This window comes from Blautia caccae, assembly GCF_040095955.1.
Lineage (GTDB): Bacteria > Bacillota > Clostridia > Lachnospirales > Lachnospiraceae > Blautia > Blautia celeris.
This window is the reverse complement of the sequence record NZ_JBBMFP010000011.1, coordinates 115343-167059: the sequence shown is the minus strand read 5'-3', so window position 1 is coordinate 167059 and position 51717 is coordinate 115343. Positions and strand designations below refer to the sequence as shown.

Annotated in this window: 45 protein-coding genes (1 of these 45 running past the window's edge); 4 read left to right on the top strand and 41 right to left on the bottom strand. The window is 48.5% G+C overall.

The window, feature by feature from the left end; all coding sequences use genetic code 11:
* Nucleotides 1-187: 187 nt before the first annotated feature.
* The 18 genes from WMO65_RS14115 to rho all read right to left on the bottom strand — a co-directional run bounded on the left by WMO65_RS14115 (nt 188) and on the right by rho (nt 21432).
* The gene (locus WMO65_RS14115) at nt 188-1108 is read right to left on the bottom strand and encodes a nucleotidyl transferase AbiEii/AbiGii toxin family protein (protein ID WP_148393148.1); all 921 of its coding nucleotides are present in this window, start codon (nt 1106-1108) and stop codon (nt 188-190) included.
* Entirely contained in the window at nt 1101-1727 is a 627-nt protein-coding gene (locus tag WMO65_RS14110; protein ID WP_243128832.1) for a type IV toxin-antitoxin system AbiEi family antitoxin domain-containing protein, read from the bottom strand. The genes WMO65_RS14115 and WMO65_RS14110 overlap by 8 nt, the downstream gene beginning before the upstream one ends.
* A gap of 91 nt (nt 1728-1818) precedes the next feature.
* Nucleotides 1819-3831 (bottom strand): FtsX-like permease family protein, encoded by a 2013-nt coding sequence (locus tag WMO65_RS14105; RefSeq protein ID WP_148393149.1) that lies wholly within the window; start codon nt 3829-3831, stop codon nt 1819-1821.
* A complete protein-coding gene (locus WMO65_RS14100) occupies nt 3825-4610 on the bottom strand; it encodes an ABC transporter ATP-binding protein (RefSeq protein ID WP_148393150.1) in 786 nt (261 codons plus the stop codon). The genes WMO65_RS14105 and WMO65_RS14100 overlap by 7 nt, the downstream gene beginning before the upstream one ends.
* Nucleotides 4611-4764: 154 nt before the next feature.
* The gene (locus WMO65_RS14095) at nt 4765-5790 is read right to left on the bottom strand and encodes a sensor histidine kinase (protein ID WP_148393151.1); all 1026 of its coding nucleotides are present in this window, start codon (nt 5788-5790) and stop codon (nt 4765-4767) included.
* Nucleotides 5787-6371 (bottom strand): response regulator transcription factor, encoded by a 585-nt coding sequence (locus WMO65_RS14090; RefSeq protein WP_148393152.1) that lies wholly within the window; start codon nt 6369-6371, stop codon nt 5787-5789. The genes WMO65_RS14095 and WMO65_RS14090 overlap by 4 nt, the downstream gene beginning before the upstream one ends.
* A gap of 24 nt (nt 6372-6395) precedes the next feature.
* On the bottom strand, nt 6396-8576 hold the full coding sequence (locus WMO65_RS14085; protein WP_148393153.1) for a YhgE/Pip domain-containing protein: 2181 nt from the start codon (nt 8574-8576) through the stop codon (nt 6396-6398).
* The gene (locus tag WMO65_RS14080) at nt 8573-11107 is read right to left on the bottom strand and encodes a YhgE/Pip domain-containing protein (protein WP_148393154.1); all 2535 of its coding nucleotides are present in this window, start codon (nt 11105-11107) and stop codon (nt 8573-8575) included. The genes WMO65_RS14085 and WMO65_RS14080 overlap by 4 nt, the downstream gene beginning before the upstream one ends.
* Before the next feature lie 152 nt (nt 11108-11259).
* The gene (locus WMO65_RS14075; RefSeq protein WP_148393155.1) at nt 11260-12294 is read right to left on the bottom strand and encodes a tetratricopeptide repeat protein; all 1035 of its coding nucleotides are present in this window, start codon (nt 12292-12294) and stop codon (nt 11260-11262) included.
* 19 nt (nt 12295-12313) lie between these two features.
* On the bottom strand, nt 12314-13660 hold the full coding sequence (gene glmM / locus WMO65_RS14070; RefSeq protein ID WP_103731408.1) for a phosphoglucosamine mutase: 1347 nt from the start codon (nt 13658-13660) through the stop codon (nt 12314-12316).
* Between the two features lie 121 nt (nt 13661-13781).
* Nucleotides 13782-14702, bottom strand: coding sequence for a nucleotidyltransferase family protein (locus WMO65_RS14065; protein ID WP_148393156.1), 921 nt, complete (start codon nt 14700-14702; stop codon nt 13782-13784).
* Nucleotides 14703-14939: 237 nt separating this feature from the next.
* Nucleotides 14940-15602, bottom strand: coding sequence for a helix-turn-helix domain-containing protein (locus tag WMO65_RS14060; RefSeq protein WP_148393157.1), 663 nt, complete (start codon nt 15600-15602; stop codon nt 14940-14942).
* A complete protein-coding gene (locus tag WMO65_RS14055; protein WP_148393158.1) occupies nt 15580-16260 on the bottom strand; it encodes a DUF3990 domain-containing protein in 681 nt (226 codons plus the stop codon). The genes WMO65_RS14060 and WMO65_RS14055 overlap by 23 nt, the downstream gene beginning before the upstream one ends.
* Nucleotides 16261-16505: 245 nt before the next feature.
* Entirely contained in the window at nt 16506-17579 is a 1074-nt protein-coding gene (gene prfA, locus WMO65_RS14050; RefSeq protein WP_033141267.1) for a peptide chain release factor 1, read from the bottom strand.
* Nucleotides 17572-18441, bottom strand: coding sequence for a peptide chain release factor N(5)-glutamine methyltransferase (prmC, locus tag WMO65_RS14045; RefSeq protein ID WP_148393159.1), 870 nt, complete (start codon nt 18439-18441; stop codon nt 17572-17574). Before prmC ends, prfA begins: the two co-directional genes overlap by 8 nt.
* Nucleotides 18428-19474: a DUF1385 domain-containing protein gene (locus WMO65_RS14040; RefSeq protein ID WP_103732899.1), complete on the bottom strand. Its 1047-nt coding sequence runs from the start codon at nt 19472-19474 to the stop codon at nt 18428-18430. Before WMO65_RS14040 ends, prmC begins: the two co-directional genes overlap by 14 nt.
* A gap of 120 nt (nt 19475-19594) precedes the next feature.
* Nucleotides 19595-19798, bottom strand: a complete 204-nt coding sequence (gene rpmE, locus WMO65_RS14035) for a 50S ribosomal protein L31 (protein ID WP_018593782.1) — start codon at nt 19796-19798, stop codon at nt 19595-19597.
* 104 nt (nt 19799-19902) lie between these two features.
* Nucleotides 19903-21432, bottom strand: coding sequence for a transcription termination factor Rho (gene rho, locus WMO65_RS14030; RefSeq protein ID WP_054351854.1), 1530 nt, complete (start codon nt 21430-21432; stop codon nt 19903-19905).
* A 219-nt stretch (nt 21433-21651) separates the two neighbouring features.
* Here rho and WMO65_RS14025 point away from each other — a divergent pair, with 219 nt between their 5' ends.
* On the top strand, nt 21652-22020 hold the full coding sequence (locus WMO65_RS14025; protein ID WP_033141271.1) for a VOC family protein: 369 nt from the start codon (nt 21652-21654) through the stop codon (nt 22018-22020).
* A gap of 122 nt (nt 22021-22142) precedes the next feature.
* Here the strand turns inward: WMO65_RS14025 and clpX are convergent, their stop codons facing one another.
* The 13 genes from clpX to WMO65_RS13960 all read right to left on the bottom strand — a co-directional run bounded on the left by clpX (nt 22143) and on the right by WMO65_RS13960 (nt 37264).
* Nucleotides 22143-23579, bottom strand: a complete 1437-nt coding sequence (clpX, locus tag WMO65_RS14020; RefSeq protein ID WP_033141272.1) for an ATP-dependent Clp protease ATP-binding subunit ClpX — start codon at nt 23577-23579, stop codon at nt 22143-22145.
* Nucleotides 23580-23810: 231 nt separating this feature from the next.
* Nucleotides 23811-25595 (bottom strand): trypsin-like peptidase domain-containing protein, encoded by a 1785-nt coding sequence (locus WMO65_RS14015; RefSeq protein WP_187370642.1) that lies wholly within the window; start codon nt 25593-25595, stop codon nt 23811-23813.
* A gap of 120 nt (nt 25596-25715) precedes the next feature.
* Nucleotides 25716-27542 (bottom strand): glutamine--fructose-6-phosphate transaminase (isomerizing), encoded by a 1827-nt coding sequence (gene glmS / locus WMO65_RS14010; protein ID WP_033141314.1) that lies wholly within the window; start codon nt 27540-27542, stop codon nt 25716-25718.
* A 101-nt stretch (nt 27543-27643) separates the two neighbouring features.
* On the bottom strand, nt 27644-28570 hold the full coding sequence (locus WMO65_RS14005) for a glycosyltransferase family 2 protein (RefSeq protein ID WP_033141274.1): 927 nt from the start codon (nt 28568-28570) through the stop codon (nt 27644-27646).
* Nucleotides 28571-28644: 74 nt separating this feature from the next.
* A complete protein-coding gene (locus WMO65_RS14000; protein ID WP_033141275.1) occupies nt 28645-30174 on the bottom strand; it encodes an LCP family protein in 1530 nt (509 codons plus the stop codon).
* Between the two features lie 18 nt (nt 30175-30192).
* Nucleotides 30193-31596: an undecaprenyl-phosphate glucose phosphotransferase gene (locus tag WMO65_RS13995; protein ID WP_033141276.1), complete on the bottom strand. Its 1404-nt coding sequence runs from the start codon at nt 31594-31596 to the stop codon at nt 30193-30195.
* A 196-nt stretch (nt 31597-31792) separates the two neighbouring features.
* Nucleotides 31793-32338, bottom strand: coding sequence for a shikimate kinase (locus WMO65_RS13990; protein ID WP_033141277.1), 546 nt, complete (start codon nt 32336-32338; stop codon nt 31793-31795).
* Nucleotides 32339-32421: 83 nt separating this feature from the next.
* The gene (locus WMO65_RS13985) at nt 32422-33786 is read right to left on the bottom strand and encodes an FAD-dependent oxidoreductase (RefSeq protein WP_148393160.1); all 1365 of its coding nucleotides are present in this window, start codon (nt 33784-33786) and stop codon (nt 32422-32424) included.
* 6 nt (nt 33787-33792) lie between these two features.
* On the bottom strand, nt 33793-34215 hold the full coding sequence (locus WMO65_RS13980) for an RrF2 family transcriptional regulator (RefSeq protein WP_148393161.1): 423 nt from the start codon (nt 34213-34215) through the stop codon (nt 33793-33795).
* An 11-nt stretch (nt 34216-34226) separates the two neighbouring features.
* The gene (locus WMO65_RS13975; RefSeq protein ID WP_349064317.1) at nt 34227-35078 is read right to left on the bottom strand and encodes a 4Fe-4S binding protein; all 852 of its coding nucleotides are present in this window, start codon (nt 35076-35078) and stop codon (nt 34227-34229) included.
* A gap of 25 nt (nt 35079-35103) precedes the next feature.
* Nucleotides 35104-35250, bottom strand: a complete 147-nt coding sequence (locus WMO65_RS13970) for a CD1871A family CXXC motif-containing protein (protein ID WP_181014437.1) — start codon at nt 35248-35250, stop codon at nt 35104-35106.
* Nucleotides 35243-36031, bottom strand: a complete 789-nt coding sequence (locus WMO65_RS13965) for a TlpA family protein disulfide reductase (RefSeq protein ID WP_243128833.1) — start codon at nt 36029-36031, stop codon at nt 35243-35245. Before WMO65_RS13965 ends, WMO65_RS13970 begins: the two co-directional genes overlap by 8 nt.
* A gap of 207 nt (nt 36032-36238) precedes the next feature.
* Complete coding sequence (locus WMO65_RS13960) at nt 36239-37264, bottom strand: zinc-dependent alcohol dehydrogenase family protein (RefSeq protein WP_033141278.1); 1026 nt, start codon at nt 37262-37264, stop codon at nt 36239-36241.
* Between the two features lie 269 nt (nt 37265-37533).
* On the opposite strand from WMO65_RS13960, the gene WMO65_RS13955 reads away from it, so the two are divergent.
* Nucleotides 37534-38664 carry an ROK family transcriptional regulator gene (locus WMO65_RS13955; RefSeq protein ID WP_148393162.1) on the top strand — a complete coding sequence of 377 codons (1131 nt, stop codon included), beginning with the start codon at nt 37534-37536 and terminating at the stop codon, nt 38662-38664.
* A 44-nt stretch (nt 38665-38708) separates the two neighbouring features.
* On the opposite strand, the gene WMO65_RS13950 is transcribed toward WMO65_RS13955, so the two are convergent.
* Entirely contained in the window at nt 38709-40517 is a 1809-nt protein-coding gene (locus WMO65_RS13950; protein ID WP_148393163.1) for a sensor domain-containing diguanylate cyclase, read from the bottom strand.
* Nucleotides 40518-40652: 135 nt separating this feature from the next.
* Between WMO65_RS13950 and WMO65_RS13945 the strand changes: the two genes are divergently transcribed.
* Together WMO65_RS13945 and WMO65_RS13940 are read left to right on the top strand one after the other, a co-directional pair.
* Complete coding sequence (locus WMO65_RS13945; protein WP_148393164.1) at nt 40653-41714, top strand: endonuclease/exonuclease/phosphatase family protein; 1062 nt, start codon at nt 40653-40655, stop codon at nt 41712-41714.
* A 68-nt stretch (nt 41715-41782) separates the two neighbouring features.
* The gene (locus WMO65_RS13940; RefSeq protein WP_052099434.1) at nt 41783-42106 is read left to right on the top strand and encodes a hypothetical protein; all 324 of its coding nucleotides are present in this window, start codon (nt 41783-41785) and stop codon (nt 42104-42106) included.
* A gap of 83 nt (nt 42107-42189) precedes the next feature.
* Here WMO65_RS13940 and WMO65_RS13935 read toward each other — a convergent pair whose 3' ends face one another.
* The 9 genes from WMO65_RS13935 to WMO65_RS13895 all read right to left on the bottom strand — a co-directional run.
* Entirely contained in the window at nt 42190-43119 is a 930-nt protein-coding gene (locus tag WMO65_RS13935) for a TDT family transporter (RefSeq protein ID WP_148393165.1), read from the bottom strand.
* Complete coding sequence (locus WMO65_RS13930; RefSeq protein WP_349064303.1) at nt 43112-44356, bottom strand: NAD(P)/FAD-dependent oxidoreductase; 1245 nt, start codon at nt 44354-44356, stop codon at nt 43112-43114. The genes WMO65_RS13935 and WMO65_RS13930 overlap by 8 nt, the downstream gene beginning before the upstream one ends.
* 3 nt (nt 44357-44359) lie before the next feature.
* On the bottom strand, nt 44360-44782 hold the full coding sequence (locus WMO65_RS13925) for a 4Fe-4S dicluster domain-containing protein (RefSeq protein WP_148393166.1): 423 nt from the start codon (nt 44780-44782) through the stop codon (nt 44360-44362).
* Nucleotides 44783-44794: 12 nt separating this feature from the next.
* Nucleotides 44795-46867: a molybdopterin oxidoreductase family protein gene (locus WMO65_RS13920; RefSeq protein ID WP_148393167.1), complete on the bottom strand. Its 2073-nt coding sequence runs from the start codon at nt 46865-46867 to the stop codon at nt 44795-44797.
* Between the two features lie 110 nt (nt 46868-46977).
* Nucleotides 46978-47664 carry a Crp/Fnr family transcriptional regulator gene (locus WMO65_RS13915; protein ID WP_081960307.1) on the bottom strand — a complete coding sequence of 229 codons (687 nt, stop codon included), beginning with the start codon at nt 47662-47664 and terminating at the stop codon, nt 46978-46980.
* An 83-nt stretch (nt 47665-47747) separates the two neighbouring features.
* A complete protein-coding gene (locus WMO65_RS13910; RefSeq protein WP_148393168.1) occupies nt 47748-48062 on the bottom strand; it encodes a hypothetical protein in 315 nt (104 codons plus the stop codon).
* Nucleotides 48063-48178: 116 nt separating this feature from the next.
* A complete protein-coding gene (locus WMO65_RS13905) occupies nt 48179-49567 on the bottom strand; it encodes an MFS transporter (RefSeq protein WP_148393169.1) in 1389 nt (462 codons plus the stop codon).
* A 48-nt stretch (nt 49568-49615) separates the two neighbouring features.
* Nucleotides 49616-51118 (bottom strand): FGGY-family carbohydrate kinase, encoded by a 1503-nt coding sequence (locus WMO65_RS13900; RefSeq protein ID WP_148393170.1) that lies wholly within the window; start codon nt 51116-51118, stop codon nt 49616-49618.
* A 38-nt stretch (nt 51119-51156) separates the two neighbouring features.
* Nucleotides 51157-51717 carry the 3' portion of an SDR family oxidoreductase gene (locus WMO65_RS13895; protein ID WP_148393171.1) on the bottom strand. It continues 216 nt past the right edge of the window, so 561 of the gene's 777 nt are visible here — the last part of the coding sequence; the start codon falls outside the window, past its right edge; its stop codon occupies nt 51157-51159.

Genomic DNA, 51717 nt, shown 5'->3' with positions numbered 1-51717 from the left:
CCACACAAATCTGTGTGATCGTTCATCTGCATTTCATTTTAGATATTTAACCTGTCTACTTGACAGGGGGCATATCAATGACACTTCCGCCGACATTTTTGTATCTGTATTCCTAATTATTCCCACTGTTCCCTTATGAAATCATAATTGAATTTTGACTGCTGTTATGTAGCAATACCTTTATATTTCACTTACAGATCTCCGGCAAACTTTCTTGCCATTCTCCCTTTGCGGCAGACCAATCTGCTGTATATTCTATACCTTCTATTGCCGCGGCAAATGGTTTGGCAAGAAATACATTTATTGTTTCCAGAACGGTGCCATAATCATCCGTATCGGTATTGATCTTACGGACAAAAGCTTTCCACTTCTTCTGCATTGCCGCATCATCGCCAAATCCCATAACCTGTTCAAACTGTTTTATACTGAACGTATGTCCACGGTTTACAAAAGTTCTGTGCAATGCTTCTGACAACACTCTGCCTTCAAAATCAAACTTATTTACAATATAATATATATCGTAATAGTCTTTCATTCTGCTGGAAAACTCCATTAAACTAAGGATTGCATCAATTTTTTCAGCGATAGTTGTCTCTAGTGAATATGTATTGATCATAGGTGCATTATAGTCAGGAAGCTGCGTCGGTATCTTGCGCTTTTCCTGTTTTGGTACGATTATGTCTCCCACACCGAAATCAATCCCAAATGGCGTGCGAGTGTTTTTAATATAAGCCACGACTGAAGCTCCGACACCCGCATATTTTTTTGCCAGAGCAATCGGTGCCACATCTTTGATTTCAAAAGACACAAAGTCATGCTCAGTAGGGGAAGCAATGATTTCTTCCAGCACCACTTTCAACTGTTCCGGTGTATTCGGAATTTTCTGAAGCAGAAAATCCACATCTACGGTAACACGACTGTCAAAACCGGTAAGCGAATAGATGAAAAGTCCGCCCTTTAATACAAGATTTTCCGCGTATTTCGATTTCTCTAAACGGCGCAGAAACTCCTCTTGGCAAAAGAGCTGCAGACAAAGTTGGTAACTTCTCCCGCTTTCTTTGGCAATCTTTTTAAGGCGTGCAAGTACAGACGCAGCTACATCAGCCATTCAACAGCACCTCCATTATATTCATTACTTTTGTGTAAAGACGCATTGTTTTCGCATATTTGGAAAGATTGGCAAGATTCTTTTTCTCATCTGCTGCATAAGAATTGACTGCCTTATTAAAGAGTTCATTATCAAGCTTTGTGCGATATTTAAAGCAATCACAAAGTGTACGTTCTCGGTCATAGACAGGCAAAGAAATACCACTGAAGTTTTCCATCGTCTTGCCAAGATTTAAAAACTCTCTTTGAATGTAATAGGTTTTCATGGATATCTCCTGCACCCGCTTAACTGTCCTGACTGCCGTTCGCGGCACCGCAATCGACCACTCGCGCGGGGCAAAGTCACTATATCCATAATGAAAAAGGGCTGATTCGACACAAATAATTCCCTGAGGGAGCAGTTCTTTAATCAGCTGTTCTTCTGTTATCATGGTATTATCAGGAAGTTGATAATATCCATGCCGGATTCGCTCTATTATTCCTTCTCTGCAAAGTGCGGCAACCTCATAATTTTTCATACCGGCTGCAAGAAAATCAGAAGTTCTTACAATACCGCCCTTTTCCTTTATTATGTTTCGTACAATTTCCTTTTTATTCAAACAGGCACCAACTTTCAGCATACAATTTTACATTTTTGTATGCTTTATTGTAGCATAAAATCAAAAAAATCACAATGCCCAATGTTTCATATTGTCAACGCCGGACTCTTTTTTACAAAACTGCCTTTTTAAAAGAAATATACGCACTCAGACAGTAAACCAGATAGATGCTGAAAAACACCCCCGCCGTCACTCCCAGGATACCTATTCCCTCTCCAAATCCTACCAGCGTCATTCCCTGGTACGCATCCCAGTTGACGCTGCCTGTGATCGCCATGTACACTGCGGCACCTCCCACAGCGGCGGGAAGTACGGGGAAGGAGTAATAGACGGCAAAATATCTCTGCAGAATCTTCCTCTGTTCTGCCTTATCCATGCCACATTCCTGAAGTATACGGAACTGCTGCCGCTCCTGCTCCAGATCACTCAATATCTGCACAGTCATGATAGTTGCCGCCGCAGCCAGCAGGATAAATGCCAGATAAAACAGAGGGAAGGAAAGACTCATGACAATAGAGGCCCCGCTCTCCCGGATTTCCGCCTTGCCGGTCACATGCATCTGATTTTCCCACGCTATGGCTGCGATTCCCTTATATACTTCCATGGAGAGCTCTTTTGGCGCCACTCCCACATACAGTTCCTCAATCACCTGCATGTTTTTGGCCACCCGGTCCGGCACGATCAGCAGATAGTAGCTCCCATTCCCGAAAAATTCCTGCTGGAAAAACGCACCTGTGAATGCCCCGCCAAAGGAGAGTGCCGCGTCCTTTTCCCTGTCTGTGCCGGCCGGAATGCTCCGGCCGCTTCCTGTCAGCGCCCGGGTACCGGCATACCGCTCCAGCTTTTCTTTTGCAAAGCCGCTGCAGTGCATATAATACTTGTCTTCCTCCAGATTTACCTTCTCCATACCCAGCATATCTCTTAATTCTTTGTACACGGACATTGCCATATAACAGTCATTTTCCATGGCGTCCATGTGGGAAAATGCCATGAATTTCCCCATATTTTCCGTGGAAAAATACGCGCCGAAATCACGCCTGCCGGAGGTGTATACCTGATAATCGGCAGTGGCAGCTTCCGGTATTTCCTTCTGTACATACTCTTTAAAAGGCTGCAGATCCTTCTGCCCGTACAGGGACCCTACAGCAAAGTCAAATGCCGTCTCATTCACCCGGCCATCCACGCGCCTGTTAAAAAACAACCCCAGGCTCACTGCCAGAAATACCAGGAGAAACAAAATGCTGACACTGGCAAAGGTCAGACTGAGATTCCGAATCTTGCCTGAATATATGCGCCCCAGAACCAGATTCCTGCCCCTGTATTTCCATTTCACTTTATTAAGCTTCTGTTCCAGAACCACAGGAAAACTCATAAAGAGACCGAACACGGAAAGCACGATCATGGACAGCCCGAATAAGGCTGCCGCACCCCCGGCGTCGTTGTTGATCTCACAGTACAGAAGTGCCCCAAAAGAACAGCATCCCAGCAGCAAAGCGAGCAGGGAGAGCAGAAAAAGTATCCTCTTCTGTTTCTTATTCTTTAAAGGCGCCTTCTCATTCTCCGCGTCCATAGAGAGCAGTTCCCGGATGCTGACTGCCATTACTTTCTTTTTTACCTTTCTGCCTGACAGCCAAAAGATACAGACCAGGTACACACTGGTCAGACAAAACGCTCCCCATGAAAATTCCAGCCCCATGTGGAAAGGCCGCAGAAATAAGTGCATCACCATGGCCTTTAAGATCTGGTAAAAATAAGTACCTCCTACCAGTCCTGCAAGCCATGCCGCGGCTCCTATGGTTATGCTCTCCCGGGCAAACATTCCGGCAATCTCCCGGTTCTCAATGCCCAGCATCATATAAGTCCCGAACTCACGGCTTCTTTTCCTGAATATAAACTCCGTAATATAGCTCACCAGCCTGCCCAGGATCAGTACAATGATAACACTGATAAAAATAATGATAAAAGGCATCATGGACCACTCACCCAGAATGGCTTTTATCTCCTCTGAAAACACCAGCAGGTGAAAGGAATACATCAATGTCACAGACAGGATCAATGTCAGAAGATACACCGCATAATCCCGCATCTGGCGCAGCGCATTCCTCCTTGAAAGTTTTCTCAGCATGACACGTCACCTCCCAGAAAGGACTGTACCTGCAGGATTTCCTCATAGAACTCCTGCTGTTCCTTTTTGCCGCGGACGATCTCATTAAAAATTCTTCCGTCCTTCAAAAAAAGGACACGTTTTCCAAAGCTGGCACAGTAAGAATCATGGGTCACCATGAGTATCGTCACCTGCAGTTCCCGGTTCAGTTCCCCCAGAAGCCCCATAAGCTGCCGGGAACTGCGGGAATCCAGCGCCCCGGTAGGCTCATCTGCCAGAAGGATTCTCGGCTTTTTGATCAGCGCCCTCGCGCAGGCACATCTCTGCTTCTGCCCTCCTGATACCTGGTAAGGAAATCTGGAGGCAATTTCCCCGATTCCAAGCCGCTCCATCATCTCCACACTTTTGGCGTGCACCTTTTCTGCCGGCAGTCTCAGCAAAACCAGGGGAAGGGCAATGTTCTCCTCAATGGTCAGACGATCCAGAAGGTTAAAATCCTGTACCACAAACCCCAGATTTTCCCTGCGGAACTTTGCCTGTGCTCCCTGTTCCACTGCAGTGATATCCATAATCCCGGAAGGCCCCTGCTTCCCTGTGTTCAGATAAATATGCCCTGCACTCACACAGTCCACAGTGGAAATGCAGTTGAGCAGTGTTGTCTTGCCTGAGCCGGAAGCCCCCATTATACTGGTGAACTCCCCTTCCTCCACCTGGAAACTCAGACCATCCAGTGCCTTTTTCAGATTATCCTTTGTACCGTAATATTTTTCTATCTGTTCCGCTCTCAGAACTTCCGCCATATTCCATTCCCTGCCTTTCTTCTTCCATTGGCAACTGCACAAGTGTTCCTTTTACTCCTCTATTATAGAAAACAGGAGGGCAGGTTACCTGTGATTTTACCGAATGTTATCTTACATATTCGTAAGATAAGGCAGAGGATGCATTGGCCGGCCCTCATACCTTGTGAACAGACATCACAGATGCCTGTTCCGCTATGGGAATCTCAAATACGACCCTTGTATATTCCCCCCATACAGATTCCGCCCGGACAGCCATCCCCAGCTTTTTACAGAGCTCCCTGCAGATATACAGTCCCATCCCTGTGGATTCCCTGTTCTTTCTCCCATTACTGCCCGTGAACCCCTTGTTGAAGATTCTTCCCATCTCGCTTTCACGGATTCCGCATCCGTTGTCCTCCACGATTAAGAGCACGGTATTTTCTTTCCGCCGTGCCCGGACTTTTATACAGGGGGATTCCTCCATGTATTTCAGGCTGTTGGACAGTATCTGACGCAGCATAAAAGTCAACCACTTGCTGTCCGTACAGGCTTCTGTCTCCAGACCTTCCGTCTCAATTTTTACGCCTCTCTGCCTGAACGTCTCCTGGTCGGCAGCAACTGCCCGGGCCACGCAGGATTCCATTGTTATCCTTCGTATGATGTAATCCTGCTCCGGATTTTCCATGCGGCTCATATAAAGAACCTGCTCTATCTCCCTGTCTATGTTTTCCAGGCTTTTTAAGATGCGGCGGTTGTCTCTGCTCTTCTCATTTTCACAGATAAGCTGTGCCGCTGTGAGAGGCAGCTTGACCTGATGGACCCAGTTTTCCACGTATTCCCGGTATGCCCTCTGCTTCTGCTCTGCCTCAGACACCTGCTCCTCCATGGCCTTCATGGAAATTCTCATGGCTTCCCAGTATTTCTTTCCCTCAAAGGTATCCGGTGCTTTTAAGATCTCTGTGACCAGCCATGGTTTTTCCATTTCCCTGACCGTATCCATAAGCTCTGTAAAATATTTCTTCTCCCTGTAAAAAGAAAACCCGGTCCAGGCAGCAAAAATCCCGAACCAGGTAATGAGAAGCAGGGCTGCTTCCCTTGACTGTACCCCAAGCGCTGTTAAAAACACAAAAAGAGCCCAGGCTGCACCAAGCTGCAAAAGCACTACGCCTGTCCTGTCCCCCAAAAACTCTCTGAACTTCATACCTTATACCCCATCCCCCTTTTTGTCTGTATCAGGCCGGGCAGGCCTATGGCGGCCAGCTTCTCCCGGCTCACAATATTTCCGGCATGCTCAAAGAGCCGGTGTAATATCTTCTGCTCATTTCTGCCAAGCTCCAGGCTTTTTTCTCCGTAAGTCAGCCGGGCAGCCCCCAGGTCAAGAGTGATGCCCCGATACTGAAGCACCGCAGGCTTTGACGGGCCTTTTACTCTGCGCAGCACAGTCTGAATCCGCGCCAGCAGAATGGGTGCCTTATAGGGCTTCGTGATAAAGTCATCCCCGCCGCTTTGCAGAGCTTCCAGCTCGTCCATGGAGGTGCTGCGGCCTGTGAGGAAGATAACAGGCAGGGAGCAGGCATTTCTGATTTCCCTGCACAGAGCAAATCCATCCTGCCCCGGCAGATTGATATCCATCAGGATCAGGTCAGGAGCTGTTTCTCTTATGATCTCCACTGCATTTCCTCTTCCGTCCCAGCCATCGCATACATATCCCTGGTTCTTCAAAAGAGAGGACAGCCCGCAGGCAATCTCTTCCTCGTCCTCCACGATCAAAATCTTTTCCACGTTCCATCCTCCTTCGTTTTACCCTTACATGATTTTCGTACTTTCCAGTTTTTCCATAAATGCATGGTTCAGACGAATCACCGGCTTTCTGAGTACCAGCCCCAAAAGCAGGGATGCTGCCAGGAAAAGTCCCAGTCTGCCCATCTCCGTCCAATAGGTATTTCCGTATAATCCGCCGATACATTCCCGCATGGCAGCCATGCTGTGCGTAAAGGGCAAAAACAGATATACTTTCTTAAAGAACGCAGGCGCCACCTCTATGGGGAAGGTTCCGCCGGAGCCTGCCACCTGGATGACGAGGAGCACCACGCATATGGCTTTGCCGATATCCCCAAAAGATACCGTAAGGGTATAGATCAGGTTCACAAATGCCACACTTGCCATCCATCCGGCCAGCACGAACAAAAACGGATGCTCACACTGGATTCCCAGATAATACAGGTCTCCCAGACAGATCAGTCCGCTCTGCAGAAGTCCCATGAGGAAAAACAGAATATACCTGCCCAGATACATCTGGTATTCCTTCACATTTTTCAGGCTGTCCGTGGTCTTTTGGGAGACGTTTACCTTCATCATGGCTACCAGCACGATTCCGCCCACCCAGATTGCCAGGGAGGAATAGAAAGGCGCCATGGAGGAGCCGTAATTCTCCACGGAATACACAGCCGTGCGGTTGAGTTTCACAGGCGCTGCCAACACCGAACTTAAAGATGCCGGGTCGCTGCCGATCAGATTTTTCAGCACATCCGAATCCTGGCTGTCCACAGCGTCCCCCAGTGTTTTTGACACGCCCTCAATCTTATCAGCAGCCTCTGTCAGAAGGGAAGCTGAGGTGTCCAGCGCTTTTCTCACTTCTGCCAGGTCCGAGGAGGCACTGTCTGAGATATTGCCAAGACCGGAAAGGCTGTCATCCAGTTTTTCCATCACATTTGCCACAGATGTGCCTGTATCACCCAGGGTTCCGAAAAGTTCCCCGAGCTCTGCCTGCAGGTTTTCCTCATAGTCACTCTGTACAGACGATATCTGCTGTACGCTGTCATCCGCCATCTGCTGAAGCTGGCCATGGTATGTGCCTATATCCGCAGCCGTATCTGTGATCTTTTCTGCCGTCTCATCCAGTTTATCTTTTAATGCCTGTTGTCCTGCGGTCAGTTCCTCCATATTGCTGATCAGGGGATTCAGAAGCTCTCCTCCCACGGGAAGGGCATCCCGGACAGCGGCCAGGCTGTCCCTGAAATCCGTATATTTGTCAATCACACTCTGGGTCACATCAGACAGTCCCAAAAGGCTGGATGCTGCATTCTGGGAATTATCCTCCATGGAGGCAAAGGTTTCATCAATCACCTGGGAGACAGCCTGGTAATAGGAACCGCTGTCCTCAAGTACCTGGCTGATAACCTCTGTGGTTCCGGAAAGACTGCTGCTCAGGCCCTCCATGCCCTCCCCGGTATCCTTAAGTACATCCAGTCCGGCCTCTGTACTCTCTCCGGACTGCTTCAGCAGGGAGGATGTGGTATCCAAAATCCCCTGCATGGAATCCATCATATCCGAAAATGCTGTCATGGTGGAAGCCAGCCCTCTCAGATCATCCGCGCTGTTCTTTGTATTTCCTGCAAGATTTCCGATCATGGTCCTTGTGCCGTCCTGATTCAAATAGGAGGACAGGGAATTCATCACATCCAGTCCAATCTGGCTGATCGTCTTTGTAAAGATTTCGTCAATCTGCGTCCGTATGGAGTCCGCCCCTTTATCCGTGACCTTGGGTGCAATGGCATTCTCCTTCTGGTTGGAATAATAGATCAGACTGGAGTGTGTCACATCATCGGAAAAGACTGTCATCATATCTTTGCTGAATGCTTTCGGTATGACGATCGCCGCATAGTATTTTCCGGACCTCACACCTTCCACTGCTTTCTTTTTGTCAGTGAAGACCCAGTCCATCTGCTCATTTGCCCTGAGGCTTGAGATGACTGTATCTCCCATATTGATCTTGACAGGAACAATGCTGCTCTCATATCCCTCATCCGCGTTTGCCACAGCCACCCGGATCCCCCCTGTATTACTGTAGGGGTCCCAGCTTGCAGCTATGTTAAACCACGCATAGAGGGCAGGCACAACCGTGAGTCCCAGAATGACGATCAGCGCAATGACATTGTTTTTAATATGGCTTACATCTGCCCGGAAAATTTTCCATATATTTTTCATTTGCTGCTGCCCTCCTTCTTACTTTCCAGTACCTGATGCAGTTCCTCCCTGCTCATCTTACTGAGCCGCATCTGCCGGTTCAGGCTCTCATGAATATATTCCAGACAGATGAGATAAAGCGCAATGCCTATGATGGAGGTGATCCAGAGTACCAGGAAGACCATCTTGGAATCAATGCTGAACATAAGCACCAGGAAAATGAGAGGGATCACAAGGATAGCCAAAAATCCCCGTCTGATTCTCTTCTCATAGCTAATCTCAAATTCTGCCGCTTTTTCATACAGCTGCGCCTTAAACTCCTCCTGCCCTGCAAGCATACGCACCACAGAAGACAGGCGTATCCTCTCATTTGGTATCCCGTTTTCTTCACAGAGCATCAGGTCCGTCTGTGCCAGTTTCTTGTCAAAAAGCAGATTTAAATTCAGCAGCAGAGGCCGCACAGCAACGCCGATCAAAAGTGCTATGGGAATGTAAACGGTCAGGCACAGCATATCTTTCAGATAATGGTACCGATAAATACCTGCCACTGCTTCCCGCATGGCATTTATGCCGTAAGTAAAGGGCAGCAGAGGATGAAGCGCCTGGAAAAATCCCGGGGTCATCTCTATGGGATATGTCCCTGCAGAGCCGGGTATCTGTACAATGACCAGGATCACACAGATCGCTTTTCCGATATGTTTGAAGGTAATAGACAGTGCATAGATAATATTTACATACACAAAAGAAGCAAATACCCCGGCAAATAAGAATGCTGCCGGTTCTGCGCACTGTATTTTGAGAAGATATAAATCTCCCAGGCATATGATCAGGGATTGTACGATTCCGAAAGCCACAAAGAGCAGCCATCTCCCGAAATATCCCTGTACAGCCGAAAATTTCCCCACTTTTTCTTTATCTGCCTCCAGCTTGAAAATGGCGATCAGAACAATACCTCCCACCCAGATTGCCAGGTTCGTATAAAAGGGCGCTAAAGCAGAGCCATAGTTTTCAATACTATAGACTTCCTTTGTCTCCACCTCCACCGGCGAGGACATGAAATCTGCCACAGATTCCCCGTCAATGCCGGAAAGATCCATAAGTACTTCCATGGATTTGGAATTTTCCAGTGCCTTTAAATCTGTCTGAGCGTTTTCCAGTATGTTCTGCACACTGTCAAGGGAGTCTCCCGTGCTCACCAGGACTGCCTGTATGTCATCCAGGCTTGCGGCAAGCTCGTCCAGAACAGATTTTACCTGTTCCGCAGACGGCTCCACCCCGTCCAGAAGGCCGGAAAGCCTGCCCGACAGTCCGGAAAAAGCATCCAGGTTTCCGCTGATCCCCGGCAGAACCTGCCGGTCAAAGGTATCCCTGGAACTAAGGAACTGCTCCCCTGCCTCCTGAAGGATGGAATCCACCTGGGTCAGGGCACCGGATGCTGTCTCCACAGAACTGCCAATACTGTCATTTCCCTGTCTGAGGCTTGAAACAATCTGTCTCTGCCCCTCCAGCTCAGCTTCCAGGGAAGCGATCACAGATGCCATGGCATCTGTTGGGTATGCTTCCTGAAAGGCTTCAAGGTTATCAAGGACACTTTCTCCCAGGGAAACCGCCTGATCCGCTCTGGTGATCATCCCGTCCACCTGGCCGTTTATTTCCAGGATCTTTCCGTTGATCTCACCGATCGCGGATTTTGACGCAGCGTTTATATCCGCCAGCGCAGTCTGCCCCTCCGAGAGAGCGGATGACATCCCTGCGGAAAATTCAGACGCTGCTGTCCTTGCGTGTTCCAGGATTTCACTGCTCTTGTCAATGGCACAGCTGCCCTCCCCGGCTACCTCTTTCAGCGCGTCCAGCGTTCCTTTGGTGTCCTCTATAGTCTCATTAGAACTGTCCGCAGTGATCCCAAATTTTTCCAGTCCATTCTGGTATTCCCTGATATTTTCCGATACACGGCTGATCTTTTCAAGCAGACTGTCCTGGGAACCGGAAAGTTTCTCCGACAGGGAGCCTGTGGATTTTTCTATTATGTCAGCCACTGCTTTCGACGCGGTGGCAGTGAAGGTGCTGTTGATCTCCTTCTCCACAGTCTCTGCCCCGGTATCTGTTATTTTAGGGGCAATGGCATTTTTCTTCTCGTTGATGTAATATGTAAATTCCGGCCTGTGGAAGTCTCCGCTTACAATGCTCAGCATATCCCGGCTGAAGGTTTCCGGAATGACAATGGCTGCATAATATTCTCCTGATCTTACGCCCTCCACTGCCTTCTTCTCATCTGTAAAAACCCAGCCCAGCGCATCGTTCTCTTTCAGATTGCTGACGATCTCACCGCCTGCATCCAGTCTGCCTGTCAGCTCATTCTCTGCGCCTTTATCACTGTTTGCCACTGCCACCTTGATATCCCCTGTACTTGCATAAGGGTCAAAATTGGCTGCAATGTTGAACCACGCGTACAGTGACGGAATGATGCAGATCCCTACTGCCACGATCACTGCTACGGGGTTGCGCAGCAGCCTTCTGCAGTCTCTGATGAATATCTGCCATACCTTCTTCATAACCTGCCTCCTGTGTTCATTTTTCTGCCGGTGCCCGCAGCGCTGTATCCGGCGCATCTGTATGCAGCAGCAGATTTTATCTGTATAAAAAGATAAAAGAACAGAGTATTATGCCATACTCTGTTCTGATATATCGGAAATCCGGCGTTTCTTTACCTTGTCTCCAGAAAATAATTTTCTTTCACTGCTCTCTCATCTGTAGGATAAGCCTCCAGATATGCGGTGATTTTTTCTTTTGCAGACGCATAGTCCATCTTCTTTTCATAGGCCACGATTTCATTGAACAGAAGTGCCTGTTTCTCGTCCTGGTCCCCCGTGTCCAGTCCCTTCTGAATATTGGAGAGGGCACTGTCATAGTCTCCGTCCAGGATATCGCAGTAAGCCATACCGTTGTAAGCTTTTGCCTGTAGTGACTGCTCACTCAGGCTCTCTTTATAATTTGCCCGGGCATTGGCCGTATCGCCCTGTTCCGCGTATACCTTGCCCAGATAAATGGCTGCCTCTTTATATCCGTCATTGTAGGCTGTGGTCAGCTCTTTTTTTGCCTTATCATACTCCTCCAGATAGTAGTAGACACGGCCTCTGTCATAGTGGTCCCGCTCATCACCGGCCTCTATATCCAGGGCCATCTCCAGATAAGACTCTCCGTCAGCCTTCATGTCACACTTTTCGTATACACGGTAGATTTCCAGATAGTCATTATACTCTTTGGAATCTGCAGCCACTTTTCCAAAGTCGGATGCCGCCTTGTCATACTGATCCAGATGGAGATAGGCCGTTCCCCTGAGGAAATATCCCTCTTTACTGTTCTTCACATCCAGCATCTGGTCGCAGGTGGCTGCACTTCCCTCAAAGTCGCCTCTTTGGTACTGCACCACAGCCAGATATGCCAAAATGTCGGCTCTCATGGCCTTCTCCGAATCAGCGGCCAGGTCCCTGGCTTTTTCCAAAGCCTGCTGTGCCTCCTCGTATTTTCCCATTTTCAGATAGGCAATGCCCTCTCCCCTGAGAGCCTCCACCTCATATTTCTCCTCGGCGATGGCCAGCTCAAAGTTTTCGATGGCACTCTGATATTTTTTCCCCTCTAAATCTTCCGCGCCCAGTTCATAATAGCTGGGTGTCTCTTTTCCGCATCCTGCCATAAGACAGAGGATGCATCCTGTCAGAACAATAAATTTTCCCTTCACAAATAAATTCCCCGTTCGTTTACTGTACGATCAGATTCTCAGACCTCATGACAGCAATCACTTTATCTACATTTTCTTCACAGATCTCATTGGAAGCTGCTTCCACCATTACGCGGATCACAGGCTCTGTACCGCTCTCGCGCACCAGAATCCTTCCGTCATCGCCCAGGGCTTTTTCCACCTCTGCAATGGCTTTCACCACTTCCGGATTCTCTCTGGCTTCCTTCTTATCATATACCCGCACATTTTTCAGTACCTGCGGATAAATCTTCACTTCTTTGGTCAGCATGCTGAGAGGCTGTTTTTTCTCAATGATGACTTCCATCAGCTTCAGGGAAGTCAGAATGCCGTCACCTGTAGTGGCGTGTTTGGAGAAGATAATGTGGCCGGACTGCTCGCCTCCGATGGAGTGGCCGTTTGCCATCATATTCTCGCAGACGTATTTGTCGCCCACGGCTGTCTTCTCGTATGCAATGCCTTCTCTCTCGCAGGCTTTGTAAAGACCCAGGTTGGACATGATGGTGGTGACAATGGTGTTGTTGTTTAACTTGCCCTGCTCCTGCATGTATTTTCCGCATACATACATGATCAGGTCACCGTTCACTTCATCGCCGTTCTCATCCACTGCAATACAGCGGTCAGCATCTCCGTCATAGGCAAAGCCCACATCCAGATGATTTTCCCTGACAAAATTTTTCAGTTCCTCAATATGTGTGGAACCGCAGTTTGTATTGATATTGGTTCCGTCCGGGTCATTGTGGATCACATAGGTCTTGGCACCCAGCGCATCAAATACACTCTTTGCAATGGCAGATGCGCTGCCGTTTGCGCAGTCAAGGCCCACTCTTTTATTCTTAAAGGCACGTGTCGGAATGGAGATGAGATATCCGATATAGCGGTTTCTTCCTGCGGAGAAGTCCACTGTGCGGCCGATATCCTCTCTCTTTGCCAGAGGCAGCTCCGGTACCTTTCCGTCAATATACGCTTCGATCTGCTCCTCAACGGATGCTTCCATCTTCTGTCCGTTGCCGTTGATGATCTTAATTCCATTGTCATAGAATGGATTGTGGCTGGCTGAGATCATGATACCACAGTCAAAGTTCTCTGTGCGCACAACGTAGGAAACGCTGGGTGTGGTGGTCACATGCAGAAGATATACATCTGCGCCGGACGCTGTCAGACCTGCAACCAGTGAATATTCAAACATATAGCTGCTTCTTCTGGTGTCCTTGCCGATCACGATCTGCGCCTTATGCTCCTGTCCGAAATACCATCCCAGGAAACGTCCCACTTTAAATGCATGCTCTACTGTCAGGTTTACGTTAGCTTCCCCGCGGAAACCGTCTGTTCCAAAATATTTTCCCATAACTGACTCCTTATACAAATGTCCAATTTCTTTATCTTTTCGTTACCGTATTATAAAATATCACATTTTTTGTGATTTGTCACTGTTATTGTGGAATCCGGATGCCTGCGGCACTGCCTGCCTATGCGTATAAATCCTTTTTGTATACGCCCTGCTCTACCAGATCTGCGAAAGCTTCCATTACTTTTTCCTTGTCTTCCTGATATGTAACGCCAAACCAGGTGTCATGTGTCTTGAGCACAGCCACATCTGCCTTGTTCTCTTTGATGAGCTTATCCACGATAGTAGGAAGAAGATATTCCCTCTTCAGATCCTCCGGACCGCATTCCTTTAAGAATTCCACAAAACCCTCTTCCAGTGTTCTTAAAAATGCAGGTGTCAACCCCCACATATTCATGGATACCAGGTTCTTGGGGTCCAGCATACAAAGGCCGCCGTCCTCTGTCTCCACGGCCGGACCCTCTTCTGTCTTCTTAATATTGTAGGTCTCCGCGATTCCCACCAGATTCTTATTCTCATCCAGAGAGCAAATGCCCCTGGTCACAGAACCGTTGTCGCTCAGTGTATTCTCCAGAATAAATCCGGCCATGCAGATATCCAGCTTACCTGTATCCTCATGCTCTTCCACCAGATAGTCATGAATCTTTACATAAGCTTCCTTGCCGTAGTAATCGTCTGCGTTGATGACGATAAACGGCTCTTTGAGCACTTCTCTGGCTGCCAGGATGGCCTGTCCGGTTCCCCATGGCTTTGTGCGCTCCTTCGGGCAGGTAAATCCTTCTGGCAGGTCCTGCAGATCCTGAAATACATATTCCACCTCTGCCACCTTCTCGATCCTGTTTCCGATCACTTCACGGAATTCTTCCTCTATGTCTTTCCTGATGATGAATACGATTTTGTTGAATCCTGCCTCCAGGGCATCGTGAATGGAATAATCCATGATGATCTCACCGCTCGGCCCCACTTTTGCAAGCTGCTTGATTCCTTTTCCAAAGCGGCTGCCGATTCCGGCTGCCATGATTACCAGTGCTGTTTTTTTCATGATTTTTCTCCCGTTCCTCGTTTATAAATTCTATATGTTACCAGTCTGTCCGCCTGGAGATCAGGCGTCAGAATACCAATTACCACTCTTACCATAAAATACTTACTTCCATAATATATTACAATTTACCGGGAAATGCAATCTTTACTTCCCTGGGTTAACACCTGCTGATACTTGTTTTAGTATATCACGGGGCGCTTTGTATGTCCATAAACAGGACAGAGAAATCCAAATCACTTATTTTCCTTCTAATTCATCCATCTCATATTCCAGCAGGTCTTCCATGCTACATCCCAGCGTCCGTGCAAGTGCTGACAGAATGCGTCCCGCTGCCTTATTCATATCTTTTGCGCGCGATTCATACTGCTGAAGAGTCCGCAGATTTACCCCTGATCTTTCCGAAAGTTCTCTCTGGGAATAGCCCGCCGTTTTCCGCAATGTCTGTAGTTTTGTGGGAAGCTTTCTGTTGGATATCCTGCGATTTACCACATCAATAAATTTATCTTCCGGTGATTCATGCAGTGCAGGATACAGCTTCTCAATCTCCTCCATGGAAATACAGGATAAAATATCTTTAAAACTGCGGCCGGTATACCACTGATAATACGCCAGTATCCAGCCGCACCAATAAGCAGGAGAATACTCATAATCAATCTGGGGCTCAGGCATTTTTTTTCGCACACCGGATTGCTGCAGAGTCTCCCATACCAGTTCTGTCCCTGACATCCCGGATATCACTCTGGGAACCCCCTTTTCAAACTGCACAGCCAGACTGCTGACAATAAACATTCCCATAAAATCATCTGCTTTCAACCGGCAGGCATTCACAGCATAATCCACTGCTTCTCCCAAATTCCGCATGGCATCATCTAAATATTCAGTATCGTAAGCGTGGGTCATCCGGTTTCACCTCCTGCCGAAGGATGTCCCTCATATACAGTCCATCCAAATCATTCTCTTCCAGTTCTGCCCGAAAAGCAGCGCGGGCCTCATCATCCCTTGATTTTCTTTTTACATAGTATTGCCGGTTATCTACAGGTACATAGGATAAAAATTTTATTGTATCAAAGGCTTTTTGACTTTTCAGCACAAATTGTTCACCCAATTTTCCCAGACGCATCGCTACCGAAAGCTGAGAAAGTGATATTTCATTATTCAAAAAAGCACGGGCAAAAGAAAAATACGAGTCATCTGCACGGTACCCAATAACTACATCCCATCTGCCAAGATCAATAGAAAAAGAGTTCGTCAGCCATTCTATACCCATTTTCATAACTGGTGTAGAGATACGAATTTTACGGTGAGTTACCAGTAGAGAAAGCCAGTGAAGAATTGTATACTCCCCTGCAGACAGATTCAGGATTCGCAGCCTCTCTGTTTCCACTTCATACTGGTTCACATAACCGTCCGTTCCTTCTGTACAGGCCCATTCTTTTGCAAGCTCTAAGTGTTCCGTGCAGTAAAAGCCACAGCCATAATCATTATTTATTTTTCCTTTTCCGTAAACCGGAGATTGTATAATCTCCGGGGAACCATGATATAGGATCAATTTGCTCATTAAACTACCTCCATACTTCTGCCGAGCTATTTTCATTATACTTCTGCAGAAGTATAATGTCAACAACCTGTCCTGGCATACTGCTAAGAGACACTGGACGTGCCGGGAAGAACAATGGGAACGTCAGGAAGGCGTTTTGTGGTTTCTGTCCCGGACTGTATATTAAAAAGGGGCCGCCGCATGAAATGTTCAGCTCATGCGGCAGCCCGTCTTTACAGCCCAACGGCTGTTATTCTATTTTCCAATTATTTATCGTTCATTTTCGTCAACTTAGCCGCCTGGTCTGCAGCCGTAAGACTGTCTATGATTTCTTCCAGATCACCGTTCAGCACACCGTCCAGACGATGCAGTGTCAGTTTGATCCTGTGATCTGTCACACGTCCCTGGGGGAAATTATAGGTTCTGATCTTCTCAGAGCGGTCCCCGGTACCCACCTGGCTTCTTCTGGCTTCTGCCTCCTCGTCGTGGCGCTTCTCCAGCTCCATCTCATACAGTCTGGAACGAAGCACCTTAAGCGCTTTGTCTTTGTTCTTGAGCTGTGACTTTTCATCCTGGCAGGAGATGACGATTCCTGTGGGGATATGGGTCAGACGTACCGCAGAGTCTGTGGTGTTGACACACTGGCCGCCGTTTCCGGAAGCACGGAATACGTCGAACTTACAGTCATTCATATCAAGATGGAAGTCAATCTCCTCTGCCTCCGGCATGATCGCCACCGTTATGGTGGAGGTATGGATACGGCCGCCGCTCTCTGTCTCAGGCACACGCTGGACGCGGTGTACACCGCTTTCATACTTCAGCCTGGAATAAGCGCCTTTTCCGTTGATCATGAAAGTGACCTCTTTGAAACCGCCGATGCCGTTCTCATTGAGGCTCATCATATCTGTCTTCCAGTTCTGGGACTCCGCAAATTTCACATACATACGGTAGATCTCCGCCGCGAAAAGCGCTGCCTCGTCTCCGCCTGCACCTGCTCTGATTTCCACAATAACGTTCTTCTCATCATTGGGGTCCTTCGGCAGAAGTAAGATCTTCAGCTCGCGCTCCAGCTCCTCAATACGCTTCTTGGCGTCTGAGAGTTCTTCTTTGAGCATCTCGCGCATCTCCGGGTCTGACTCTTCATCCAGCATCATAAGGCTGTCTTCTACTGTCTGTTTACAATTTTTATATTCACGATACGCGTCCGCTATGGGCTGCAGATCGCTCTGTTCCTTCATCAGCTTCTGGAAGCGCGCCGTGTCATTCGCAACTGTAGGCTCATTTAACTCATTTAAAATCTCCTCCAGACGAATCAAAATATCATCTAACTTATCAAACATGGTGTTCCTCCTGTTTCTTTCTTCCCAGCACCACCCTGTCAAGGCCTGCCAGGTCCTTCACTACTCTTATCTCTGTATATCCGGCATCCTGCAGCATAAGGCGCACCGGGCCGCCCTGGTTATATCCAATCTCAAAAGCCAGAATCCCTCCGGGCTTCAGATACTCCCCCGCCTCGCCTGATATCCTTCTGTAAAAATACAGGCCGTCCGCAGTCCCGTCAAGGGCCATTCTCGGCTCGTGGTCTCTTACTTCCTCCATCAGGCTGTCAACGACATGGCTCTCTATATATGGCGGATTGGAAACAATAATGTCATATGTTCCACTGATATCTGCAAATAGATCACTTTTTTTCCATACAGCCGGTATTCCCAGCTCTCTGCTGTTTTTTGCTGCCACAGCAAGGGCTTCTTCGGATAAATCCGCTCCAACCCCCTCCGCTTCTTTTAAAACGGACAAAAGAGCCAGCAAAATGCAGCCGCTGCCTGTGCACATATCCAGAATCCTGGATCTGCTGCTGCCCGCCTGCATCTTCCCGGCTTCGAGGAGCACTTCCTCTACCAGAACTTCCGTATCCTGCCGTGGAGTCAGCACATGCTCATCCACATAAAATTTCAATCCATAGAACCAGGCCTCGTGGGTGATGTGCTGGAGAGGAATGTGCTGTGCACGTCTCCTGATCATCTCCCTGTATTTCTCTGCCTGCTCCCGGGACATTTCCTCGTTCTCCCTCATAAAATAGGAAGCCCGTGTCATGCCTGTTATATATTCCATCAAAAGCCATGCATCAGTTGTACTGTCTGCGATTCCGGCTTCTTCCAGTGTCTTTCTTCCCTCCAGAAGAAGTTCTCTATGCGTCTGCATAACAGCCCTCTCCTGTTTCACATCTGTGTGAAGCGGTCATACGGTCTTCTTCCGCCTGTGCGATCTTCTCACGGGCATCCGGGAAATTTTCCAGAAGATATGCCTTCCAGTCAAAGACTGCCTCCACCGCCGCGATGGCAACCTCCGCCATATCCGGTGTGGGTTCTTTTGTAGTCAGCTTCTGCATAGCCATACCCGGCTTCGAAAGCGCACACACCACAGGATTCTCACTTCTTCCCGCCAGCCTGATAATTTCATAGGAAATACCGGCGATCACCGGCACCAGCAGAATACGGATCACAACCCGCAGCCACATGGTATGTACCGGCACAACAGCAAAAAATCCCAGGAAAAATATAATACTCACAACAATGACAAAAAACAGAAAGCTGGTCCCGCAGCGTTTGTGGAGTCTGGAGCTCTCCATAACGTTTTCCACGGTCAGGGCCTTTCCGTGTTCCACACAGTTAATACACTTGTGCTCTGCCCCATGGTACATGAACACTCTCTGGATATCCTCCATCTTGGAAATCAAAAGCAGATATCCCAAAAAGAGCAGGATTCTCACCAGCGCCTCCGCCAGGGTCACCCCTGTCTCCGAAGCGCCTACCCTGTGCAGCAGGCTGGCGATCAGATACGGCAGCACCATGAACAGACCTACAGAGAGGATCACAGAAAAGATCACGGTTCCTGTCATGAGGATACTTTCCTGTTTCTTCTGTTTTGCGTCGTATTTTTCCCGTTCTTCCTGATTCAGAGCTTCTCTCTTTTTAATCTCCTCCTCTTCCTCCTCAAAGAAGGTTGCGGAGTACATCAGGCATTTTGTGCCCACTACCAGCGAATCAATGAAATTGAACACGCCTCTGATAATAGGAAGAGAGAGTATCTTTTTGTTCTTAATAAAACTCTTGTAGTCTTCTATCTTAACTTCAATCTCTTTGTCCGGCTTTCTGACAGCTATGGAGTATTGATCCTGATGACGCATCATGATGCCTTCCATGACTGCCTGTCCGCCGATGTTAGATGATTTCATCTATACCTCCATATCATACAAATCCCCAAAAGCAGCAGCGATTTGCCAAAGCAGATACTATACTGCTCAGGATATACAATAAGAGGCTGAAGTCCTAAAACCTCAGCCTCTCCCGTTTTTTTATTTGTCCATGCCGTATTTTTTGTTGAACTTATCAATACGTCCACGAGCCTGTGCAGCTTTCTGCTGTCCTGTATAGAAAGGATGACATTTAGAGCAAACTTCTACGTGGAGTTCTTTCTTTGTAGAGCCTGTTTTAAATGTATTTCCACAGTTGCATACTACTGTACATTCCTGGTAGTTTGGATGGATTCCTTCTTTCATCTTTTTCACCTCTTCTATCGTTTGTTATTTATCTTTATTTTGCGTTTTACAAATTCAAACAGCTTTTAAATTATAGCATATGATTTTTATAAATGCAAGCATTATTATAGAAATCGTTGTTTTTTCACTGTCTGTACAAATTCATTGTTATTGCGGGTGTGTGCGAACATATTTAAGATGTTCTCAAGGGCATCATCTGCCTTCATTCCGTTCAGGGCTTTGCGCATGATATCCACTGCCTCATGCTCCTCTTTTGTGAGCAGAAGATCCTCTCTTCTGGTACCTGATTTTGAAATATCAATAGCCGGGAATACGCGCTTTTCCTGAAGTCTTCTGTCCAGAACCAGCTCCATGTTGCCGGTACCCTTGAACTCCTCGTAAACCACATCATCCATCTTGCTTCCGGTATCCACAAGGGCTGTGGCAAGGATCGTCAGGCTTCCGCCCTCTCTCATATTTCTGGCAGCACCGAAGAAGCGCTTTGGCATGTGCAGCGCCGCCGGGTCAAGACCGCCGGACAGCGTACGGCCGCTTGGCGGAACGGTCAGGTTGTAGGCTCTTGCCAGCCTTGTAATACTGTCTATGAATATGGTAACATCTTTCTTATGCTCCACCAGACGTTTTGCACGTTCTATGGTCATTTCGGAAACTCGCTTGTGGTGTTCCGGCAGCTCGTCAAAAGTGGAGTAGATGATCTCCACATTCGGTCCCTGAATGGCTTCCCTGATATCTGTTACCTCCTCAGGCCGCTCATCGATCAGCAGGATGATCAGGTGCATCTCCGGATTGTTTTTCAAAATGGATTTGGCAGCGTCTTTTAAGAGGGTTGTCTTACCTGCTTTCGGAGGAGACACAATCATACCCCTCTGCCCTTTGCCGATTGGGCTGACTAAGTCCACAATACGCATGGCAAGGCTTCCGCCCGGACGCTCCAGGTGCAGTCTCTCATTGGGGAATATAGGGGTCATGTCCTCAAAATTCAACCTGCGCATCTCATTCGGTTTGATTCCGTTAATGGATGTCACGTAAAGGAGGGCAGAAAACTTTTCGTTCTGGCTCTTCACTCTTGTATTACCCCGGAGAATATCCCCGGTCTTCAGATTAAATCTGCGGATCTGTGAGGGAGACACATACACGTCGTTCTCACCCGGCAGATAATTCTCACTTCGGATAAACCCATAGCCGTCCGGCAGCACTTCCAGAATGCCGCTCACACTCATGCCGCTGTCCAAGTCTGACTGCTCCATAGGCGGGCGCTCTGTACGGCTCTCCTGCTTTTCTTCTTTTCTGACGTAAGTGCGGGACTCCTGACGATCTTCCTGGCGGCCGGACGTTCTTGTCTCCTGGCGCTCTTCCTGGCGGCCGGATGCTCTTGTCTCCTGGCGCTCTTCCTGGCGGCCGGATGCTCTTGACTCCTGGCGTTCTTCTGCCTTGCCCGCTCTTGACCCATTTCTGGATTCCTGTTCGCTTTCCTGGGGAGCACTGCTCTCCTTCATCTGGCGCTCCTTGTCATCTTCCTGCACCATGCGCTCCACCAATTCACTTTTTTTCAGGGTGGAAATTCCTCTCATTCCTCTGGCCTTGGCAATTTCTTTTAATGCCCCCAAAGACAGGGACTCATATTTTTCTCTCATTATATTAATCCTTTCTTTAAAAATCGCAACAAATGGGTAATCGTCTGATTCGACATGAATAGATCTATGAATATTTCTCTTTCTTCTATAATCCTACCATACTTTCTGGAAAAAAGCAAAAGAATAATATGCAATTTATAATTTTTTTCTTCCGGTGTCTTATTGTCATCTGCCCTTACTTATTTTATAATATAAAAAAAGAAAAGGAGGCTGTTTTTTATGAAATTTCAAATGATACATGAGAATTATAATGTAGCTGACTTGTCACGCTCTCTGACATTTTACCAGGAGGCACTGGGGCTTACGGAAAAAAGACGCATCACCGCGGATGACGGTTCCTTTATCATTGTGTACGTGGGAAATGATACTACAGACTTTGAACTGGAACTGACATGGCTCCGTGACAGAGAAGAACCATACAGCCTGGGCGACAATGAATTCCATCTGGCATTTCAGGCTGATAACTATGAGGAGGCTCATGCGCTTCACGAAAAAATGGGCTGCATCTGTTTTGAAAACCACGATATGGGCATCTATTTCATCGCGGACCCGGACGGCTACTGGCTGGAGGTTGTTCCTGCCAAATAATACACTGCAGGTCTGCAGGATATCCTGTATCCGAAGGGCTGCTGCATCAGGCCGATGGCTTCTGATGCAGCAGTCCTTTTTTATACAGGTAAGCTGTAAAGTACTGCTCCTTCACATTGCTGTCAGTTCATGCTGATCCTCGGAATCTCCTGGCCGCGCAGAAGTATTCTGGGGCCTCCGGTATGTTCAATATATTCCTTTGTGATTATGACTTCCCCGATATTCTCATCCTTTGGAATCTCATACATAATATCCAGCATATATTCCTCCAGGATCGCGCGCAGGGCTCTGGCGCCTGTATGTTTCTCCAGGGCCATCTTCGCAATCGCACCAAGGGCTCCGTCGTCAAATTCCAACTTCACCTCATCCAGTGCCAGCAGTTTCTGGTACTGTTTTAAAATGGCGTTCTTAGGCTCCTTGAGAATCTGCACCAGCATCTCCTCTGTCAGACCGCTGAGTGTGAAGATAATGGGAAGACGTCCCAAAAACTCCGGAATCATGCCGAACTTTTTCAGGTCATCCACGATCACCTTATCCAGTATATTGGCATCATGGTCATACTTGTCTTTCAGGTCAGCAAAGAAACCGATGGATGCCTGCTTATTCAGACGCTCCTTGATAATATTCTCCAGATCCGGAAAGGCTCCGCCGCAGATAAAGAGAATATTCTTGGTATCCACAGTGGTCAGAGGCACCATGGCATTCTTGCTGTTGGCCCCCACCGGAACCTCCACCTCACTGCCCTCCAGCAGCTTCAGCATTCCCTGCTGTACGGCCTCACCGCTTACGTCTCTCTGGTTCGTGTTCTTTTTCTTTGCGATTTTGTCAATCTCATCAATAAAAATGATTCCGTGCTCTGCACGCTCCACATCATTGCCTGCCGCTGCCAGAAGCTTGCTGACAACACTCTCAATATCATCGCCGATATATCCTGCCTCAGTCAATGAGGTAGCGTCTGTGATCGCCAGGGGTACATCTAAAAGTCTTGCCAGAGTCTTGACCAGGTAAGTCTTGCCGCTTCCTGTCGGCCCGATCATCAGCATATTGGACTTTTCAATTTCAATATCATCCGCCCTGTCCGCAAATACTCTCTTATAATGGTTGTAGACAGCTACTGACATGACCTTCTTGGCCCGTTCCTGTCCGATCACGTATTCATCCAGGCTGGCTTTTATTTTGTGGGGCGCCGGGATACTTCGGATGTCAAATGCCTTGGATGCTGTATTTTCCTGCTTTGGTTCCTCTTTTTTCTTTTTCACCCGCTGACGCTTTGGAATCTGGTTCTGCAGCGTGTTCAGATCGATCATGCTCACGTTGGGCATGTTCTTCATTAAATCGTTATAGTCAATCGGTGCGTTGTTCATGGTGTCAAAGCTTTTCTGCATGCATTCCACACAGATATGGATATCGTTTGGCAGGTCAATCATTTTCCCTGCTTTGCTCTCCGGCCTTCTGCACATGAAACAGATTTTTTCATAGTCTTCCTCGTCATTTGAGGAATTATCTGCGGTTAACTTGTCTTTTTCGGATTTCTCCAAATAGTCCTTATCGTCTGCCATTTCCTATTCTCCCTGCCTTTTCTATATAAAATTTGATTATTAGTGATTTTTTGTATCTGTTCAGTAAACTGAATCGTTACATTTTTCTATCGTTTGTGGGTATCTTATCACAAATTCATATGAGTAACAAGTAAACTTTTCATTAACTGCCTGTAAAGCCGGCGAAGAAAAAGGCATCTGCCTGCACACTTCCATGTACAGGCAGACACCTCTGTCTGCTGTTTTTTAACTTTAACGGCTCTTTTCCTCTTCCTGGGTTGTTGTCTTGGCATCTTTCTTGGCCCCCAGTGTTACGGTTATGGTCTGTTCTTTGTACTCACCGTTCTGGGCACGTGAGATAACGAAATCCACGCTCTCCCCTGCTTCGTAATACTGCAGTCTCTCGATCAGCTCATCTCTGGTATTCAGGCTTGTTCCGTCAATTTTCAGGATGACATCGCCCTTCTGGATACCGGCCTGTGCTGCCGGACCGTTTTCTTCCAGGCTGTATACGAAGACACCTACAGGCATCCCGTACACCTGAACTGCCTCGGATGTCACATCCGTACATGTGATGCCGAGATATGATGCTTTATTTTCATCTTCCACTTTATATCTGGTCTCTTTGCTCATCAGGTCATCCAGGATCGGTTCTGCTTTGGAGATTGGAATCGCGAAGCCCACACCCTCCACTTCATTGGAGGCGATTTTCGCTGAATTGATGCCCACCAGCTCCCCATTCATATTCAGAAGGGCGCCGCCGCTGTTGCCCGGATTGATGGCTGCGTCTGTCTGGATAAATGTGCTGTCTGCATTCTCAGAGCTCACCTGACGGTTCAGGGCACTTACATAACCGCTGGTCACAGACTGCCCGTATCCCAGGGCATTGCCGATGGCCACAACCTGGTCACCCATAGTCAAAGAGTCGGAATCACCGATGGTGGCTACTTTGATCTCCTCCAGAATATCCTGAGGGATATCGGAAAGCTTTACAGAGATAACTGCAAGGTCATTATCAGCATCCGTACCTTTTACCTGAGCTGCCACTGCACTGCCCGGACTTTCCGTTTCTTCCCCGTCGACACCCTGTTCGCTGCTGGTTTTCTCCACCTGGGAACTGGTAACCGCGCTGCCGTCCTGATTGGTGAAGAATACCGTCAGGGAATCCGCACCGCTTACCACGTGATTGTTGGTGGCGATCAGAAGCTCTGTGTCATTCTGGCTCACAATGATTCCCGAACCGTTGCTTGTGGCCTCCTGTGCCTGCTGTCCATAGAAATATTTGTAGATGTCAGGAAGCTCCTGAACACTCACCCCTACAATAGAGACAATGGAGGGCATGGCGTTCTTTGCCACCTGCGCTACAGTCGCACCGGATGTGTTAGAACTGCCGGTGCTGATTGCATCATTTCCCTTTGCGGATGTGCCTCCTGTTGTCTGGGTATTTTCTATTTTTACATTCTCTTTCGGGTTTACTTTATCGCCCACATAATTGGTTGCCTGGAAGACAACGCCTGCCACCAGACCGAACACGGCCGCACAGGCTGCCGCTGTTCCCAGTTTCTTACCGATTCCGCCCTGGGATTTTCCGGGCTTTTCTTTTTTATTGTTTTCCGGAGGAATGGGGGAGGTAAATTTATAGGAATCATAATTTTTCTTCCGTTCCTTCTCATACCATTCTTCTTTTCCGGACTCGCTTTTGTAGGACCTGGCATATACAGGATTTTCCGGCGTAGGGGCCGGCGCAGGTTCTTCTGCTCTCTGCTGTCCGCCTGCCGGCTGCTGAGGAGCACCGGCTTCAGCCGCTCCTGACGCTGTATCTGTATTTCCATATACTGGTGTTTCTGAAGCCGCTTCTGCGTTTCCATAACCCGGTGCTGTCTGCTCCTGCTCTGTTGTTTTTTCTTCTGCGGCTTCTTTCATGGTAAAGTTTACGCTGCCCGGAGTTTCCGTAATGGAAGGATTTTCTTCCGGTCCCTTATGTTCTTCCGCCATGCCGCGGTTCTCATTCATGCCCTCATTGAATTCTTCACTCATGATACATTCTCCCTTCACTGCTATCTATCCTGAAATATCTTACTATTTATCTTTCTGAAACATAGTCTACCAGCCATTTGTGTTCAAATTGTGATAAAACAGCAAAGAAAAAATGAAATTCTATTCTACAGTTACAGATTTTGCCAGGTTTCTCGGTTTATCCACATCCAGCCCTTTTCCGAGAGATACATAGTACGCAAAAAGCTGAAGAGGTACCACTGCCAGAGAATTGGTGAAATATTTATTTGTCTTTGGCAGATAGATCACATAATCCGCTGTTTTTTCAATTTCTGTATTGCCTACATTGGTCACAGCCAGCACGAAGGCGCCTCTTGTCTTGACCTCCTGGATATTGCTGAGGGTTTTCTTGTAAAGCTCCTCCTGGGTGGCAACCGCTGTCACAAGCGTATCCTCCTCGATCAGGGAAATGGTGCCGTGCTTTAATTCCCCTGCAGCATACGCCTCGGAATGGATATAGGAGATCTCTTTTAGTTTCAGGGAGCCCTCCAGAGAAATGGCGTAATCCAGGCCCCTGCCGATGAAAAATACATGCTCTGTAGCCAGATAACGGTTGGCGAATTTCTGGATTCTCTTCTTATTCTCCAGAAGCATCTCAATCTGTCCCGGAAGCTTCTTCAAATCCTCCACCATCTCTGCCATCTGCGCGTCGTCAATCTCACCTCTGGCCTTTGCAAATTTCAGAGCCAGCAGATAATGGGCGATGAGCTGTGTGCTGTATGCCTTGGTGGTGGCAACCGCGATCTCCGGGCCGGCCCAGGTATACATCACATTGTCCGCTTCCCTGGCGATGGAGCTTCCCACCACATTGACGATCCCCAGCACCCGGATTCCATGCTCTTTTGCCTCCCGGAGAGCTGCCAGGGAGTCCGCAGTTTCTCCTGACTGACTCACAATGATCGCCAGGGTATCCGGCTCATAGATGGGATGGCGGTAGCGGAACTCACTTGCCAGATCCACCTCAACCGGAATTCTCGCCAGCCCTTCAAACACATATTTTGCGGACACACAGGTATGGTAAGCGGAACCGCAGGCGATCATGTAGATCTTGCGGATGCTGCGGATCTCGTCGTCAGACATTCCCAGCTCCTCAATGACCACATTTCCATCCTTAATGCGGGGATTAAGAGTGTCGCCGACAGCCTGGGGCTGTTCATACATCTCCTTGAGCATAAAGAACTCATAGCCGCCTTTTTCCGCAGCGTCAATATCCCATTCAATTGTGGTGGGCGTTTTCTCCAGCTCCTCCTCATCAATATTGTAGAAGGTAATGTCATCCTTTGTCATGCAGACAATCTCTTCATTTTCAATAAAATATACATCTCTGGTGTATTTCAGCACTGCCGGAACATCGGAGGCGATCAGATTGCCCACGCTGCTTCTTCCCACGATGAGAGGACTGTCTTTCCGCACTGCATAGAGTTTATCCGGCTGATCACTGAACATGATGCCCAGTGCATAGGAACCTTCCATGCGGTGCATGATTTTTGCGATCGTCTCTAACGGGTCCCCTTTATAGTAATAATCCAAAAGGTGAGCAATGATCTCTGTGTCAGTCTCTGACACAAATTCATAGCCTTTGGATTCCAGTTTCTTCTTCAGTTTCATATAGTTCTCGATAATTCCATTATGTACCACTACGATGGATTTATCTTTATTGAAATGGGGATGGGCATTGACATCGGACGGAGAACCGTGGGTAGCCCATCTGGTATGTCCGATCCCTACCGTTCCCGGCAGGGTTGCTCCGCCGTGGGTGAGCTCATCCAGAATTTTCAGCCTTCCCATGGATTTCATCATCTCAATGGTCGTTCCGTTATAGACAGCAATTCCCGCGGAATCGTATCCTCTGTACTCCAGTTTCTCCAGGCCTTCCAGCAAAATAGGTGCTGCCTGTTCTTCTCCGATATAACCAACTATTCCACACATAATCATTTCCTCCATGTAACCGGATGCAAAACATGTATTCTTTGTCTTATTATCCGGCATATTTGTCCTTCTATCCATGAAACATGGCCTATTTTAGCAGATTATTGTGTTGATGTCCAGTAAGAAGCGTTCATCGTGCAAAATTTTATTACGGATTTTGGGAGGCGGCGGTAGGATTTTCCCATCCGGTATCCCAGAAATTTAAATCCGCTTTTCACCACCAGCTCCCCTATAAGCCAGGGCTTGTGTATCTTACATAGGTATCCTGCCGTCTGTTTTACCAAACGGATCCCCTCGCTCTCAGAGCGGATGCCGGCAAAGACTTCCGGGTGGTCAGCCTGAGAGACTGCCAGGTCAAAATTGCGTCTGAACTGCTGCATACATCCATAGTTGTGGGAATGGACTACCCTGGCATCTGCCCGGTAAGCCACACTGCCTCCGTCCAGGATCAGCCGTCCGGCAAAGATCATGTCCTCATTGAAAATGGTATGCGTTATAAATCCGCCCAGCTTCTCATATGCACTTCTTCTGTAGGCCGCACATACATTGGAACAGAAAAAGGTTTTGATTCCCAGCTCCGGCAGGTCTTCCCTGCTCTTTATCCTGCTTTTTGCCGGGTAATTGAAGGAACGTGTGTACTTTTCTATGATCCTGCAGTCCCTGTCCGCAAGCTGTCTGCCATAGGCTGCCCCCACCTGCGGATCCTGAAAGGGCTTTACCAATTCTTCCACCACATGTTCATCATATGGCACCGCGTCCTGTGTAAAGAAGACCAGAATATTGCCTGTGGTCATGGCTGCTGCCCTGGCTCTTGTTCCGCCGTGGTCAAAGTCCTCTTTTTTCAAATGCTCCACCCGGACATTCTCCATCCCCAAAACCCAGGTATCTTTCCAGTATTCTTTTTCCGTGTTCATGATCAGGATCTCTTTTATGGGATAGGTCTGTCTTTTCAGGCCTTCCACCAGTTTTCTGAATTTTTCATCCGGTTTGTATACCGGTATTATCACTGACACTGTATAGGAATCCATAGAATTTCTCCTCTATATGGCACAAGGGGATGCTGCGTTATCCACACAACATCCCCTGCCGCTTTTCTCATTTTTTATTCGCTGTAATCATCATCCTCGTTGTTATAGCCCCCGCCGTCACCGGATTCTCCGGAACTGCTGCCGCCGGAGCCGTCATCACCGCTGCCTTCATATCCGTTGTCATAGTTATTGCCGGATTCTCCTGAATCACCGGAATCATTATAATCATCACCGCTGTTGTAATCAGAGGATCCGCTGTCACCATAATCGGAAGACCCGCTGTCATTGTAATCAGAGGATCCGCTGTCGCTGTAATCAGAAGATCCGCCGCTGCTGTAATCAGAGGATCCGCTGTCACTGTAGTCGGAATAATCGCTGTAATCACTGTCATCCGTATCACTGTAAGTGCTTGTTCCGCTGCTTGACTGCGTATCGGCAGAGCCGTCATAGGTAGAAGCCCTGTCACTGATAAGCGCCTTCTGTTCATCACTCACATAGGAGTTTCCGAATCCTGTATGTCCTGCTATATAATCGCTTCTCTGTTTTACTATGTCAGAGGGTTCATAAGCCTGATCACCGAACAGGAACTGATGGAGTGCCTTAACATTGGTCTCCAGTGTTGTCGGTACCACACAGTCAAGGCCAATGGCGTTCTTAACCTCATCGCCCATTAAACTGCTGTTGGGGAATCCGCTTGTCTCACCCAGTTTATAGGACAGGATACCCATTCCCAATTTAATCAGTTCGCTCTTGCTGAAGTCTGTTGCGATCATCGGAAATACCTGATCCATAATATCATTCAATGTAGACAGGCTGGCTTTTTTCGCTTTTTCCACAATAAGGGAAATGATATATCTCTGACGCTCTGTACGCCTCATATCCCAGCCGCTGGTATATCGAATACGGCAATATGATGTAGCCTGTACACCGTTTAGATGAAAAGAACCTAAAATCTCTGATTCCTGTTTATCATCACCCGGGTATTCCGGCATTTCAATCGGCTCATAATCCATACCTGTCACTTCTGAAGTCTCTACACAGTAGTCATTCATATTCTTGAGCTCAACATATGTCATTTCCACATCCAGACCGCCCAGACAATCAATTGCCGTAGCCAGAGCCTTGAAATTAACGGCCACATAATTGGTAATATTCAAATCCAGGTTTGTGTTGATCATGGACATTGCCTGTGTCGGCCCGCCGTTGTTATATGCTGCATTACATTTGGTATACTTGTCATTGCCAATATTTAAATAGGTATCCCTGTAAAGAGAAACCAGTTTTACTTCCTTCGTGTCATTGTTAATGCTGGCAATGATCGTGGTATCACTCTGTCCTGATTTTACGTCTTCTTTCCTGTTATCCACACCAAACAAGGCAATATTGGTAAATCCCTTCAGCGTCTTACTGCCAACCACTGCCTCATTGACTTCGACCTTGCTGGCCTCGTCTGAGCTGGTGTCAATATCCAGTTTATTCATCTTTTCATTGACTTTTGCGTATATGAAAAGTCCGCCCACCAAGATCAGCAGTACAAACAGTTCAATACCAAAAAGCACTCTTCTTTTTCTGCGCCTTCTGACGCTTTTGTTCTTTTTTGCCATTTCACTTCCCCTTATTTACTAATAAGCGTTTTTGTTTACAAAGCCTTTAAAAACTGTGAGAAACAGTATCTTAATGTCAAGTCCAATGGTCCAGTTTTCAATGTAGTACAGGTCATACTCAATTCGTTTACGGATGGAGGTGTTTCCCCTGTATCCATTCACCTGCGCCCATCCTGTAAGTCCTGGGCGTACCTGATGCTTGATCATGTATCTGGGAATCTCTTCCCGGAACTTCTCCACAAAGAAGGGGCGCTCCGGTCTAGGACCAACCAGACTCATTTCTCCGCGCAGTACATTAAAAAGCTGAGGCAGTTCATCGATACTTGTCTTTCTCATAAATTTGCCGAAATTGGTGACCCGTGGGTCATCCTTAACGGTCCAGGCTTTTTTCTCCTCTTCGGGCGGCTGCACATCCATGGAGCGGAATTTGTACATCATGAAATTCCTGTTGTGCAGACCCACCCTCTCCTGCTTATAAATAAGCGGCCCGGGAGATGTGAGTTTTATCATGATCACCGAGAAAAGCATAACCGGTGAAAACAATACAATTGCGGCCAGCGCGCCTCCCAGGTCCATAATGCGCTTGATCAGGGCATTGAACGTATTGGAAAGCGGCACATATCGGATATTGATGACCGGCAGTCCCAGAATGTCCTCCGTATAAGGCTTTGTGGGAATAATGCGGTTATAATCCGGTATAAACTTCGTGTGTACTCCTGATTTTTCACAGAGAGCCACAATCTGTTCCAGACGGTAATATTCATTCAGTCCCAGAGTGATGGCAATCTCATCCAGATGATTCTGCGGCAGAATCACCATAAGGTTGGCAATCCGTCCCAGCACCTTGATTCCCTTATACTCTGTACCGGCTTCAATATGATCATCCAGAATCCCCCGCACCTTATATCCCCACTGGGGATTGGCGAGAATGCGGTCAATGTATTCCTCTGCTGCACGGCTGTATCCAACTAAAAGTACATGCTTCTGATTATATCCCTTGGAGCGCATCTGGCGAAGCCCCAGTCGTATGAGGTTCCTGGACAGCGTCTCCAGAAAAATATTGACCACATAAAAAATAAAAATCACATGACGGGAGAAATCTATCTGCTTGACCAGATATAAAACTCCCACAAACAGGAACATCCCAATGGTATTAGCCTTGATGATATTGGACAGTTCCAGTCTCCGCCCCTGCATACGCTTAGGCGTATACATGTTAAACGCATAATTTAATATCAAATATCCGGGCACAATGAACAGCAGTGCTGACATATAGACCCGGAAAGGTAATCTTCCTACATTGTCGTTCAGGAAAGGTACATAAAACTTAATGACCCAAGCCAGAAAATAAGAGAGTGCAATCACAAAAGCATCGATCACCACCTGCAGACGGTTAAAATGCTTCTGGTTCTCTTTTATCAAGGTTTATCACCTTCTCTTCTTAATAATTCGCAGCCGCTTATCCTTTACTGTATCAGCCGGCTACGATAATTCTAACTAATAATACTATAATTTTAACAAAAAGGCAACAAAACATTTTCTGAAGACTCCTTAAGGAGGCGAAAAAACGGCGTTTTGCAGGATTTTTTACTGCAAAACGCCGTTTTTTCTTGTAACATTATTTAATATTTTTGTTACATTCTTCCAATTTTTCCACCAGTTCCCTGCAGATTTCTTCTGCGCTTTTTTTGTCCGTATTGACAATAAAATCGGCTGCTGCCATATATTTTTCTCTGCGTTTTTCCATAAGCGAACGGATGTACTCCACAGTCTTTCTGCCCTCAATGACCGGACGGTCGTGGCTGTCCTTCACCCGCTCCAAAATCACCTCCGGAGAAGCTGACAGCAAGGCCACCCTGCCGTTTTTTTTCATCTCCGCAACATTGCGCTCCCGCATGGGTACGCCGCCGCCGCAGGATATGACCACATTTTTCCGGTCCTGCAGCTCTATCAAAAGCTCTGTCTCCAGACTGCGGAAGTATTCCTCTCCGCGCGTCTCAAAAATCATCGGTATGCTCATGTTCTCCCTCTCGGAGATAAGCTGGTCCATCTCCACCACTTCCAGGCCGTACCTTTCACTCAGTGTGCGGGCAATGGTGGATTTCCCTGCTCCCATAAATCCGATCAGGACAATATTACAGCCAAAATCTTTCTTATCTCTCATGTTGCTTCCCCTGTTTCTCTTTATGAATGTAAAGTAATGAATTTATTATAGCAGAAACAGGAAAAATAGCAATTCTTTTTTCATCACATATTAAACAGATCGTTGAACGCCTCACTCATGGTGGGATGTGTATAGATCTGGTCGCGCAGTACCTGATACGGAGCACCGAGATCCATTGCCAGTTTTATGGTGTTGATCATCTCATAGGACTCTTCGCACAGAAGCATGGCTCCCAATATCTGGCCTGTCTCCTCATGGATCACTGCCTTTAACATACCCTGAGGATTCTTCAGAACCTGGGCTTTTGGAATGGCAGCCGCGGGAAGTTTGGCTATTTTCACCGGAATATCCGCTTTTCTGGCTTCTGTTTCACTCATGCCCACCCGGGAATAGGACGGAGAGATAAACACACTGTAGGGAACCGCTTTTCTTTTGGAAAGCCCGTAGCTGCCGCCGATCATGCGGGACCAGATGATCCTGAAATCATCCAGGGATGTGTAGGTAAACTGCAGGCCTCCGTGCACGTCGCCCATGGCCCAGATATTATCTGCTGTGGTCTTCAGTTCATCATCCACCACCACTGCGCCCCGCTGATTCAGCTCTACTCCCGCTCGTTCCGGGTGCAGCCCCTCCGTATTGGGTTTTCTTCCTGTTGCGATCAGCACCGCATCTGCTTCCAGGATTTCCTCTTCACCTTTATAGGTGAGCTTCACCAGCGCATGGCCGTCTGCCTGGGCGATCTCCCAAATCCTGGATCCCAGCTTGAAGGTTACGCCGCGACTTTCCAGCACGCCCTGTATGGCTTCCGCCACGTCCCTGTCCTCTCTCGGGATCAGCACTTCCCCATCCTGCAGAACCGTCACTTCTGTGCCGAAGCCGGAATACATGGAGGAGAATTCCAGACCGATATAACCGCCGCCCACGATCACAAGACGTTTCGGATATTCTCTCAGATCCATCAGTGTGGCACTGGTATGTACATAGGGATTCCCCTCCAGACCCTTGATCGGCGGAATCACAGGGGTTCCTCCTGTGTTGATAAAGATTTTCTCCCCTTCGATTTCAAAGGTCTCAAGAGCTGTCTTCACCTCCACAACCGTATTGGAGACAAAGGATGCGGTCCCGTTAAATACATCCACATTGTCCAGGTCATCCAGTTTCCTGAAATTCTTTTCCCTGAGCATAGCGGTGAGCCGTCTCTTTTCATCAATGGCTGCCTCATAATCCGCAGCCCTCTCCTCCGGGGAAGCCTCTTTTTTATTAAATGCCAGTCCGGAGCTTCTGACCAGGGATTTTGACGGGATACATCCCACATTGATACAGGTTCCGCCGTACATGCCTGCATCCTTCTCGATCATCGCCACCTTTTTTCCCTGCCCTGCCAGCTTACCTGCCAGTGTCTTGCCGCCCTTGCCAAATCCGATGATTACCGCATCATATTTTTTCATATTCATTCACCTTTCTTCTCTGTGAAATATTTTATTGTCAATATCGGCTATTGTGATTCTGCGCAGCTTCTCTCTGCACACTTCATTGAGCTGTCCGTAAATGTCATCCATAATATCTGCCATACCCGAAGCTACCATACAATTCATATCCGGATTGCCGGATTTCCAGGACGCACACACCGCCTCAATCTCCAGCGCGTCGTAAATCATGGCAAGATTCACATCCGCTGCCTTCATGGAAGTATGGTATCCTCCGTTCTGTCCCTCTTTTGTGGCAATAAGCTCCTTCTTTTTCAGTTTTGCCATGACCTTCCGGATGCGTGCCGGATTGGTACAGACATTCTTCGCCAGCTCTTCACTGGCCAGAGTCTCCTGTTTGTGGTTCAGATAAACCAATGCATGTACCGCGATCGCAAATTCACTTGTCATTTCACTCACCCTCACTCTTGTTCTTTTTCCCTATTCTTTTTCATAGTTGTGCATATAGCACCGCGTTTACAGCTCTTGATACAGTCACCGCAGCGGATACACTCCCTGCTGTTTGGGGTTTCCCATACCCGGATATCCATCTTGCAGGCTCTCTGACAGCTCCCGCACCGGTTGCATTTTGTCTCGTCCACCTGATACCGGTACAGGGCAATGGGATTAAACAGCCCGTAAATGGCACCCAGAGGACACAGATATTTGCAGAACGGCCTGTATACCATAATGGACAGGAGCACCACTGCAGCCAGGATTGCCGCCTTCCAGGCAAACAGAAAACCGATGGCCCCTCTCAGGTCTTCATTTAAAAGTACCAGGGGAATACCGGCTGTCAGGGTTCCGCTTGGACAGATAAACTGACAGAACCATGGACTTCCCTGCCCGATGATATCCACATAGAACATGGGCAGCAGAATGACAAACACCACTAATATCACATATTTCAGCCATACCAGCCACTTATGTCCGGGCAGGTTCTTCCTCTTTCTGTTTCTGAAAAAAGGAATCTTATAAAGCAGATCCTGGATCAGTCCAAAAGGACACAGCCACCCGCATACAAATCTTCCGATCAGAGAACCGATAAAGATCAGAAAACCGATGATATAAAAGGAAAACCGGTAATTCCGGCTTCCCAGCACTGCCTGCAGGGAACCGATGGGACAGGCCCCCAGCGCTCCCGGACAGGAGTAGCAGTTAAGCCCCGGCACACACAGCGCCTTGGTGGGACCTTTATATATTTTTCCTTTGATAAATCCCAAAACATAGCCATTGGTCAGTGCCGTAAATCCCACCTGCACGATCAGCCGCATTCTGTTTCGGATCTTCTGCAAAAATTCAGCCAATTCCTATACACTCCAGACATATATTCACTGCTTTTGTAAACACGGTATCCACTTCCCCCCGGCTTGCGCCAAATATAATAAATGCCGCTGCCGCCACAAGAAGCAGACTCCTTAAAACTGCTGCCTTTCTCCTACTCATTCTGCACCTTCTCAAGCATTTTGTCTATCACTGCAATCCACTGTTTCTTACTTTTCGCCCCGGGATAAGTCTCCCCTACCTGGTTTCCGTTCTTATCCAGGAAAATAGTTGTGGGCACAACCTGGGCGTTTCTCAAGATTCTGTACTGCATATTGGCATCATCCGGTATGACAAGATGTGTATAATCCGCCTCTGTTTTATCCACAATTTCAAGTGCTGTCTCATCCTCCGGCTGGCTCACATCACTGATGATCCCAACCATCCGGAAACCCTTATCCGCATATTCCCGGCTCAGTTCCCCAAGATCCGGCATCTCTCTGATACACGGTCCGCAGAACGTTCCCCAGATATTCACCATAGTCAGGTCCGCCTCAGCAAATATGTCCTGATTCACATCCTTTCCGTCCAGCGTCTTGGTCTTAAACTCGCCGAAGATCTCATTTTTATCGGTCTCATTCTCCGCATCTGCCTGCTGATCCTGACTTTTTTCCTGACTCTCAGTCTGCTGATCCTGGCCTGCATCCTGGTCATCAGCTTTTTGTCCATCTTCTTTGGCACTGTCCTTATTCTCCTGCTGTCCGTCGGTCTGCGCCTTATCAGCTGCATCCTCGCCGGCGCTTTTTGAGGTCACACTTCCGTCCTTCTGGCTTCCCGCGTTCTCTTCTGTCTGTGTCTCGGTCTTAGTTGTACTGTCTTCTTTATTTCCACACCCGGCAAGCACCCCGGCTGTTACCAGAGCTGTCACCGCCATTGCCATTAAATATTGTCTCCGTCTTCTCATGGTCCAACCTCCATATTGTTATTCTCTTTGTTACAGTTCATACTGAAATTATATTAGTTACAGTTCCAAATGTCAAGTCTTTTTCCCATATATTTTTCTAATGTAACAAAGTCACAGTAGTCGGTTCAATTTAAAACTGCCGGAAGGAAACAGCCCTATAGCCATTCCCGCCCGGCAGCCTTTCAGCTCTGCACTCTTTTAAATTTTTCACATCTTAGGTGAGATCACATACTTCCCTTTTGCCCTCACCTCCGGCCTGCTCAAAATTTCTTCCAATTTATCCAGACTGCACACCTCATACACCATACTGCTCACATCCAGCCTTCCTGAATTGATCAGGTCCAGCGCCCTCTTCTGTGTATAGGGATTGATATAAGAAGCCTTCAGCACCAGCTCCTTCTGGAAGACCTGAAACGGCTTCACAGCAATCTCCTCATCCGGCTTCGTCAGCCCGAACATCATGACAACCGCCTTATTCCCCGCGATCTCAATCGCCTGCTCAATGGTGGATGGGCGGCCTACACACTCGATCACCACATTCACCCAGTCCATTCCGTTCTCTGCAAGGCGCTCTTTCACATCTTCCTTTACAGGGTCAATACAAACATCTGCCCCCAGCTTTCTTCCCACTTCCCTCTTATTCTCCACCGGCTCTAAAAGCGCCACCTTGGCAGCCCCGGCCAGCTTTGCAAGCTGAAGCATAAGAAGACCGATCATCCCTCCGCCGATGATGACCACCTGTTGTCCCGGCTGGATCTCACACATGTCAATTCCGTGGAGGCAGCAGGCCACCGGTTCTGCCATGGCTCCCTGCTCAAAGGTAGTATTCTCTCCCAGAAGATACACCTGTCTCTCATCCACTGCACAGTATTCCGCAAAACCGCCGTTTACCGTTGTACCGTATCCCATCATATTTTCACAGAAATGGGCAACTCCGTTTCTGCAGGGATCACAGGCTCCGCAGTAACAGTTCGGGTCAATGCAGACTCTGTCCCCGGCCTTATACTTCTTCACTTCACTTCCCACTTCCCTGATCACACCGGAAAATTCATGTCCTAAAATAGTGGGAGGCGTTACCTCCGCAGCTCCCTTATCCCCTTCATAAATATGTACATCTGTTCCGCACACACCGCATGCCTCCACCTGGATCAGCACATCATGAGGCCCAACCTCAGGCATCGGATGCTCCTCCACTCTCAGATCATGTTTTCCATAAAATACTGCACTCTTCATCCCTATTTCCTCCACTTTCTCAGTTTTCTATACTTTCGCTCTGAACTTATAGTTATGTCTTACGCATAAGTTCACTATATAGCAAGGTGCGAAAAAATACAATAGACATTTATACCAATATTCTTCTGCGATTTTTATCCAAAATGCTGCAGCCGCCCGTTACCAGATACCGTTTCCCCCTTCTCCGCCCCTTTCGTTTTGAATCCCCACTTGTCATTTCCCCCTGTCCATACTAAAATAGAGACAGATATTCCCCGGGAGGAACTTTTATGAATACAACAGGCATGACCACAATGGAAATCAAAAAAATAAATAAGAGCAAAGTCTACCACCTTATCTATGAAAGCCGCACCATATCCAAGCAGGGGATCGCCGCTGCCCTGCAGATGGGCATGAACACAGTGACCCAGAACCTGAAGCTTCTGGAAGAGGAAGGGCTGATCGAACGGAAAGGATACTTTGAATCCACAGGCGGAAGAAAGGCCCATGCGATCCGTATCCTTCCGGACGCCAAAATCGCACTGGGCATTGAAGTGCTCAGAAAGACCCTGCACATGGCTGCCATAGACCTTTACGGCAATATTCTGTATCAGGAATCCTGCGCCCTTCCCTTTGAAGCCTCAGACGCCTACTGTGAACAGGTCGGCAGAAGGCTCACCGCCTTTGTGGATAAATACGGCATAGAAAAAGAACATATCTTAGGGGCTTCCATTGCCATTCAGGGACTTATCTCCCCGGACGGAAGCACCGTAAGCTACGGAAGGATACTGGAGCATACGGGCATGAAGCTCTCTGACTTCTCCCGCTATATCCCATACCCCTGCCGTCTGGAACACGACTCCAAGGCTGCCGCCTATCTGGAGACCTGGCATCAGGAAAAATTCCGGGATTCCATTGTAGTTCTTCTGAACCAAAACCTGGGCGGCGCGGTCATTATAAACGGAAAGGTCCACACAGGCCTTGGCATGCACAGCGGGTCCATTGAACACATGTGCATTCAGGCTGACGGCCCGCTCTGTTACTGCGGGGAACACGGCTGTCTGGAAACCTACTGTTCCGCGGACAGTCTGGAACGGGCGGCGCAGACGGATATCCCCTCCTTTTTCCGGGAGCTGCGCCGTGGAAATTCCGCGTTTGCAGCGATATGGGAGGACTATCTGGATCACCTGGCCTTTGCCCTCTGCAACCTGAACGTTATACTTGACTGCCGCATCATCATCAGCGGCTACCTGGCTCCTTATATTACAGGGGAAGATGTGGTGCAGCTTACCAAACGCATACAGGACAGCTCCCCGTACAGTCTCCCGGATGATTTTATCTTTTTGAGCACCCACGGACAGCTTGCTCCGCCGGTCGGCGCAGCACTTTCTTATATCGATCAGTTTCTGCAGACAATTTAAGGGTATGGGAACCGCATTCCTGCACGGTTTCCATACCCTTTCCACTATTCCTCATAAAAACAGACCTGGTTCTTGCCTCTTTTCTTCGCCTCGTATAAAGCCTTATCTGACTTCCGGTACAGAACCGGCTGTGTGATACCGTCCTTCGGAACAGAGGCCACGCCTATGCTGACAGACAGCTTACATCCGCTGAATTCTTTTGGCAGGCTGCTTTGGAAATTATCCATGAGCTGTTCTGCTTTTCTGCTTATCTTCTGGCGTTCATTGACATTTTTCATAAACACCACAAACTCATCGCCGCCCAGACGCCCGATAAAGTCATCGCCCCGGAAGGTATTTTTCAGACAGGCTGCGAAAAGCTGCAGCACTTTATCTCCGTTTGGATGACCGAAGGTATCATTCACATTCTTAAAATTATCCAGATCCATGATCATGAACGCTCCTGCGCTGCCGCTCTCCGTTATGACACTCTCCACTTCCTGTTCCAGAGCTCTTTTATTCTTCAGCCCTGTCAGCGGGTCCCTGCTGGCACTCTGCACAGCCTCCGAGAGCTGCTGCATCTGACGGCTGATATCAATAAAGGCGCACTGCACCACCAGAGCCCCCTCCTGCATCTGCACATCAAAGTTTCCATAGGCCCATTTGCGCTGTCCGTCCCTGCACAGAATCAGAAATTCTCTGGAGATAAGTCCTTCTTTCAGCTTCAAAAACCATTCCCTGTCCTCCTCCTCTAAAACGGGCTGCAGGAATCTGCCGTATCTCTCCTCATAATCCTCCATAGTGTATTCCATAAACTGATAAAACCCGTCATTGGAATCCAGTATAGACAACTTATCGTCCAGACGGAAACGCACGATCGCACTGGGCACTGTCCGGTAAATGGAGCGGATATTCTCATATGCCCGTCTGATCTGTCTGTGGTTCCTGCGCCGGCCGTTCAGCATTCCGAACGCCATAAGCCCCAGCACCAGAAGAATGAACACGCAGTAAAAGGCTGTGCCGTCAATGACGTTCCGCGTCTTGACATCCACCACATTACACGGAACCACCAGCAGCAGATACCAGTCATTGATGCCTGTGGCAGTGTATTCCAGTATAAAATCCTCACCGCTTTTCTGATAGCGTATGTATCCGTTCTCTCCCTTCTGCATGTTGTCCGCAAATTTTTCCAGGTCCGGGGCGGTAAAATCCCTGCTGATCACATGCTTCAGATCCTCCAGCACATTCTGCCTGGCGTCCCCTTTGGCTGAGTGCACCAGAACCTCGCCTTTGGAGTCCGTGATATAATTGTACCCTTCCCCGTTGAAATAGCGAATGGACATGAGATGCTCCAGCTCATCCATGGTATACTGCCCGAGCACAAGCCCCTGTATCTCCCCGTCCCGGTAAATGGGCACACTGATGACCATGGTGCGGCTACTTCCGTCCTCAGCCACATAGCTCTCCACCGAGCTTTGGCCCTGAAGGGCCTTTTGAAAATACGCACGGTCCTTTACCAGGATCTGCTGTTCCATGCCGTTATAATACATGATGCCGTCCAAATCTACCACGGCAAGCCTTGTAAAGCGTGTAATGCCTGACTTCTGTTCCAGAATATCCAGGACCCTCTGAGAATGGATTGATGTTTTCTGGCCGCCTATGGAGTCCGAGATTCCTTCCAGATACAGATAGTCGTTGTCGACCCTCTCATTGATCAGCTTGATGCTCTGCTGGGCAAGCTCCTGCGCATAGGCGTTCGTCTCTTTTTCCAGAATGTCATGAATGTAAGTACCGTAATAAAAAGAGGCGCCGATAATGACCCCCACCGTCAGGATAAGGAGGCCGGCTGTTATCCATCTTTTTTTCTTCTGCATAACATTCCTTCTTCCCGATTATTACTTATATTATATATGACTCCGGTGTGCTCGTCAATCGAACAAAGAAACTCCTTTACAGTCTCCGGCACTGTCGATTATAATGGGAATATAGCTAAAAAGAGGAGGGATTTTATGAGTAAGGCAAAAACTGTTTTAAAAGGCTTCGGTATCCTGCTGCTTATACTTGCCGGTATTTTACTGCTTCTGCTGGTTTATCTGACTGTGCGGGAATATCGTCCGAAGGCGGAGGAATCCCTGGAGGGAAATTATAAGGACGGTGCGTTCATTTCTCTGCGCAGCCCCTTCTCAGTCATGAGCTACAATACGGGATATGCCGGCCTCAGCAAAGACGAGGACTTCTTCATGGACGGCGGTACGAAAGTAAAACCCGCTTCCAAAGCCCTGGTGGAAGAAAATATGGAAGGCATCACAAAGGTACTGCAGGACAATCCGGCTGACGCATACTTTTTACAGGAAGTGGATATAGACTCCACCCGCTCATACCATATAGATGAGCGCAGCGCTTACAGCAAAGCCCTTGAAAAAAACAGCTTCTTCGCGTATAACTTCAAATGCGATTATGTTCCTTATCCCCTCCCTCCCATCGGACATGTGGAGAGCGGGCTTGTAACGCTGACTGACAACTATGTGGCCGGTGCCAGCAGGATTTCCCTTCCGGAATCCTTCTCCTGGCCTATCAAGACCTGCAATCTGAAGCGCTGTCTTCTTGTCACCCGGTTTCCGCTTCAGGATTCGGAAAAAGAACTGGTGCTCATCAACTTCCACCTGGAAGCTTACGACAGCGGCAAGGGCAAAATCGCTCAGAGCAAAATGCTGGCGGACATTCTGGAAGCAGAGTACGAAAAAGGGAACTATGTGATTGCCGGCGGTGATTTTAACCAGACCTTTGAGGGTGTGGACAAATATCCTGTCACCAATAAGGAAGACTGGGCGCCGGGCGTAATCGGAACCGATGACCTGCCGGATCACTTTTCCTTTGCCATTGATGACACCTATCCCACCTGCCGTCTTCTGAACGCCCCGTACACCGGTTCCTATGACACTTCACAGGTCTATGTCATCGACGGATTCATCGTGTCAGACAACCTGGCCGTCAGAAATGTGAACGTCATTGATGTGGGATTCGAGCATACAGACCACCAGCCGGTGCGCCTGGAGGTGGCGTTTAAGTAGGAATACTGTTTTCCCGGCCTTTTGCATAGAGTATCTATAGAGGATATTCTGTGAAAAGGAGTATTTACATGAGGGAAATCAGCCATATCACACTGAAAAACCAGGGAGATTTCATTGTCCGTCCGGGCTTTGTCTACGTGGACGGCAAAGGCAGCCGTATCTGTGAGAAGGGACATATGATGGTGGCAGCGGGCAGTTCTGCCACCATTAGTCTGAAGGATCACGGGATACCGGAGGGCTCCTGTATCACCTTCTACGCGGAAGTTCCCCAGGGACCGGACCGGGAGGCCCATCAGATTTTTGTGTACGCGGAGGATTGCGGGAACACCGCCCATTACGTCATAAGCGGTACGGCAGCAAACAGTACACTGGGATTTCTGAAAGAAGTCTGAGGTATGTATCCTTAAAACATAAAAACAGCGCCGGATACTCATGTATTTCCTACTGGTATCCGGCGTTGTTTTTTACTTATTTTCTATTTTGCCTCTGTCTTTAACAGCATCATAAAGAAACGGAGCAGTACATAACCGATGATCATAGTTGTGAGAAATGTCTGAAAGCCTGCAAGCTGGTTCACGGCACTGCCCAGTCCCTCCTGTCCCTGCGCGGTGAGAAACGCCCCCATTTTTGCGGAAGCCACGATTCCGATAGCCATGGGGAAGGTCATGCCCGCATAGCCCGGTGCAAAGGGAAAGGAAAAGAATTTCGGCAGCTTTATGACAATGAAAACCAGGGACGCAAGCACGCAGAGGTACAGAAGTGTTACCAGAATCCTGTTGGGGTCATCCAGCACATTCAGCACACTCACGACGCAGAGGCTGCAGGGCGCAAGCAGAACCGCCATGGTGTGATAGACTGCCGGTTTTACTTCCACCTTCATAAGCCTCCAGATCATGAAGGGCACCAGGATCACATAGATGGCGATTCCGTAATATGTGACCACGGTCAGTATCCCTTTGGCATTCATGGCTCCTCCTGTCACACAGCTCACCATAATACCATTGTATGTAACAAACCAGCTTGGCACAAAGGTGTTGATGTCGCGTTTCATGACCATATTTCGGACTGTGAACACGATCAAATGAACCGTATGGATGGCAAGGCCTGCGGCCCAGATGAACTTTCCGCCTGCAAATCCCAGTTCATAGAAATAACTTCCCAGTATCATGGTGACCATGGAAAATCCTGCGTAGAGGCTTGCCGGCACTACGTTCTTGTACTCCTCCAGGCATGTTTTGGGAAACCGTATGATCTTGACAATATAACAGACCATGACGATCAGGGCTGTCCACATCATAAAATGCCGCAGCCAGCTATAGCCGAATCCCGCATATACGTTGCTGAGAGTCAGTGCGCCTACAAATGTGGGCAGTATGGGCACAGGTAATTTTTCCAGTCTATTCATCTTTTATGTCCTCCTGATAATAGTATTCAAAGTTATCACCCACATGGAAAAAGTCAGAGTAATCAATTTCAAAAATAGGTTTTTTCACCCTGGACACATCAATTCTCCTGGCTATGAGCTGCTGGAGTACTCCGCTGTAGGATAAATCTCCCTGGATGATAGCTCCCAATATCCGCCCGTTCTTGTGGATGATCTTCTTATATCCGTCTTTTCCCTCCTGTGTCTCCACCAGCTCCGTCTCATCCTGCGGTTCTGCCTGTCCCAGAGACATGGTGGGTATCCCGAAGAAATTCATGGTGGACTTGCTGGCAAAGAAGTCTGTCATCTTCCGCTTCCCACCTGCCATATTGCTGCCGGCAATAATGCCCTCCTTGACAGCTACAGGCCAGATAGGTGCCCTGCCGGATACATCCCCGGCCCCATAGATCCCCGGCACGTTCGTCTCACCGGATTCGTCAAAGAGAAGGCCGAACCGGTCTGTCCCCACCTGGCATCCCTCCAGAAACTCCACATTAGCCCGCACACCGGCTGTCACAATGAGGAGATCACAGGGGATTCTGCTGCCGTCTGACAAAAGCAGCTCCTTAACATTTCCCTCCCTGTCACAGAACAGCTCCTGCACACCGGTGCCGTAATACTGCCTGACTCCCTTTTCGCTCATGGCAGCCTCGTAGACGGCAGCGGCTTTTTTGTCAAGCTGTCTGCACAGCAGATGGTCTGCCAGTTCCACGACCACGGGCTTTACGTCATTTTCCAGCAGGCCCGAAACCGTATCCAGGCCTACAAGCCCGGCACCCATGACTACCACATGCTCTGTCCTTGGCAGGGCCTCTTTGATCCTGTCAATATCACACAGGTTCCTGAAGCCGATGACATTTCCCGCTTCTCTCATACCCTTTACAGGGGGGATAAAGGTGTGGGAGCCTGTGGCAATGAGAAGCCTGTCAAATCCTACACGCTCTCCGTCTGCCAGCAAAACGGTGCGCTCTTCACAGTTAACGGAAACCGCCTCCCTGCCTTTCATAAACCGGACCCTGTATTTTTCCGTAAAATCAGGCTCTGTGAAATCAAGCTGCTGTACTGTCCTTATATTTCCCAGATAATGGTGGAGGATACACCTGGAATAAATGGTCTCATCCCTGGAGATCATGAGGATCTCCCCGTCCTCGTCCACTCTGCGGATCTCTTTTGCCGCATTGACACCGGCTGCGGAGGAACCCAGAATCACATATTTCATAGCCTACACCTCCTCAAATGTAATCGCCTGCATGGGACATTTCTCCACACACATAGGGGCGCCTTTTTTATCACTGCTTCTGTGCACACACATGTTGCACTTCATGATCTCCTTGTGCTTGTGGCTGTCACTTTTCAAAATGCCGAAGGGACATGACATGATGCACATATAGCAGCTTGCACAGCGTTCCTTGTCGTATTCCACATATCCTGTCTCGGGATTCTTGCTCATGGCTCCTGTCATGCAGGTATAAACGCACTCCGGCCGCTCGCAGTGCCGGCAGAATATGGGAGCCGGTTTTGTCTCACTGTCAATCACCACGCGGTTTCTGGAATCCCCGCTGTCCGTCTCATGGCTGACCACGCAGGCGGTGACACAGGTCAGGCAGCCGATACATTTGCTGCGGTCTATTTTAATCCGATACATCTTCGTTCCCCCTTATCTTTTTTCAAAGCGGACAGCCGCTGATTTGTAGGATGGTTCTTTGGAATAGGAATCATATATGGATGGCGTGAGCTTATTGCACTCAATATAATGAATGGGCGCGTACAGCTCGTCTTCCCTGACATGGTCCGTGATCTTCACAGCGAACTCAGCGTTCTGTCCATTGGCGGAATACACACAGATTCTGTCATTTTCTTTTACACCGTGATGCTTTGCAGTGGCGGGATGCATGTAGAGATATGCCTTTTTCAGAGAGACATCTTCCACAAACTTCACTTCCTTTGTCCTGCTCTGAGTATGCCACTGGCCCACAGAGCCACGCCCGGTGTTGAACACATATGGGAATTCCTCTGTTGTGGGCATAGGGTTTTCCATGGGTGTTTCAAATATAAACTGCGCTTTTTTGGACGGTGTAAAGAATCGGCCGTCTTCATAAAGCCTTCTCTGGTCCTCTTTCAGGGTTTCCCCTTCCCGGAACGGCCACTGGATTCCATGGGAATTCTCAAGTCCTTCCCATGTCACCCCTGTAATGTCGCAGGGCATTCCCCTGGAACATTCCCGCATAAGTGCAAAACAGTCCTTTGGCGTCTCCCATCCCTTCAAAAGTTCTCCCATGCCCAGGGCTTTTCCCACTCCAAGGATGGCTTCGTAGTCGGATATTTCATTTTCCTCCCTTGGAAGCACCTGCCGCATAGCGGAGAGCCTGCGTTCCAGATTGATATAGGTTCCCTCTTTCTTCATGCCGGATACCACAGGGAAGAATACCGTGGCGCCCTCAGCGCTTTCAATGGTGTCATAGATATCCTGCACCACATAGAGCTCCAGCTTCTTCACAGCTTCAGCAAAAGTTTCATTGTTGGTCCAGCTATGTCTTGGGTTGGTGCAGAGGATCCACAGTCCCTTGATCTCTCCTGCATTGATCCCCTCGATGATCTGGTTATAGGTCTTCGTGGGCTTTTCCGCCAACACGCTCTCCTCCACACCCAGCGCCTCCGCCACCCTTGCTCTTCTGGCAGGATTGGTGAAGTCACCGCCTGCATAGAGTACAGCGGTGTTGCTGTAGGAACGGGAACCCATGGCATTGCACTGGCCTGTAATGGAGTTGGCACCTGTTCCGGGACGCCCGATATTTCCTGTCATCAAAGCCAGGTTGATGACAGCCTGGGCTGTACGGACAGCCTCATACCCCTGATTCACGCCCATGGTCCACCAGAATGAAACACGCTTTCCTGTGTGGATCAGCTCCACAAGCTCCAGGATCTGCCCCTCGGAAAGGCCCGTCTTCTCCGCAGCCCCGCTCAAAGTATAGTCTTTTACAAATGCCTTGAATTCCCGGAACTTTTCCGTGTGCGCTTCTATGTATTTCTTATCAATATAATCTTTCTCGATCAGAAGATTGGCAATGGCATAATACAGGTACAGATCGCTCTTGTGCTTCAGGCCGTACCAGTAATCCGCGTTTCTCGCACTCTCTGATTTTCTCGGGTCAATGACGATCAGCTTCTTGTTGTGGTTGTCCTTGATCTTCCCCCACACGATGGGATGTGTCACCACCGGGTTGGCTCCTATGAGGATGATGGTGTCGGACAGCTCCAGGTCCTTCAGTGTATATCCGGGAGCGTCAAAACCGTAGCTCTGTTTATGGGCAACCACTGCTGTGGCCATACAGAGACGGGTATTGCCGTCCACGTTTGTCTTCAGATAGTTGCGCATCACATGGCCGAACAGTGCGAATTCCTCCATGGTAAGCTGTCCGGTGCTGATGCCTGCCACGCTCTCCGTTCCGTATTTTGCCTGGAGCTCTTTGAGCTTGTCAGCTACATACTGTAAGCCCTCCTCCCAGGGCACTTCCTTCATGGTCCCGTCCGCCTGTCTGATCTTCGGCAGAGGAGACGGCTTTTTCACTGTGAGCTGCTTGTCCAGAGACAGCCCTTTGATACAGCAGAATCCGTCATTGACCGGATAGCCTTTTGTGGGGACAACCTTCATAATCCTGTTGTCCTCCACATAAAAATCCAGATTACAGTCTATGGCACAGTAATTGCAGGTGGATTGTATTTTCTTCATGACTTCCTCCTATTTTCCTGAAATATCACGATTTCTTCCGTGTTTTCTTCTATTTAAAAGGATAACTCCACACATACAAAAAAACCGTGACAAAAATCACGGTTTTCTGCTTATTCTTTGAAGTAACTGTTTAATGCATCCGGTTCCGGTATCACAAAGGTATTCTTATCATAACGGACAAGGTCCTGTTCCACCAGAACTTTGAGCTGGCGGGAGGCTGTCTCCCTTTTCGTCCCCAGCATATCCGCAAGCTGGGTCACCGTCAGTTTCAGACAGATGCGGACACCGTCCTTCTCCCTCTTCCCATAGTCGCGGGCCAGTTTCCACAGCTTAGCTGCCATCTTCTTTTCCCCTCTGGTGGCATTGGTGGTGTTCTTTAACTGGCGGTACAGTCTGCGGACCTTATGGGACTGGGAGGAAAACAGAAAGCGCATGAGCCTTGCGTCTGTCTCCATCAGTGCCAGAAGCTGCTTTCTGGGGACTGCCAGTATCAGGGCCTCCTCCATGATCTCGCAGCTCACAGGCTCCGGCAGGTCCTGAAGGATCTCCTCATTTAACAGGCTTCCCCTTCCCAGAACGAAAATCACTTTTTTTTCGCCCATGGCATTCATCTTATATAACGCGGCAGTGCCGCTCACTACGGCATATACTGTGACAATCTCTTCTCTCTCCCGATACAGGTGCTGCCCCTTTTTCATCCGCAGCAGCACACTGTAGCGTGCCAGATGTTCCAGGCTGGACTGCCGTATGTCATCTGCTCCGAAAATGATTCCCAGTGATTCTTCTGTATCCGTCACCCTCACGCTCCCATCTTCATATATTCCCGGTCTTTCCCAGCCGCTGCTGACATTATACCGTAATAAGTGACGAATATCTACATTTAATTGCAGGATGTATGTAAAGACGTCAATTCTATATATAGGTTATAAAAGTATCCGATCCCCACAAACAGCATCAGTAAAACTCCCAGAAACAGCATGAGATAATACTGGTTTTCACTCCGCATAACGCTCAGCTTGTAATTCATGCACCAGGTCTTCACAAACTCTGTGCTTCCCAGCAGGAGAAGGGCTGCCTGTATAGCAGGAAACACAAAGATCTGGGTATCTCCCTTCAGCATAAAAAACGCAGGAACACTGAGGACCAGTGTCACGGCAAAAATCACCCATGCCTTTTTATTATTCTGAAATATCATATCACATTCTCCTTTTGCTTTTCTTTCCCGCATCTTATGACTCTTTTGGAAGAATGTCAATATCATACTCACAATATCAGGCTTTTCCTGCACGAAATACATTTCCCCCACAGGCTCTAGCCGGCGTTCAGGGAACGTCTTCTTCTCTCCAGCTCCACATCCATATCCGCGCGTTCCTTATCCAGCTTGTAGAAACACATCACCACACCGATGACTGCACAGAGCGCCATAGGAATCCAGATAAAGCTGGCTTCAATATAGGCAAGTGCTTTAGGCGTCTGGGCCGCATTTGCCACATAGCCGCCCTTTTTCAGAAGAAGGCCGATGACGGCGCTTGCAAGTCCCATGCTGGCTTTTACAAAGAAGCCCTGGAAAGCGGCGATGAGACCTGAAACACTTTTGTTTTTCCTGTACTCAGAGTAATCGATCACATCCGGCTGAATGGCAAAAGTGGTGCCGAATATGCCGTAAATGCCAAGTCCTGTGACAGCCAGGCCGATGATCAGGCATACTGCAGAGGTCTTGCCGAAGTAAATGATCAGGTCACCCGCCATATAAATGGCCACACTCAGAAGCATAACATTTCTCTTTGACATCCGCTTCTCCAGATACGGCAGCACAAGGAGCATGGGAAGTCCTGAAAGGATTCCGAAGAGTCCCACAAAGGTCAGCCATTCTGTCTTCTGGAGATTGTAGGTAAAGTAATAGATAACCGTAGTATTTCGCACCACATAGATGGCAAAATACAAAAAGTTCACGGCAAAGAATATTACGCTCTGGCCTGTCAGCCCTTTTAAATCCTGTGCCAAGGAAGATTTTTCCCGCTTGACAGAGGGCGGCACCACTTCCTCGGTGTTTAAAAATGTCACTACAAAAATAAGCATGGCCGCGATTCCGTAGATGGTCATGGTCACCAGATAACCCTTCCCGGCATTTCCCTTTCCGAAAAACTCCACAAGGGGAGAGGTGATGGTCATAACAATGGCTGTCCCGATCATGGCGCAGATCATACGGGAGGAAACCAGGCAGTTTCTCTCATGCAGATCTGAGGTCAGACGCGGAACAATGGTATTCAGCGGAATGTTCACCACCGTGTAAGCCGTGCAGAGCAGACAGTACGTCACATAAGCCCAGATGATCTTTCCCGTCATATGAAAATCCGGCACAAAGAATGTCATGATGGTAAAGACGGCAAAGGGAACCGCGCCCACAAGGAAATACGGCCTTCCCTGTCCCCATTTTGTGTGGGTCCTGTCCACAAGGATACCCATGCCTGTGTCAGTCAGCGCGTCGATAAACTTTGTGACCAGCATCAGGGTTCCTGCCACTGCTGCCGAGATTCCAAATACATCTGTATAAAATATCATGAGATAGGACGCCATGGTGCTGAATACAAGATTGCATCCGAGCTCCCCCACCCCGTATCCAATCCTTTTCTTCCACTTAGACGCCCCTGCGGTGTATCCCGCTTGTGAGGTGTTCTGCAAATTTACTGCCTGCTCCATATTCCTTCCTCCATATCTTTTTTCTTTTTCTTCCTTTTATATCTATCTCTATTCTGCCAGTTTTGTCAGCTTCTTCATGTCTGTTTTCAAATTCCGGTAGACAGAGTGGTACAGCTCAAAATACTCATTATATTTTTCATGGTTCTTCTCATCCGGCATGATCTTTTCATCCAGCACCTGCCACTCTTTCACTTTTTCATAGGAAAGAATGCCTGTGCCGATGCCTGCCAGAATCACATCCCCCATGTTCGCCTCCACATCCTGCTTGGGGCAGACCACAGGATAACCGGTCACATCCGCGAAAATGTGTCTCCAAACCCGGGACTTTGTGACCCCTCCGGCCAGGAGAATATACTCGCCCAAATCCTCCCCGGTGGCTTCCATGGCGTCCCTCAGAGAATAGGCAACCGCCTCTAAAAATGCCCGGTACAGATGCCCTTTCGTATGTGCCAGGGAAAGTCCCACAATGGTACCCTTGGCGTCAGAATCCCAGACCGGACTTCTCTCTCCCATGAAATAAGGAAGGACCACAAGTCCCTCACTGCCCGCCGGGATTTTCTCCGCCATGGCATTCAGCACATCATAGGAATTATTCTCTTCCCCGCCAAACGTATTCCGGAACCATTTTACAATGGCCCCCGCTGTGGCTCCCCCGGCAAAATAATAGGAGAGCTTTTTGGCATCGTACAGATACGGCCACACGATAAGCCCGTTCCCTTTTACGGGTTTATCAGAAATCAAAGCCGCGCACATGGATGTCCCGATGGCCGCTGCGTAGATGCCGGATTCCAGCACACCCAGGCCGATATTGGCAGCGCCGCAGTCAATGCCCCCTGCAATGACCGGCATTCCCTCCATAAGTCCCAGGCTCTCTGCCGCCTCCTTTGTCAGGCCCCCTGCAATATCCGTGGATTCCACCAGCTTTGCAGGCATTTTCTCCATGGGGATTCCCATGGCCTCCATCATTTCCTCTGACCAGGTTCTGGTGCGCATATCGAATATGCCGCCGATATTGCCCGCCGAGGAATAGTCAATGACGATCTCTCCTGTCAGATGGTAGATCACATAATCATTTGGCGGAAGAAAAAGCTTTGTTCTCTCCCAGTTTTCAGGCTCATGGTTCTTGATCCAGAGCATCTTCGTGTAGCCGTAGTATGGGTCAGCGCCGTTCTGGGTGATCTCCAGAAGCTTTTCTTCCCCAATATGGGAAAGTACCCAGTCGCTTTCCTCCTGTGCCCTCCTGTCCATCCAGATCAGACAGGGGCGCACCGGCCGCATTTCCTCATCCAGAGGAATTCCGGAACCGCCGTAGAGCCCGCTGACAGCCAGGCCCTTTATGTCCTCTTTCGCGATGCCTGATTTCAGCACGGTTTCCCTGATAGAACTGCGGGCCGCTTCAAGCCATACGTCCGGCCACTGCTCTGCCCATAAAGGGCGCGGTGTCAGCACATCGTACTCCACCAGATGCTTTGCGATCAGATTCCCCTCTGTGTCCATTAAAATGGTCTTTGTACCGGATGTGCCAATATCTGTACCTAATAAATATTCCATTCCTGTTCTCCTTCAGCAGACATTTTTTCAGGTGTTTTTTAGAAACAGGTGAACGCTCCGTCCACAATAAAATCAGAACCTGTGGTAAAGCTGCTGGTATCTCCTGCCAGATAGACGGCGATGGACTGCAGCTCTTCCGGACGGCCCATACGGCCCATAGGAGCCATGGCATTCCACTGTTCGATCAGCGGTTTCAGGCTGGGGGAGTTGAGGGTCAGCTCTGTTCCCATGTATCCCGGGCTGATGCAGTTTACTCTTACGCCGCGTTTTGCGAACTCAATGGCCATGGATTTTGTAAGCTGGATCACACCGGCCTTGGAGGCATTGTAGGAGCACTGGGGCTGCGGTACATTTACAATGTGGGCTGACATGGAGGCTGTGTTGATGATGGAGCCGTATCCCTGTTTCAGCATCTGCTTTGCCGCTGCCTGGGCGGTTAAGAATACGCCGCTCAGATTGATATCAATCACTTTCTTCCACTGCTCGTAGGTCATCTCCTCACAGGGGATATTCATGCAGATGCCTGCGTTGCAGAACGCTGCGTCCAGCTTGCCGAATGTGTTCACGATCTCTTCCATCATGGCATTTACTTCCTCCGG

Bases quoted from the DNA above. Each gene is read 5' to 3' on its own strand.
- WMO65_RS14115 (WP_148393148.1), bottom strand. From the start codon at position 1,108: ATGGCTGATGTAGCTGCGTCTGTACTTGCACGCCTTAAAAAGATTGCC.
- WMO65_RS14110 (WP_243128832.1), bottom strand. From the start codon at position 1,727: ATGCTGAAAGTTGGTGCCTGTTTGAATAAAAAGGAAATTGTACGAAAC.
- WMO65_RS14105 (WP_148393149.1), bottom strand. From the start codon at position 3,831: ATGCTGAGAAAACTTTCAAGGAGGAATGCGCTGCGCCAGATGCGGGAT.
- WMO65_RS14100 (WP_148393150.1), bottom strand. From the start codon at position 4,610: ATGGCGGAAGTTCTGAGAGCGGAACAGATAGAAAAATATTACGGTACA.
- WMO65_RS14095 (WP_148393151.1), bottom strand. From the start codon at position 5,790: ATGAAGTTCAGAGAGTTTTTGGGGGACAGGACAGGCGTAGTGCTTTTG.
- WMO65_RS14085 (WP_148393153.1), bottom strand. From the start codon at position 8,576: ATGAAAAATATATGGAAAATTTTCCGGGCAGATGTAAGCCATATTAAA.
- WMO65_RS14080 (WP_148393154.1), bottom strand. From the start codon at position 11,107: ATGAAGAAGGTATGGCAGATATTCATCAGAGACTGCAGAAGGCTGCTG.
- glmM (WP_103731408.1), bottom strand. From the start codon at position 13,660: ATGGGAAAATATTTTGGAACAGACGGTTTCCGCGGGGAAGCTAACGTA.
- WMO65_RS14065 (WP_148393156.1), bottom strand. From the start codon at position 14,702: ATGAAAAAAACAGCACTGGTAATCATGGCAGCCGGAATCGGCAGCCGC.
- WMO65_RS14060 (WP_148393157.1), bottom strand. From the start codon at position 15,602: ATGACCCACGCTTACGATACTGAATATTTAGATGATGCCATGCGGAAT.
- WMO65_RS14055 (WP_148393158.1), bottom strand. From the start codon at position 16,260: ATGAGCAAATTGATCCTATATCATGGTTCCCCGGAGATTATACAATCT.
- prfA (WP_033141267.1), bottom strand. From the start codon at position 17,579: ATGTTTGATAAGTTAGATGATATTTTGATTCGTCTGGAGGAGATTTTA.
- prmC (WP_148393159.1), bottom strand. From the start codon at position 18,441: ATGCAGACGCATAGAGAACTTCTTCTGGAGGGAAGAAAGACACTGGAA.
- WMO65_RS14040 (WP_103732899.1), bottom strand. From the start codon at position 19,474: ATGAAATCATCTAACATCGGCGGACAGGCAGTCATGGAAGGCATCATG.
- rpmE (WP_018593782.1), bottom strand. From the start codon at position 19,798: ATGAAAGAAGGAATCCATCCAAACTACCAGGAATGTACAGTAGTATGC.
- rho (WP_054351854.1), bottom strand. From the start codon at position 21,432: ATGAGAGAAAAATATGAGTCCCTGTCTTTGGGGGCATTAAAAGAAATT.
- WMO65_RS14025 (WP_033141271.1), top strand. From the start codon at position 21,652: ATGAAATTTCAAATGATACATGAGAATTATAATGTAGCTGACTTGTCA.
- clpX (WP_033141272.1), bottom strand. From the start codon at position 23,579: ATGGCAGACGATAAGGACTATTTGGAGAAATCCGAAAAAGACAAGTTA.
- WMO65_RS14015 (WP_187370642.1), bottom strand. From the start codon at position 25,595: ATGAGTGAAGAATTCAATGAGGGCATGAATGAGAACCGCGGCATGGCG.
- glmS (WP_033141314.1), bottom strand. From the start codon at position 27,542: ATGTGTGGAATAGTTGGTTATATCGGAGAAGAACAGGCAGCACCTATT.
- WMO65_RS14005 (WP_033141274.1), bottom strand. From the start codon at position 28,570: ATGGATTCCTATACAGTGTCAGTGATAATACCGGTATACAAACCGGAT.
- WMO65_RS14000 (WP_033141275.1), bottom strand. From the start codon at position 30,174: ATGGCAAAAAAGAACAAAAGCGTCAGAAGGCGCAGAAAAAGAAGAGTG.
- WMO65_RS13990 (WP_033141277.1), bottom strand. From the start codon at position 32,338: ATGAGAGATAAGAAAGATTTTGGCTGTAATATTGTCCTGATCGGATTT.
- WMO65_RS13985 (WP_148393160.1), bottom strand. From the start codon at position 33,786: ATGAAAAAATATGATGCGGTAATCATCGGATTTGGCAAGGGCGGCAAG.
- WMO65_RS13980 (WP_148393161.1), bottom strand. From the start codon at position 34,215: ATGACAAGTGAATTTGCGATCGCGGTACATGCATTGGTTTATCTGAAC.
- WMO65_RS13975 (WP_349064317.1), bottom strand. From the start codon at position 35,078: ATGCGGCTGATCGTGCAGGTGGGATTTACGGCACTGACCAATGGCTAT.
- WMO65_RS13970 (WP_181014437.1), bottom strand. From the start codon at position 35,250: ATGAGTAGGAGAAAGGCAGCAGTTTTAAGGAGTCTGCTTCTTGTGGCG.
- WMO65_RS13965 (WP_243128833.1), bottom strand. From the start codon at position 36,031: ATGAGAAGACGGAGACAATATTTAATGGCAATGGCGGTGACAGCTCTG.
- WMO65_RS13960 (WP_033141278.1), bottom strand. From the start codon at position 37,264: ATGAAGAGTGCAGTATTTTATGGAAAACATGATCTGAGAGTGGAGGAG.
- WMO65_RS13955 (WP_148393162.1), top strand. From the start codon at position 37,534: ATGAATACAACAGGCATGACCACAATGGAAATCAAAAAAATAAATAAG.
- WMO65_RS13950 (WP_148393163.1), bottom strand. From the start codon at position 40,517: ATGCAGAAGAAAAAAAGATGGATAACAGCCGGCCTCCTTATCCTGACG.
- WMO65_RS13945 (WP_148393164.1), top strand. From the start codon at position 40,653: ATGAGTAAGGCAAAAACTGTTTTAAAAGGCTTCGGTATCCTGCTGCTT.
- WMO65_RS13940 (WP_052099434.1), top strand. From the start codon at position 41,783: ATGAGGGAAATCAGCCATATCACACTGAAAAACCAGGGAGATTTCATT.
- WMO65_RS13935 (WP_148393165.1), bottom strand. From the start codon at position 43,119: ATGAATAGACTGGAAAAATTACCTGTGCCCATACTGCCCACATTTGTA.
- WMO65_RS13930 (WP_349064303.1), bottom strand. From the start codon at position 44,356: ATGAAATATGTGATTCTGGGTTCCTCCGCAGCCGGTGTCAATGCGGCA.
- WMO65_RS13925 (WP_148393166.1), bottom strand. From the start codon at position 44,782: ATGTATCGGATTAAAATAGACCGCAGCAAATGTATCGGCTGCCTGACC.
- WMO65_RS13920 (WP_148393167.1), bottom strand. From the start codon at position 46,867: ATGAAGAAAATACAATCCACCTGCAATTACTGTGCCATAGACTGTAAT.
- WMO65_RS13910 (WP_148393168.1), bottom strand. From the start codon at position 48,062: ATGATATTTCAGAATAATAAAAAGGCATGGGTGATTTTTGCCGTGACA.
- WMO65_RS13905 (WP_148393169.1), bottom strand. From the start codon at position 49,567: ATGGAGCAGGCAGTAAATTTGCAGAACACCTCACAAGCGGGATACACC.
- WMO65_RS13900 (WP_148393170.1), bottom strand. From the start codon at position 51,118: ATGGAATATTTATTAGGTACAGATATTGGCACATCCGGTACAAAGACC.